We start from the raw sequence: 57,671 nt of genomic DNA, 5'->3' as shown, positions 1-57,671 counted from the left end.
GTCTTACCGCTTATGTTTATTACTTTAATTACTGTATCTAATTGAAACCCAGCTTTCAGCAGTAATTCAAATAACGTATCTTCAGTACTACTATCTTTGGAATTATCAACATACAGCTCTAAAGCTTGTTGCAATTCAGACTCATTTGAAACATTACTAGGAATCCATTGCATGAATGTAGATGGTGCCAATTTAAAAACTTTGAAACCTAAGTCGATTCCTTTTGATTCATTACCTTCATTTTTTATTTTCTCAGATGCTTTGCGAATCCTAGCTTTTGATAAATCAGAGATTGTAAATAACCCCTGTGCACGAGCTAATGAAGGATCAGGTGTTGGCTCTGGAAGTTGAACTGCAATAAATTTTCGATTTGATCTATTTTTCCAGTTAAGTTCGAATACGGCATGAGCAGAAGAGCCAGAACCTGCAAAGAAATCTAATATAATGTCATCATTACTAGTACAGTAGTCAAAAAGCCTTGCGAGTATTTCGTGATCTTTCGGGTTTTCAAATACTTTTTCGCCGAAGAGATCCTTAATTACGTCGTTAGACGGCTGAGAATGTCGGTAGAAAACACTACCCATAACTTGCTTTTTACCGCCAGCATCCTCATCCGAAGTAGCTGACTCAGGATCGATATATAAATATGATTTTAGTATTGGAGGCTGTGAATGGTCATCTCTGAAGTGAATATAACCTTCATGAATTTTTTGCTTCATGGTTGATTCTACAAACCTCCACCCATCATCAGGTACTTTACACGGTTGTCCTGTGATTGGGTGGAGTAAATCATATTTTGGACCACCACCGCCCGGCCAAGAAATATTATTATCTCGCCAAATTCCACGCTGATCTACAAACCTGCTTCGTGCATATTTCTTCGATGGATGGTCTGCATCCAAGGATTTATAAAAAGAGATCAACTCTTCACTTATTTTTTCAAATTGTTCGAAGTAAATGCTTTTTGCTTTATTGTATACGTTAATTATCTCTTGAATACCTTCTTTGGGCTCACGCCATGGTTGAGTTATTTCTTCAATAAATGCTAAATTTTTAGCATACAAAACCATATATTCATGCCCAACGGAAACTCTTTTGGCATCATTTTTTCTGCCTTTTTCCCAAACTAATGTGGATATAAAGTTTTCTTCACCAAATATTTGATCAGTAAGTTGCTTAAGGTTATATAGTTCCCTGTCGTTAATAGAAATACATATCACACCATCGTCTTGCAGTAAGTTTCTTGCTAAAAATAAACGCGGGTAAATCATGTTCATCCACTTTGAGTGGAAGCGTCCTTCAGAAGTAGTATTAGTTGTAAACTTTTTCCCTTCATCATCTAGCAGGCCAGCATAAGCTAAATAGGTATCTAAGGTTTCCTGATAATTATCAGGGTAGATAAATTCATTCCCGGTATTGTATGGTGGGTCGATATAGATCATTTTCACCTTGCCGTAATAGCTCTTTTGCAATAGCTTTAGTACTTCAAGGTTGTCACCTTCGATAAACAGGTTCTTGGTGGTATCCCAATCCACAGACTCGTCCGGGCAGGGCTTTAAGGTTGCTCGGCTTGGCTCCTGAATCACTTTCATGCAGTCGCGCTTTCCCGGCCATTCCATACCATAACGCTCGCGTCTTCCCTCGTAGATATCAGAGAAGGTCCCTAATTCGGCCTTAAGGCGTTCAAAGTCAATGGATGACACGACATTGCCGTCAGCGTCTCTCGTTTCGGTAAACACACCGGGGAAGAGTTGTTTTAGTTCATCACGACGCTGAGCGGCAATATCTAGACTTTCTCCACTCATCACTTCAGGCTTATGTGTCATCTTGTTTTCACTCTTTAAAATTCTAAAAATTAATCTATTAAGCTCACGTCAGATCCCATTTGGCGTTCGAATGCTTGAGTAACCAAAGCCATGACATGAGATAGATCGTCTAGATTATCGAGGCCTACCTCAACATCACCGTTACCCCAACGCCCTAGATTGGTTACATCTTTACAGAGACCACGGGGGTCATCTATCTCGGCAAACGGCATATTCAACGATAAACGTAGGCGTTTCGCCTGTGGCACCACATCGACAAAATTGGTCTCGGCTTTAAAGGCGACATAGAGTTTTTTCACTTCTTCTGTTACGCATGGGTCCAGATCCAGCACCGCCTTACGGAAAACCTGATAAATTTCAGCTATTTTATCCGTCATCAAATGTGGATGATCTGCCAAACTGTATTCACTTGTTTGGTCATTTGTTGGTCTGTAAGCGTCGATAATATCATTGGGTAATGCGACATCTACCCATACCTTAGTTGCCTTGTCGGCCAGCCTGTTAGCGCGTTTTGTTATTGCATCTTCGTTCCATATAGGCTCGACCGCAATCCCCTCGTTCATCTTGAGAGGGCTGAATTTGAAACCAAATTCATGTTCACACTTGGCGATAAACGCACTGTTGCTGTATTCCGAATTGTACCCCGTTAAGGTTAAGTTTCCGAGGGTATGACGGTAAGTCTCCCAAATGCGTTGCCAGTCATCGCCTAGCTCTGCTCGCCACACCTGTGGCAATTTTTCTGGGTTATTGTCTGCCTGCGGTATGATGTGCTCAATGGTGTAATCATCGACCAACACGCGTTCTTTACGGCCAAAGTTTTCCATCCGCCGTAACCAGTAGCTTTTGTTTCGGAAGTTGTAGATATCTTTGGTTTGAATTTTCCTATGGAACTCCTCATCGTTTGGAAAACGGCGGTAGGATGGTAATAACAGGAAGGAAGCTTGTATGCTTTCGAGGTAGCGATCCTTTTTAAGGCCCATCCCCATCCGAGCAAAGGTTTTGTTCATGGAGTTGGTTGGGATCTCGCAAATGGCGCGTCTGAAAACATAGCTTTCGATTATACGCACAGCAGACAAAAATTCGCTGCGGCTCAAGAGTTCAGACGAGTAGTCTGAATACAACTCAAGCAAAAGTGGATAAGCCACATCAACTTTCAGTTCTCGTAAGTCTTTAAATGCCAGCTTTAACTGTTCGTCCTTCTCTTTGCCTAAGGCGAAAGCGCAGAAATACACCGCATAGTTTCTTATTTCTTTAACTAGTTCATCTACACCTTTGCTTGCAACTACTGGTCGTCTTGAATATTCCTTAAACACGTCATACACATCGCCAATTTTGGGGATCTCACGTGTTTTAACGGTAAGGAAGTGACGCATAAAGCTGTCAAAGTAGTCACTATATGCCTGTTGTCCAAACGCTAACTCCATTGGCCGCCAGTATTGTTCATACAGGTGTGTCTGACGCTCTGGCTCTAGGCCCATCAGTATGTAGTTACGGATCAGATCTGCTTGGCTCAGTTCTTTGCCCGTTGAGTTCATGCTCTCAAAAATGAGCTGAGGGTTATCTTGTTCGCGATTTAATGAAATATCGACCACCATTAATTTAGCTAAACCGCTGCATACCGGTTTTAAATCGCCCATCTTTTGCAGTTTTGATTTAAAAAACTCAAAGTTTTCAACTACTCGTATTGATCTCTCGTTCGGCTGCTCCAGCCCTTTGATGATGGCTTTTAACGACAGATCGTCGGTTTGTGACAATACCAGCTTGTAAAATTTCTCGCCGCTTTCAAGTGGGTTAGTTAAGTAATAGCCTTTTAATTTTGCTTGGCTGAAATCCTCCAATGGTTCTTGATCACCAATGACTTCGGTTAATGCAGCAATTAAAAGGGTTATTGTTGTTAAGCGTTGCTGACCGTCAATCACCAAAAGCGGTGTTTGTGATGAGACGGAATACAGACCTTTTTCAACATAGACAACAGATCCCATAAAATGGGCATTAATATCATCATCCTTGCCGCTGCGAATGATGTCATCCCACAATTGTTGGCACTCTTTTTCTTTCCAAGAGTAAGTGCGCTGATAAATTGGAATAACAAATTGAGGCGATTTTTTAAGAAATTCTAATAGTTTCGCTTCGGTGGCTTTCATATTAGATCAAGCTCCATCTTATACATGAACACATGTTGTTCAGTTGTGTTCGTTTGCAGCTTCTGTTCGATAATCGACCTTTCAGCTCACCGAATTGTTCCGGAGACGTCATCCGAGAATATTGGCTGCGGAAGGATTTTTCATCACCAAAAGCATATTCATCGATAAAGCTAACAAGACCATAAAGCTCCATCAGGTTGTTTTGTAACGGGGTAGCTGTCAATAATACTTTGGGTACATTGGTCAATGCCGTGCGCAAGGCCCGCGCAGTCTTATTCTGCGTCTTGTAGACATTGCGCAGGCGGTGGGCTTCATCGAGAACTACCAAGTCCCTGCGCACCAATATGAGCTTTCCTGCATGTCTGGCTGCAAAAGGGTAAGAACAAATTAGAATTTCGTTTGCTTCGAACGGGTTTAAGTTGCCAGCTTTGATGGCTGCATTGAATGATTTTGCTTCCAAAATTTGTGATGGAAGAAAGAACTTCTCTGCCAGTTCTTGGCTCCATTGCTTGCGCAAGCTAGCGGGTACGACTATTAACATGCGCTTCTTGCCTTCTGCCCACTTTTGCGACAGAACAAGACCTACCTCAATGGTCTTCCCTAGACCTACCTCATCAGCCAAAATCGCACCATTGGACAACGGTGATTTAAAAGCAAATAGCGCTGCCTCTACTTGATGAGGGTTGAGATCGACCCTTGCATCCATCAACGTTCCCGCCAGTTTTTCTATAGAAGTGGGTGAACCTCGTTTACTCAGTTCGTGAGCAAAATATTTTGCATGGTACTCAGTTATCGGCATCCTGGAATTCCTTTCTTGGATTTTCATTCTATGCTGGTGAATTTGATGCTTGAAGTTCCAGTAGGTCACCAATACCACAGCCGAACAACCGACAGAGTTTTTCTATCGTAACTAAATCCACCTTTTGAGCTGTTTCTCGGTAGAGGAGAGTAATTGTGGCGCGGCTGAGTCCTGTTTCTCTGGCAACGTCTACAATACGCATCTTGTGTTCACCCATCATGCGGGCGAGATGGCAGCGAATCATGATCGTCCCCTTGGACTAACTGTCTGGTTTTATGAACTGGATTCGAGAATACCACTGCTTGCATAGTGTTTTGCGAGTTCAAGTTAAATTTTGTTACCTAAACAGCAGTTTGTGAAGTCCTAGAACCACATCTGCAGTAACAGGATATTTAGTTGGATTAGACCTAAACTGCTAGAGGTCAGTTGTCACCATCTACGCAGTCGATTCAAATCGACAAGATTTGCACTATCAGATGGCCACGTCGTTTCCAGCAATTGGTCAGCAATCTCCCAAACTGTCCGTCAGTTCGATATTGCACTCAAAAGCTACCAACAACTGCTTTTTGATGGAAGGCGGGTATCACCGCCCTGTTTTCGTTACGGTATGGGTGTCCGCGTATTCATATCCAGCTGCGGCGGGAAGGCTGGCTTGTTAACCATAAGAAAACACGCCGGATTTACTGTCTGGAAGGCCTTAACCTGCGCAGGAAGCGCCCCCGCAGACATGTCAGTGCAGCACATCGCCAGCAACGTCCGGTCCTGACCCATATCGATCAGTGCTGGAGTATGGATTTCGTGTCGGATAATCTGTTTAACGGACGGCGTTTCCGGGCACTGACTGTAGTCGATAATTTTTGTCGGGAGTGTCTGGTGATCCATGCCGGAAAGTCGCTGAAAGGTGAGGATGTGGTCGATGTGATGGAAGGGTTGCGGGTACTGGGTAAGCGTCTTCCGGTACGTATACAGACAGATAACGGCAGCGAGTTTATCTCAAAAAGTTTGGATAAATGGGCATATGAACACGGAGTGACCATGGACTTCTCGCGCCCCGGAAAGCCGACAGATAACCCGTTTATTGAATCATTTAACGGGAGTCTGCGGGATGAGTGTCTGAACATTCACTGGTTCCTTTCACTGGAAGATGCGCAGGACAAACTCGACAACTGGTGCAGGGAATACAATCATGAGAGAACGCATTCATCATTAAATGACATGACCCCGGCTGAATTTATCCGAAGTATCCGGAAAGACGAAGATCTCTGATTTAGCAATGCACTGATTTTGGGTTAGGGTCAAAAGACGAAGATCTCTGATTTAGCACTGCATTGATTTTGGGCCAGGGTCACACTTATGCGGAATTTTCACAACAAACAGTTTTAACTATGATTGTTATCCCTTTTCCTCAAGCGTGTAAGTCCATTCCCTACATTGTGGGCACTGCTTAGTTCCGTAGTACTGGTGGCCGCACCAGACACAGTGCCATTTTCTCTGCGTTGTTTTTATTCGTAGTATTCTTGGGCCTAATGGTGGTATGGGGGCTATCTGAGTGACTGTTGTTACGGGTCTGCTTATCGCCATCCCTGTACCCGGCGAGCGCATACCGGCAGCTGCGAGTTCTGGTGATTTCCTGCAGATTGTGGCGTAAGTGAACAAATTCCTCCTCACCCGATTTATTCTCGATAACCACCACGCTGGCATGGCAGCTATCGCACTTCAGTCGCCTCATGTAATCAACGGGTAGTTCACGGATTGTGACCCACTCTCCATCATCGGTAATCGCGTGTTCAATAGGTCTGAATAGTTGCATCCCAATTTCTCCATATTCCTGGTAAGGCGGCGGGTAACCATACTCACCGCTATAGTCATGGGATAGCTGGGATATGTTTGAATTAACAAAGAGATAAGTGGCGAAATATGGATGCTTCTATTTATGGTAAAAATGGCTTGCTGTGCCTTTTTTAACCTGCAATGCTGAGCCTACTGGCAGCGCTGGAGCAGCATTATTGGGAATAGAAAATTATGGATAAAGCAGAAGTTCTGGAGAAAAATGGTTGGGTTGCAACCAACATCGATGATTTTGCACAAAGAGTGAAGGGAATTCCACGGGATAGTTACCCTCCATTACGTTGCCTCGCTTGTGAAAAGCCAGTGCATGATAGTGGATTGGTAACCCCTAATCCTGATTATCGCCCCAGGTTCTCGCATTCAGTACCTCCGGAGAATGGAGAGCTTTGCCCACTAAGTGCAGAGACACGCCGTTTCAGCGGGTTAGCCGGAAATGACAGTACTGCAACAACGGAGCTAGCCAGAACACGGCGTGCGCAGTTTATGGTCTTCGATAGTCTATGTAGGGCCTATATTGTCTGCCGCTCACTACGGGGAGGAAAGGGTAAGCTTGACCAAAAGTCGTTTATTCGATTGGTCAGGATAGCTGATAGCTTTGGGATCTGGCGTTATAGCTATCTCCCTGAATGGGGTATCCCTCTTCTTTTAATGCTGATGGACAATCATCCAACACCGAATGGTAAGTCTGCATTTTTCTATTCACTTAAGAAAGACAGAGCCCGCCGGGGGGGTGAGTGGCAAAATCTTAACGTACGGCTGGAAGCGCATTGGGTTAGCAGTAGTGAACTTATTGTACCAAATCCTGAGAAGCCAGCTTCGTTCCTGCTGGAGATCCCCTTCAAGAAGGATGTTGTTAATGACATCTTGGGGAAAGAGGACCTATCGTGGTGTACAAGGGATGTGCTGAGAAACTTGAGTGCCTTTAGCATCAGCGAATTACGGTAAAATATCCCTTAAAACGTAATGAGAGAGCAGAATGGCATTTGAATTGAAAGATTTATTAACTCCGGCAGCCTCCCTTTTAGCAGTCTGGCTTACTGCCAGGTTTACCCTTAATCGTGAAATTCGTAAGAAAGAACTGGAGCTTCGTGTTGATCGACTTGAGAAGCTCTCTGCTGATTGTGATGAGGTCTTATTACAGCTTATCAATTATGCCGGTGGTATTAGTGGGCTTGTCCAGTCTCGGCTCTTAGAGGTCACTCAGGCTCAATCAAAGACCCAAATTCCTATTCAAGCACTTTCCGAATACAAGGACCTATTAGATGACAGCAAATGGTCTCCGGATCGGGAGAAAGGACGAAGATGCGAACACGGCTTACGCTTCCATCATTATCAGGAATGGCAAAAATGGGATGCTATTGTTCCGAAGCTGCAAAACGATATTTACGATTTTTTCATGATTACACGTGCTGGTGAGATCGTTAAAGATTTAAAGGACCAGGGCCGAACACAAGAAGAGTGTGAGGCATTCGTTCGACAACTCAGTAAATGGCAAAAAGATGCTAACTTCCTGCGAAAACAGCTACTTGACACTATGTCTAACGATTTTCATGAGTTAACTAAGTCGAAATCATCTTCATGGTTTAGATGGTCTTATGTACGTTCGTGGTTCAAGAAGTCTGGATGTTAAAATCGAAAATAGGACTATGCACGTCATAAGTAGGAGATACTTGTACCTACCCCTGATAAAGATGCAGGAGAATGCCTTCCCCTGCATTTTACTGATTTATTTAATACTTCCCCCAAATGATCGCTCTTCCTTGCTGTACTGCTTAGTACGCTCCTTAGCGAAATAGCTTAGATGGCTCAGCAGCTCACGGCGTTGTTGTTCAAAGCGGTCTTGCCGAAGACGCTCCAGGTAGTGTGGCGTATTGGTAAAGGAAACTGTAAGTATCCCGCATAATCGTGCCATTCACATTTAGAGATCCTCCGGCATAATCAATCTGCCAACAAAGGAGATCGCTATGCGTAAAGCCCGTTTTACTGAGCATCAGATCATTGCCGTAATTAAATCGGTTGAAGCCGGACGAACTGTTAAGGATGTCTGCCGGGAGGCCGGTATATCTGAAGCCACCTACTACAACTGGAAGTCCAGATACGGCGGCATGGAGGCTTCTGATATTAAAAAGATCAAGGATCTTGAGGACGAGAATCGGCGTCTCAAACAGATGTTTGCCGACCTGAGCCTTGAGAACCGGGCGCTGAAAGACGTTATCGAAAAAAAGCTTTAAAACCAGCCTTTAAGCGTGAGCTGGTCACTCATCTGATAACGACATTTGGACTCAGTATCCGTCAGGCCTGCTGGAGTCTTAACCTGAGCAGAACGGTTTACCATTACCGTCCGGATACCACGCGTGACGAACCCGTTATTGTCGCGTTGCAGGCAGTGGCAGAGCGATACCCACGGTACGGTTTTCCAAAACTTTTCCAGGTTCTGCGGCGGCAGGGATACCCGTGGAATCACAAAAGGATCCATCGTATTTATTGTCTGCTGAAACTGAATTTTCGCCGTAAAGGCAAACAACGGTTGCCAGTACGTAATCCCTCACCATTGGCCACACCGGAAGCGCTGAACCAGAGCTGGTCTGTCGATTTTATGCATGATGCCCTGGTCTGTGGCCGTCGTTTTCGCACGTTCAATGTCGTTGATGACTTTAACCGTGAGGCGTTGTCGATTGAAATCGATCTGAATCTGCCAGCTCTTCGCGTCGTCCGGGTACTCGACAGGATCGCGGCTATCCGGTCATGCTACGCATGGATAATGGTCCGGAATTTATCTCACTTGTACTTGCTGAATAGGCAGAGCAACATGCAGTAAAACTGGAATTTATTCAGCCGGGTAAGCCGACGCAGAACGCTTTTATTGAGCGCTTTAACCGAACATACCGTACAGAAATACTCGATTTTTATCTGTTCAGAACGCTGAATGAAGTGCGGGAAATCACGGAAAGATGGGTGTCAGAATATAACTGTGAACGCCCGCATGAATCACTGAACAATATGACGCCAGAGGAATATCTACAACACCATTATTTGGCCGGGATCTCAAAAAATGCCTGGAACTAAAACGGGTCTATTTACACTACCAGCGCATGCCGGTACAAAAATACCTTTATTTTTTTGTTTTGTGCTTGTTCCGCTACCTGGATGATTTCTGCGATCACTTCAACATAGCTTATAGCACGAACATCGTAGTAATCCGGCCGATGCGTGATAGAGGCCTTATTGTTGATATAGATATAGTCCTTAATATCCAATGTACAGAATCGACCATTGCTCGCCGCAAGATGAACCGTCCACAGAATGTCTTTGTGGCTCTTGCCGGACTGGAAGTGCAGTGAATGTTGTTTGATATAGGATGATCTGACCATTTGCAGCCACAGGTAATGCGGCCATTCGCGATGGATAACGCTGAGTCTGAGCCACTCATGACCTGACAACGTCGCTTCATAGGGCTGCTTTGTATGAACGGCTCTTCGATGGCTGTCAGCGCCAGAATGCCAGCCATTAAAGATCATGACGTCGGCTTGCGACACAGTAGCTGCTTGCCATCGTTTTTCAATAAACCCGTCGGCAATATCATCGTCAGCATCGAGGAAAACAACCCACTCTCCCCGATGGATGTCTAGTGCTGCATTGCGTGCTCCGTAGACCCCCTCGTTGGCCTGCTCAATCAGAATGAGTCGGTCATCGTGGATTTGGCGGATAATGTTGCCGGTACCATCGGTAGAACCGTCATCGACAATGATTAATTCAATAGCAACGTGGGGTTCACTGAGGATTTTATTAACCAGACTACCAATGGTCACAGCAGCGTTGTAAGCAGGGATAATGGCGCTGACATCGATTCTATTTTTCATTGAGCTACGATTTTCTTTTGTTGTCATCTTTGAGGCGTCTGATCGGGATAATCCTTCTTTCCCTGATTTCCTCATCGATATCGAATAAGCACTCGTCGCAGAATTCATTATCGAGTGAGAGCCACCGTTCAAGGACGCTTCTTTTTTTGTTGCAACGTGCACATCTCTTCATCTTTCCGCGCCTTTGTGACCTCGTGATTTGGGGTACATGGAAAATGGGCGTAGCAAGCCTCAGCTAGATAACTAACCGTAATAAAAGGGCTTTTCTGCGTGCAATGTAAGACAAGGATAACCAGGCAGGTTGCAAGAAAGATAATCGTTTTGATAGATCAGTTTCTCGATATTGATCGTTAGTGCCGATCGATAAGAAGTGCGGGAACGTTAGACTCACCTCTGTTGCTCCATCCTGATGATGGGGCTGTTGGCCCTCGAATCTACTTGCCTATTAGCATCGGCATGACAAATACCATGCACCCCAAAACAAAAGACAATAAAAAAATACATATGTATAAAAACAAGTGTGATTTATTCGGTCACTTCAATATTTCCTTTCGCCAAAGATTTCCCGCAATTATTCCCCATGTAGTACGATTGTTTTTTTAACTGATTGAATTTTATATAAATAACTAGTGTCCGATCCTGCTGTTCCTGTAAGGAACATGACTCCATACAACATCATTTTTAATTTTCTCCAGTTCAAAAAATCTACATACGTCACAAATGCTTTTACATTTGATAATGTATAGTTGTCATATGACAAGTTGATTATCATTCTGTGTAGACAAGGAGAACTGTTATGACGGATTCAATTCCATCAGGCTACAAGCCGCTGACATGTGACACGCTGCCGGGTTATCTCTCGTCCAGACTGACCCCTTCATGCGAAGCGGGAGGGTTACCTGAAGAGTGGAAAGTTTCAGAAGTGGGGGACGGAAACCTGAACATGGTGTTTATCGTTGAGGGGACACATAAAACCATCATTGTAAAGCAAGCTCTGCCCTGGCTTCGCGCAGGGGGCGAAGGATGGCCTTTATCTCTGAGCCGTGCGGGCTTTGAGTACAACGTCTTATGTCAGGAAGCCAAGTACGCGGGTCACACACTGATTCCGCAGGTCTATTTTTATGACCCGGAGATGGCTCTGTTTGCCATGGAGTATCTGACGCCTCACGTAATTCTGCGTAAAGAACTGATTAACGGTAAAAAATTCCCTAAGCTAGCTGAAGATATCGGCAGATTTTTAGCACAGACTCTCTTCAATACGTCTGACATTGGCATGTCAGCAGAACAGAAAAAAGCGCTTACTGCCGGGTTCGCGTTGAATCATGAGCTGTGCAAAATTACGGAAGATCTGATCTTCACAGAGCCCTATTACAACGCTGAACGGAATAACTGGACTTCTCCTGAGCTGGACGATGCCGTCCATAAGGCCTGGGCTGATGTAGAGATGATCCAGGTTGCCATGCGTTATAAGTACAAATTTATGACAGAAGCGCAGGCATTGTTACATGGCGACCTTCATTCAGGCTCAATCATGGTGACCGACACGGATACCAAAGTGATTGATCCTGAGTTCGGTTTCATGGGACCAATGGCGTTTGATATCGGCAACTATATTGGCAACCTTCTGCTGGCGTTCTTCTCACGCCCTGGGTGGGAGGCGAATGAGCAACGTCGCGCTGACTATCAGGAATGGCTGCTTCAGCAGATTGTCCAAACCTGGTCCGTTTTCACCCGGGAGTTCCGCCAGCTCTGGGACAACAAAACACAGGGTGACGCGTGGCCGACAGAAATGTATCAACAGAACAGGGCCGCTCTTGAGGACGCACAGAATCAGTTTTTTGCCACGCTGCTTGAAGATTCCCTGGTGAATGCCGGCATGGAAATGAATCGCCGGATCATTGGTTTTGCTGGCGTTGCCGAGCTGAAACAGATTGAAAATACAGAGCTTCGCGCAGAATGTGAACGACGTGCATTGACCATGGCACGCGATCTTATCGTCAATGCCCGCCAGTTTAAAAATATGGATTCCGTCATCCAGTCTGCGAAGGTTAAGTAAGAGGTCATTATGAATATTAAAGGTAAACACTACCGTACGGTCTGGGTTTCCGGGGATGGAAAAGCGGTAGAAATCATCGATCAGACTAAGTTGCCTTTTAAGTTCGAGGTGGTGGCGCTTACCTCTGCGGAAATGGCCGCTACGGCTATTCAGGAGATGTGGGTTCGTGGCGCTCCGCTTATTGGTGTCGTTGCAGCCTATGGTATCGCGCTGGGAATGAATCACGATGCCAGTGACATGGGTCTGCAGCGTTACTATGACCTTCTTATCAAAACCCGACCAACGGCAATTAACCTCAAATGGGCTCTCGACAGGATGAGTGCCACACTGAAGGATCTCTGTGTATCAGAGCGCAAGGATGTGGCCTGGGCGCTGGCGGCAGAAATTGCTGAGGAAGATGTCGCGTTGTGTGAACAAATTGGATTACATGGTGCAGAAGTCATCCGCGAAATAGCCCAGAAAAAACCGGCCGGGAGTGTGGTCAATATCCTGACACATTGTAACGCAGGCTGGCTGGCGACTGTAGACTGGGGAACCGCGCTTTCTCCCATCTACAAAGCGCATGAAAACGGAATCCCTGTTCACGTCTGGGTGGATGAAACGCGGCCACGTAATCAGGGCGGACTCACGGCATTTGAACTGGGCTCACACGGTATTCCTCACACCCTGATCGCCGACAACGCGGGTGGCCACCTGATGCAACACGGTGACGTTGATCTCTGCATTGTTGGGACCGATCGAACCACGGCCAGAGGGGATGTCTGTAATAAAATTGGTACCTATCTTAAGGCGCTGGCGGCCCATGATAACCATGTTCCCTTCTACGTCGCGTTACCTTCTCCCACTATTGACTGGACTATCGAGGACGGAAAAAGCATTCCGATTGAGCAACGTGACGGAAAAGAGCAGTCCCATGTCTATGGGATAAACCCTCAGGGAGAATTGAGCTGGGTCAATACCGCCCCTGAAGGAACCCGTTGTGGGAACTACGCTTTCGACGTCACGCCTGCCCGATACATTACCGGCCTCATTACTGAGCGGGGAGTCTGTGCTGCCAGTAAGTCAGCGCTGGCAGATATGTTTGCTGACCTGAAGAGTAAAGCACTCCAGGGGGAACAGCATTAAAACGACGACCACTGCTGTTAAGGAGCAGGAATGGAACGGATTAAGTTAGCAGAAAAAATCATTTCCACTTGTCGGGAAATGAATGCGTCAGGTCTTAATCAAGGAACATCAGGTAATGTGAGTGCCAGGTATACCGGTGGCATGTTGATTACGCCGAGTGGGATCGCTTATTCAAAGATGACGCCGGACATGATTGTCTTTGTAGACGATAAGGGAATACCTGAAGCGGGTAAAATACCATCAAGTGAATGGTTATTTCATCTGGCGTGTTATAAAGCCAGACCAGAATTGAATGCTGTCATACATACGCATGCGGTGAATTCCACGGCGGTGGCAATACATAATCATTCAATTCCGGCCATTCATTATATGGTGGCGGTATCGGGGACGGATCATATTCCCTGTATTCCCTATTATACCTTTGGCAGTCCTGAACTGGCCGACGGTGTATCTAAAGGGATCAGAGAAAGTAAGTCCTTGCTGATGCAGCACCACGGTATGCTGGCCATGGACGTCACGCTGGAAAAGACGTTGTGGCTGGCGGGTGAAACCGAGACGCTGGCTGATTTATACATCAAATGTGGCGGATTACATCACGATGTTCCCGTGCTGTCTGAAGCCGAAATGACCATCGTCCTTGAAAAATTCAAAACGTATGGTTTGAAAGCGTAATTACAGCTTTATTTTAATTAATAACATATGACAGCCATTCGCAGAATGGCTGCTACCCCCTCTGTCCACAACGATTTATTATAACTACCACAAGGAGTTATTTATGTTTATCGTGGAATCGTATGCTGTCGCCATAATAATGTGTTTTATTACCATGATTTGCTGGGGTTCATGGGCGAATACAACCAAACTTGTCAGCAATAAAAAATGGGAGTTCCCTCTATTCTATTGGGATTATTCAATTGGATTATTGCTGTGTTCTTTGTTATTTGCCTTCACGCTGGGTTCTATGGGCGAAGCCGGTCGCAGCTTTATACCTGATATTCAGCAGGCGAGCAGCAGTAGTCTGATGTCGGCAATACTGGCAGGGATTATTTTCAATATTTCCAATATACTTCTGGTCGCTTCTATTAATCTTGCCGGTATGGCGGTAGCTTTTCCTGTGGGGGTGGGGCTGGCGCTGGCTCTGGGTGTAATCACTACCTATATCGGCAACCCGCAGGGCGATCCGCTCATTCTGTTCCTCGGTGTCGCCTGCGTTGTGATCGCCATTATTTTTACCGCGATAGCCTATGGTCGTGTCACGCAGGAGGCGGATAAATCCCGTCGTAACAAAGGTCTCATCACTGCCATTCTGGCGGGTATCATCATGGGATGGTTTTTCCGCTTCCTGGCGGACTCCATGTCTGACAATTTCAGTCAGCCTGCCAGCGGTCTGATGACGCCGTACTCAGCACTTGTTTTGTTTGCCGTAGGGCTGTTTTTATCGAACTTTGTCCTTAACACGCTGGTCATGAAAAAGCCTATTTCAGGAGAACCGGTCAACGGGAAAATGTATTTTTCCGGGAGTTTACGGGAGCATGTTTGCGGCTGGCTGGGCGGTATGATTTGGTGTGTCGGTCTGGCATTCAGTCTGATTGCGTCTGGTCAGGCGGGTTATGCCATTTCCTACGGTCTGGGACAGGGTGCCACAATGATTGCCGTGATCTGGGGAGTCTTCATCTGGAGAGAATTTGCCAGTGCGCCAGCCGGAACCAATAAACTGCTGCTGACCATGTTTATTTCATACATTGTGGGTATTGTTCTTATTATCGCCGCTAATCAATAAAATCCTGCCCCATATCCACATGGGGCAGTTGTTCATTCTTTTAGTGTGGTAATTCACACGTCAGCAAAAACTCTGCCGTTCCTTCATCAACAATCAGGTCCGTGACATATCCTCCCAGCAGGGCACCCAACGTTGCGTCATAGCCTCTTTCCCCACCAGCAAGGAAGATCTTCCGTTCAATCTGCCTTAACTGAGCCAGACTGATTCCCAGAATACGCTGGTCAACATCAGCCACGACGGGCATCCCTTCCTTGTCATAGAAGCGGCCACAAATGACACCTACTGCGCCTAAATCCCGATACGTCTGCATTTCGTTCTTATTCAGCACGCCCACCCGAATCAGGGGATTTTCATCAAGTGCGTTACCCACGACAAAAAAAGCTTTCGTACAGCGAGTCAGAACGTCAAAATTCGATCGAATAATAGGCTCTGCCTGTAACTCCATGGCCAGTCTGGCACTTGATACCACGGCGGGCACGTGCAGCGAGGCGACACGACCTGAAAGCTTGTAGGCGATTTGCGATGAGGATTCAATAATCGTCAGGTCTGGTTGAGAGGGCATGGAACCGAGCATCTGAATAACGGTGACATTTTTACATGACTTCGGCGTCATGGTTTTGCTCATCTGATGAATTGTTCTTCCCCAGGCAACGCCCAGCACATCACCATTCTCAATTACCTGATTCAGATACATGCCACCGGCACGTGAAAGACGAGTACGCATCAGCTTTGTATCATCACGTTTTCCGGCATGTTCGCCATCAGGCACGATGATCACTCTCTGGAGATTGAATTTATCGCGAATTTGCAAAGCCGCGTCGATAGAGCCAAAGACATTCACATCCAGGTTGATATGAACCAGTCCATTTTCCCGGGCTGTTTGCAGGTATTTGACAACCGTGACGCGGGACACCCCCATGATAGCTGCAACTTCAGTCTGGCTTTTGCCTTCCTGATAGTACAGCCATGTTGCATGAAGTACGGGATCATCATTGAACAGGCTGCTGTTTGTTTGATCTCTATCCACTTTTGTATACCTGTATTAAACCGGGGAAATGCTCATCTTAACCCTGTTTACCCGGAGAGTTGATGCAGATTGCCAGTGGCATGATTTTATACAGATATTTTATTATTTTACATGAAATAAACCAGCATACCATTTGAGCGATCGTCCTCTGTTCCCCCATACTGTAAAGCCGGAGGCATGCTCCGGCTTTACAGTATTACTGAGAGTACACCCTTCCAGCATAATCAATGGTTCAATATCGCCCCTTTTTGATCGCCAGCGATTCGTCACCGTGCAGACGGTTGCCGTCACTCACTAAATTATGGGGGACAGTGAACGACAGATTGGCTCACTGGTAAGAACCCGATTATAAAACTAAGCTGGCGAGCAGAATAAAAATCAGCCCACTGATGGATAAGAGTGTGGACATCAGCGTCCAGGATAACAGCGTTTCTTTGGTGGTCAGGCCAAAAAAGTCTTTAATCATCCAGAAACTGGCATCGTTAACGTGAGAACAAATACAGGATCCGGCACCGGTAGCCAGCGTAATCAAGGCCAGGTTGGTATTGGGATGTACTGCCAACAATGGGATGACCAGACCGGCGGTAGAGATCGCCGCGACGGTGGCTGAACCCAGACAAATACGCAGGAATGCGGCCACGCCCCAGGCCATCAGGATCGGGTTAATATCCATACCCGAAACCAGGGTGGAAATATACTGACCAACGCCAGAGTCGATGAGAACTTGCTTGAATGCACCACCACCACCGATAATCAGCAGCAGACCGGCAATACCCGCGATAGCTTTTCCGCAAGAATCCATCAGGTCAGGGATTGTTTTCCCGCGCCCCAGGCCCATGGTATAGATCGCGAACAGCAGTGAAATCAGCATGGCGATCGTCGAATTACCTAAGAACAGTAGCACATTGTAGAATAAGCCTGAATCCGCGGCACTTTTGGCATGAGTCATCTGGATGATGGTGACAACCGCCATCAGGATCACCGGCAGCATTGCCGTGAGAAAACTGATCCCAAAGCCAGGCATTTCGCTTTCGCTGAATCGGCGGGTCGCGCCGAGAGAGGCTATATTCCCCTCTTTTTTAAAGGCGTCCGGAATAATGCGCTGGCAGAATTTATTCAATACCGGGCCGCAAAGAATAAAGGTTGGAATGCCGACAATGATACCGTATATCAGTACCAATCCTACATCAGCACCATATTCTCTGGCGATTACTGTCGGGCCGGGGTGCGGCGGCAAAAAACCGTGTGCGACCAGCAAACCGGAAAGCATCGGCACACACATAAACATCGGTGATATTTTTGCTTCACGGGCAATAGCGAATAAAATAGGTACCAGAAGAATTAAACCGACTTCGAAAAAAAGTGCGATACCGACAATAAACGCCGAACAGACCACTGCCCAGTCAAGTTTATTTTTCCCGAAATAATTCAGCATGGTCAGCGCTATTCGCTGCGCACCACCCGCATCGGCCAGCAAGCGACCGAGCATAACACCGAAGCCAAATATCAAACCAATATGGCCCAGCGTACCGCCTAGTCCGGATTCGACTGAGGTGACGACTTTACTCAAATCCATACCACTGGCGATGGCGACAGCAATCGAGACAATAATTAACGAAACAAACGTATTAAGCTTAATTTTTATGGTTAAAAGCAGGAGTAAAGCAATCCCTGCCACAACGATAATTAGTGGCATAACGTCCTCTCATAACAGGGTAGCGACCCATCATTATCCGACTGAGCAAATAACGAATGATGCAGAGTCGGATAATTCAGGTGTCTGGATGTTTTTATTTATGCTTTCAGTTTTTATTCATAAAATCGCGCAAAGCCGCGCCAATTTTGTTTACATCATAAATACAACCGGTCCATGTCCCGCCACTCACGGCCTGAAGCATTGCCCATAGTCGGGTATCATCTGGCAATTCAGGATCGGGAAGTAAATCCTGATGGCTGGGTCTGGCATTTAATATTGCAGTTGCCTCCTCCTGTGAAGGTAATTGTTCATCGCTACGGGTTCCGAGGAAATTGACTTCGCCGTGAAGCTCGCGACAATCAATTTTAATTTCAATGACATCCCCGGTGCGTAATTTACCGATGGGGCCTCCGGCCAGCGCTTCTGGCCCCACATGGCCGATGCACGCGCCAGTAGAAACGCCCGAGAAACGTGCATCGGTGATTAACGAAACATGCTTACCGTATGACAGATGCTTCAGGGCACTGGTAACCTGGTAGGTTTCTTCCATCCCGGTACCTGAAGGTCCAACGCCGATAATGACCAGAATATCGCCCGCCTTGATCTTGTCATGTTTGATATCGTAAATCGCACTTTTCTCGGACAGATAAACCTTCGCCACACCTTTATGGTAATAGATACCTTGCTCATCAATCATCGAGGGGTCAATGGCGGTGGATTTGATCACCGAACCTTCTGGCGCAATATTGCCCACCGGGAAGGTGATAGTTGAGGTTAATCCGCGCGCTTTTGCTTGCTGCGGAGACATGATCACTTCGTCAGCGTTGATTTGTTCCTGATCGAGCAGGAGTTGCTTGAACCGCTGACGCCGTTCGGAGTGCTCCCACCAGTCGAGGTTTTCTTTCAGCGTGCTGCCGGTAACCGTCATAACGTCTTCATGCAACAATCCGAGGCTGCGCAGATGCAACATGACTTCCGGCACACCACCTGCCATAAAGGCATTGACCGTTGGATGATAAACCGGGCCATTAGGCAGTACGCTCACCAGTCGGGGCACGCGCTTGTTGATGCGGATCCAGTCATCAACGGTCGGGATATGGCAACCTGCCTGGTGAGCAATTGCCGGGATGTGTAACAGCAGGTTTGTTGAACCACCGAACGCGGCATGGACCGTCATCGCATTCTCTATCGCTTTATCGGTGAGAATTTCCCGGGTGGTGATGCCTTTTTGACTCAGGTTCAGCGCAGCTCGCGCGGAAGCTCTGGCGATCTCCTGCCACACAGGCTCGCCGGAAGGGGCCAGGGCTGAATGCGGGATTGCCAGCCCCAATCCTTCGGCCACCACCTGAGATGTCCCGGCAGTGCCCAAAAATTGACAGCCGCCGCCGGAAGAGGCACAGGCCTTACAGCCCGCTCGGCGTGCGTCCTGTAGAGATAATTCACCATTGGCGAAGCGTGCGCCAATGGTTTGCACCTTGCCGTTGTCTTCTCCGTCTTTTGCGGGCAGCGTCGCGCCACCGGGGACCAGCACGGTTGCGATGTTGTGCTGCGCGGCGAGTGCCATCATGGTGGCCGGAAGCCCCTTATCGCAACTCGCCACACCAATAACTGCTTTCGCGTCGGGCAGAGAGCGAATAAGGCGGCGCATCACCATCGAGGCGTCATTTCGGTATGGTAGCGAATCAAACATCCCCGTTGTACCCTGAGTACGCCCGTCACAAGGATCGGAGACGTACACGGCATAGGGCAGGGCATGGTTGGCTTTAATAACCTCGGCCGCCGCTTTCATCTGGATGTCCAGTTCGTAATGCCCCTGGTGCAGCGCCAGCGCCACGGGTTTACCGTCTGCGCCGCGTAAGCCACCGAGTGTACTGAGCAGTAAAATACCGTCCCGATCCAGCTCGTCCGGAGACCAGCCCATTCCGGCATTCATGGTCATACCGAACAGATCCCCGCTCGGGCGGTTGATAAGCATCTCTGCGGTTAATGGCAGTTCGCCGTCCGGGCCATCGGCGTGCGTTCTGACGGTGTAGATATCGTGGCTCTCGTCAGCAAAAATGTTGCGAACAGACATGAGTTTCTCCTCAGACTGGTAAAATGCCCTGCGCGGTAAGCAGCACGTGGACTTTATCTTTTGCTTCTTCTGATGCTTCAAGAATCGGTGGTAAGCAATATGTCTCTACAGGCAGCCCGACACACTGCATGCTGTATTTGATCAGTGAGACAAACGGTGTTTCGAGGGCGTAAATAGCGGGCAGTTGTAGTAGTTTTTTATTCAGCGTCGCGGCGGTCGCCAGATCGCCTTCACGCCAGGCGCGGTAGATGCCGACGGAGAGTTCCGGAGCAAAGTTAGCGCTGGCGGTTATCGCACCGTCGCCGCCCAGCAGCATCGTATTCAGCAAATGATCATCGTAACCGCAGAATACCGAAAACGACGGGCGTACCGACTTAACTGTGTTGATCATCGTACGCAAGTGACCAACGCTGTCGATGGTGTCTTTGATGCCAACGATATTCTCGTTTTGCAGAGCCAGACGCGTCACGGTTTCCGGGGTTAAGTCCTGACCCGTCAGATCCGGAAAGTTGTACAGGATCACCGGTAGGGTGACGCTACGGGCGATCTGCTGGTAATAGTCGTCAAGATTTCGTGGTGCGACTTTCCAGTAGTAGGGGTTGATGGCGACGATACCATCAGCGCCGCAGGCTTGCGCATGCTGCGCCAGTTTGACCGCTTCGTCAGTGGAAGGGGAACCGACGCCAATCAATACCGGCACTCGCCCGTCGACAATGGTTACAGCTTCTTCGGCGAGCGCCATGCGCTGGGCTGTATTCATTTGGCTAAATTCACCACCGGTACCCAGATAAAACAGCCCGTCGACCCCTTTATTAATCAGGAAGTCGGCAACTTCGCGCATTGCCTTTTTATCAAGGGTTCCGTCACGATGAAACGTGCTGGATACCGGTGGAATAATGCCGCTGAATTTTTTCATTACCTCAGTTTCCTTTTCGTAAATGCTCATTTTCGTTTCTGTATCCCAGCCCATATGATATTTGCCCAGCGCATTTCCGGAGCAATTCCAGATAGCTGTCTATCTTATTTCCTGAATAAACTACCGGATCGCCAGAAAGTGAGATTGCATAGTTAACTCTGTTATACATATTGAATACCGGCATACTTAAACATACCGCACCATAGGTTGATTCTTCGTTGTCTATGGCCCATCCCCGAAGGCGTGTTTTTTGTAATTCTTCCAGAAACAATTTTTTATCGGTAAATGTATTGCGCGTATGCGGAGTTAACGTGAGTGCTTCTAAAAAATAATCCAGTTCTTCTCGTGTCTTCCAGGCTAATAATGCCTTACCCAACGCGGTAATATGCAACTCAAGTTTTTTGCCAATCCAGCTTTTGCTCGTCGGTACAGAGTCCGGACTTTCGATCTTGTCGAGATAGATAGCCGAAATGCTCTCCATCGCCCCAAGATGACAAACCAGTCCACTTTTCAGCGACAACTCCTGCATTGGCCGCTTAGTCACCTCAAATATATTTTGACGGTGTAACGCCTGACAACCCAATTCGTAGTTTTTTATTCCCAGTGAATAGTAGCCGTTTTTGTTTTTAATTAAGAAACCACACTCCACCATTACATTCAATAAATTAAGCAGGCTGCTTTTGGGGTACTGGAATTTATTTAATAACTCCATATAACTTGCCATGCCAACCCATGCAATGTGGGTTAATATTTTTTCAGCACGGACTAATGAATTACACCCTTTGCGAACCATAATGGCTCCTCCTTGCTCATGGAATAAATGGTATCGACATTACATAGTGGAAAATATGCTTTGTTCAGCATGCTGAACCGTAATGAAGTGATTAAATGTGATCTTGTACGCACTTTGAATAATGAATCTAGAACAGCCACATTTAGTGAATGAGAATAAAAAGTAGATGGAGTGTTGTTGCAACATCGTAGCGTATGGATTGCGCATAGGGCTTCTTTATTCGTTCGAGCGCATCGCCAATATTTTCTATTGGGTGCCATTGATTATTTTTGCTTGAAATCCCTCTCGAACGAACTTACTTATCACTTTATTGAATGAGGTAAAAACAACTGACATCCGGCTCGCTGATAACGCTGTGCAATAGTCTCAGGTAACCCGCTGTCACTGATGATCGTTTTAATACATGAGAGTGTTGCTACAGCATGCGGCTCAACGGCATCAAATTTTGAGTGATCGGCCATGAGAATAACTTCACGCGAGCGTTGAATAATCCGTGTTTTCACCCCGACCTCAAACATGGTGGCATTGGTGATTCCCGTCTCCAACGACAGCGCATCGCAGGAGATATACGCGCGTTCTACGGAAAACGCATTGATCATCTCCAGCGCCAGACTCTCTCCTACCGAAAAATAACCCGGGCGAATCAGTCCACCGATAATGTAGCTTTCCACATGGGGAAAACAGCCCAGCTCATTGGCGATTTTAATGTCGTTGCAGATGACCTTCACCCGTGCATCGGCCAGGCATTTCGCCAGTTCGAGGCAGGTTGAGCCGGAGTCGAGAAAAAAGCAGTCGCCATCTTTGATCATCGTTCGGGCAAGGGCGGCTATTTCTCTCTTCGCCACAGATTGCAATGTGCGTTTCACGTCGAAAACGTACTCTTTGTCGTCGGTACTGTCGTCGAAGTCGAGACAACCGTGACCGCGGATCATGCCTGGGTACTGGTTGGCAATATACTGAAAATCACGACGGACAGTCGCTTCCGCATAGCCAAAAAGCTCCATGGCCTGCTGTGTGGAGAGGTGACGATGTTGCCACAGGTAGTGCAGCATCTGTTTGATACGGTCAGGTCTCTGTTGGCTCATCAGAAACAATCTCCTCTTACAGGGTGGCGAATTGAGCTAAGGTCGCGCGATAGTCAGATGAAGAGAACAGGGCGCGCCCAATCACCATATGTTGCGCCCCGGCTGCTGCCAGTTGCTGTGCAGCCGCCAGCGTAATTCCACCGTCGGCCCAGCACTCGGTCTGAGGAAAAGCCGTGCGTACTTTTTGGATTTTCTCGCACATAGAGGGAATAAACCGCTGTCCGTGCCCATCGGGCTCACTGGTCATTACCATCAACCCGTCCAGCTCAGACACCAGATATTGCCAGGCGTCGATTGGGGTCGCCGGATTAAATGCCAGCCCGGCTCGTGCGCCGGTATGGCGGATCTCAGCTAACGTTTCCGAGGGATAGTCCAGCGTTTCTGCATGAACGAAGATCCACGCGGGTCTGATTTCAACCAGCGCGTTAAACCAGCGCTGTGGCCGGGTAACCATAAAATGAAAGGACAGGGGATGAGGCGTCTGTCTGGCGACGGCCTGCACCGTTTTCATCCCAAACGTAATGTTGTTAATGAAGCTGCTGTCCTCAATATCCAGATGCAGGCTTCCAAAATCCAGATTGTCCAATGCCGTCAGCTCACGACCATAGTGCAGAGGATTTGCGCTGGCGAGAGAAGGGTGCAGGATCATAAGCGCCTCCGTTAACCTGATACCAGCGCAAAAAGTGCATCGTCGGTGCTGGCATTTCGCACTGCCGCTAAGCGTTGTGGCGAATCAATAAACTGGCTGATGCGCTGAATGGTCAAAATATGTGCGTTGGCATCCGTGGCGCTGACGCAGAGAAGCAGCCAGACGGGGTCGCACTCCTCGTTACCAAAGGCGACCGGGGTGCGTAGCGTGGTGATGCTGACCTGATTATAGTTCGCGCCTTGCTCTGGTCGGGCGTGAGGCAAGGCGATTCCCGGGGCTATCAAATAATAAGGCCCCCAGTTAAGGGTATTTTCGATGATCCCATTAACGTAGCATGGCTGCGCGGCACCATAGGCTACCAGCGGGCGGGTGGCGATTTCCACGGCCTGACGCCAGTCGGTAGCTTCACGTTGTGCCTGTACCCATTTAATATCGTTAATCATCCGTCGTTGACTCCATGCCGATTCGGGTTACTCTGGTAGCGATCCCCGTCGATACTTTTGACGAAGGCGGCAGGGATCGCAGAAGGGTTATTGCTCTCTGCCGGGGATAAGCGCTCTGCTTATCCCCATCTTATCGGCGTATATGATGCACTTTCTCCATAAACTGACTGACTCGCGCCTGGTCAACGAAATTGGCAAAAACGCCGTCCTTTTTAAAGGTGGTTGCGGTCACACAGCCATCGGCGATACTGAGTTGTTCCTCCACGTTCTCAAGACAGACGCCAGTGTTGGCCAACACTACGGTGTCAGGCACCGTTTCTTTAACCCGTTTTAACAGCGCACTGTCGGTACGCGCCCCTGCAGTCAGGCCGGAAACACAGAGCGCATCGGGATGGTTGTTAAATACCGTCGATTTAGCAATAGAACAGATATCGCGATTGCCCAGATACACGGCGGCCTCAGGGACGATATTGAACAAAGTTTTCACTTCGCCTGCACCAATCCGGTGTTGATGACGGATGGTCTCACCGACGTTAGTGTCCCAAACGCCAAAGTCGCTGGCATAGGCACCGGTAAAGATCTCGCGGATAAACTTCGCGCCAGTAGCCATCGCCAGGTCGAATGAGGCGACCGGATCCCACAGTACATTCACGCCAAATGGGATGCGGATATCGTTCATTAATTGCCCGATGATTCGTGCCATTGCCGCAGTGGTTTCCGGACGCACCTTCGTGAGATAGGGAAGACTAAACTCGTTGGAGAACATGACTGCATCCACCCCACCATTTTGCAGCGCCATCAGATCGTCCCAGGCTTTGTCGATAACCCAGTTCATCCCCAACTGCGCATCAAAACTCGGGTCGCCGGGCAATGCACGTAGATGGCACATGGCGATGACCGCTTTTTCCGTCCCAATAACCTCTTTCAGCCAACTCATTGAAAGCACTCCTTATTCCGATAATTCACGTTTACGTAAGAACAGCACGACGCTGGCGACAATACCGACCGCCACGACAACGCCAATAATCCCAAGCGACATCAGTTCAGAAATCGACCAACCGAACATATTGCCCACGGACAACGCTGAGATTTGCGCACTTTCACCGGCAAAACTGAAACCGCCTTTGAGCGCCATTTCGGTGAAGTAAGGCGCGAACTGGGTGGCGATCAGCAGGACGGTAATCATCACGATGACCCCGCTTATCAACGTCCTGATCAGGTCTCCGCGGTGGATAACCGTAGCCATACAGATAAAGAACGGCGCTACCGGCAGGTCTGCGAGGGGTAACACTTTGTTGCCCGGTAAAATGCTGGCCAGAATCAACATAATGGGTATCAGTAGCAGACCGACAGCAATGGTGGTTGGATGCCCCAGCGTCACAGCGGTATCCAGACCGATATACACTTCACGTCCTTTGAAATATTTCTGGAAGAACTTTCTTGCACCGTCGGAGATGGGCATTAGGCCCTCAACAATCAGGCGGATCATGCGCGGGAACAGCACCATGATTGCCGCAACGGTAATCATCAGACTGGCGCAACCTTTAAAGCCTTCGCCAGCGGCCAGGCCAAAAATCAGACCAAGCACTACGCCGATGATCACCGGATCGCCGACCATGCCGTAGCGTTTCTGGATCTCCTGAGCATCGATATTGCGTCCCTTCATGAAAGGGATTTTTTCATAGATAGCATCAAGTAGAACGAAAAGCGGTACTGAACTGGAACCGTAGCCTTGCGGTATCGAAATACCTTCCAGCCCGACGATGTTCTGTACCCGTTTCGCCGTCCAGTCGGCCATTTTTAACGATAGCGCCGCATGGCAGATTGCCCCCAACACACCATAAATCAGGCTGCCAGTCATAAGTTGGACCACCGTACCCGTAATGGCGTAGTGCCAGTAATTGTAAATATCGACGTTCATCGTTTTGGTCAGACGGGTGACCAGCATGGCGACATTGAGAAGAAAAATAACCGGGATAATCATGGCACCAATGGCTGTCGCATAACCAACGCCGGAGGCGGGGCCTGCGCCAACGTCAAAGACATGCAGAGTCAGGCCGAAGCGTTCAATCATCACTTTGATAGGGGGACTTAGGCTGTCGATCGCCATGACGATCACCAGTCCCATACCGACAAAACCGATCCCGACCGTTACCCCTGCCTTAATCGCCTGCAGCCAGGGGATGCGGAAGATAAGGCCAATCACGATCATGATGATAGGGACGAAAACGGTACCGCCGAGAGACAGGATGTAATCAAACATAATGCCTCCTTTTATTGGGTTAACAGAGCCTTGATTTGTTGTTTTAACGCGTCGTCGTTGATCCCTGTGAGCAGGGCGGCGCCATTAAGCGTAGGGATGCCGTAATCACTGTTGGTTCGCATGGAGGTTACAATAAGGTCCATACCGTTACAGTTAAGAGGGATCTCATTCAGACAGCATTGGGCGGTAGTGGCTGCAATGCCCTGTTCAGTCAGGAACTCTTGCAGCTTGTGTGCAATCATGGTTGAAGTCGACATGCCGGTACCGCATGCCACAAGGATCTTTTTCATAATGGATGTGCCTCTTGTGTAGTGCCTGAATCAGGCTCAACGGGGAAATGTGCTGCTGACATACCTGCCAGAGCGGTCAATAGGCGGATGCAATCAGTCAAATCACGCAGGCTGGCAACCTCCGCCGGAGAATGGGTATAGCGACAAGGAATAGAGAGACTGGCGCAGGGAATACCATCCTGCTCAACCTGGATATAACCGGTTTCTGTTATCACGCCGGGAGCCACTTCTCGCTGCACCGGAATGTTGTGTTCAAGCGCCGTCTGTTCCAGCATCCGTATCAGGCGAGGGGGCGTGATTAATCCGGCCAGCGTTCCCCGGCCATGGTAGTTCAGGCAGGTGATCCCAACGCCCTGATTAATCCTGACCTCGGAATAATCGTGTAAATCAGGGGTGTCACACGATGGAGTGATATCAATACCAATCGCCAGGTCAGGTTTTACACGGCGTAATACGGGAACAATGCCGCGGATATTAAATTCTTCCTGTACCGAAGCCACCAGATAAACAGCGATATCAAGCTCCGTAGTACTGATAGCATCCGCTACACCGAGCAGGGCAGTACAGCCCAGACGATCGTCTAGTGCTTTACTGCACACCAGATCGTTTGCCAGGAGTTGCGGCGGGTTATATAGAGTGACAGGCGTACCGACCTGAATGCCCATCCGTATGGCGTCATCTTTGTCTTTGGCACCAATATCAATCCACAGTTTGTCGACAGAAGGTGACTGCGTGCGCTCGTCGCCTTTGGCAAAGTGGTAGGACTTAATGCCGATACATCCCATGACTGGCCCTTTGTCCCCGGTGAGGGTGACGATGGAACCAGCCATAGTGACCTGCGCAGGACCGCCTACGCGTTCAAAGCGTAAAAATCCAGACGGCTCTATTTTGCGCACCATAAAACCGACTTCATCCATATGCGCAAAAATCATCAGTCGCAGCGCATCGGGTTTATCACTACCGTAGCGCGCGACGACATTCCCAAGCCTGTCTCGCCAGACCTCTTTTGCCTGACGCCTGAATTCGCACAGCATGACGTCAGCGACAGCGTTTTCGTGTCCTGAAATCGCATTGTGCTGCAAAAGCGAGAACAGGGTTTCCTGCACAGAAAATGACATAGCTATCTCCGTAGACCGTAAAACAATCACTCGTTGAGCGTTTTATAGGCGCAGACTGGTCGAATAATTGTGAGAACGTTCACGTGAAAACGCGCAAAGCTGAACAAATAAAAAATAATGTGAGCTGGGTGGAATAAAAGCGCTCAACGTTTGTGAAAGTTACGGGCTGGAGAGACCAGTAATTATGGTTGAAATAATGAGGATGAATAAAACGCGGTAACTGTTATCGCACCACTTTGTTGCAGGACGCTCCCTCTTCATTACGTCCTGCACGTGGATACCCCAGCATCTCCATCAGCGGATCGTAGAATGTAATGGCGCGTGGCAGGTCGTTGGTTCCCAGCATAATGTAAGAAAACATCGGCTCCCCCCCCGGATTCAGGGGGGAGCGTAGATAATCAGCTCAAATCACTCGTCCGCTTTATGAGCCCAGGCGGGCATTGCCGTCAGATAACGTTTTGCTCGCCTCCGTGCTTCTTCCGGGCCGACTTTTTGCCAGGAATCAAGGAAGCTGGCTAAACCTGATACCGCTTCTTCCCAGGGTTTGAGATTGCCGTTGCTGTCGCTGCAGTACGCACAATATTGATCGCTGGCACTGTGTGCATCTGGTGCCGACATCGGCATTCCGCAAGCCTGACAGAACTGTTCATGTTGTGACATATGATGCTCCTTATGGTGACGTCCTGATTAATAAACATACGGAATATGTATTGTGCAGGTGATGCATCAGATCAAAGCAAAGGCGAAGCCCCGGTATCTCCGGTCAGAAATACCGGGGCTTGTTGTTACCTGGCGATGAGCGCAAATACGCCCCAGCCAAAGTATTCCCGCGCGTACGTTACGTGGCGTTTCGGCGCGATGTTTAGTTCGGCCCTGACTTTGGCGGCGAAGTCATCGTCAGGATTCGCTTCCAGCCAGCGGCGCATGGTCAGCCATTTTGCGGCTTCATACCGGTCCCAGCCTTCCTGGTCTGCCAGTACCATTTCCACCACGTCATAGCCGAGATCGTCGAACGCGCCAACAAGTCCTGGCAGCGTCAGGAAATCGCTTGTCGAGCTGACGCCGCAGGCCTGGGCTATTTCTTCTGTTGCTGGTAGCTGACGCCAGTAGGGTTCGCCGATAAGCATGATCCCGCCCGGTTTCAGGCTCTGCGCCAGCAGTTCGACCGTCCCGGCAAACCCACCGGCAATCCATGTCGCACCAACGCAGGCCGCCACGTCAAATTTTTCATTTGCGACGTAACCGGCCGCATCGTTATGAATAAAATGTAGGCGTTCGCTGACGCCGAGTTCTTCCGCGCGACGCTTTGCCTGCGCGGTGAAGAGCGAACTCATGTCGATGCCAGTCCCCATAATGCCATGATCCCTGGCCCAGGTGCAGAGCATCTCGCCCGAGCCGCTGCCGAGATCAAGAATGCGGGTGCCCGACTTCATACGCAGCACGCGGCCCAGCGTGGCGTACTTCTCTTCGGTGAACGGGTTATGGATGCGGTGTTCACTTTCGCTGATGGTAAAAATACGTGGGATATCCATTATTTAATTCCTGTTATTGGGTTAATCACCAAAAAGGGCACAACAAGATTGTTATTCACGCCAGTGCTCCGGTTTCATCAGGGCCTGCGCGCACTGGATGTGGCCGGTCACGTTCATGGGCTGAGCGGTGAGTGATTGCATCATCCAGCAGGCTTTGTGCTCCTCCGGGATGGGATAAGGTGCCGGATAGCCTTTGTCTCCGGCACAGGGTTCGAACCCATGTCTGGGGTAATAGGTGGCGTGGCCGAGAACAAAAACCGTCTGGCAGCCCATCGATTTCAGGTGCTCGATGCCAGTGCGTATCAACCGTCCTCCCACGCCCATCCCCTGGTATTCCGGTATGACCGCCAGGGGAGCGAGGATATGCATCAGCGGTGAATCCATTTCCCCTTTGAAGGTTGCCCGGGTAAATAAAATATGCCCGACGGCTTTGCCTTCATGTCGGGCCAGTAGCGATAACGCAGGGCGCGCGCTTTCATCCTCAAGTAAAGAGGCCACTAAATCGGCTTCTTTGCTGAAGCCAAATGCGCGGGTTTCGACTTCCCGGATGTCACTGGTATCACTTTCATCTGTGATATGAAAAGTGAAGTAGTGTGCTGTCATAGAAACTCTCCTTAGCGATTATCGAGCTGAGCGCGAACGTTATTCAGCCCGGTGGTGTTGATGCGGTAGGGCTGACCATTGACGGACTTGATAAGTTTTTGGGTTTTGAGTTTTTTGAAGACGGCGAGCGTGCAGTCGGTCAGCAACAGCCCTTCGCGGCTGTAGCATTCAATGGAAGTGACGCGGCCTGAAGAATCGCGGACGTGCGCAATACGGCCACCTTTAGCGAGAACGTGTAAGGTACGTTGTTCCTGACGGGATAAATTCATACTGGAAAACCTGTTTAATCATCATGTGCAAAACGCGCAAACACACCGCGGTGTCCGCATTCGATTTCGGCGCATTGATAATCAGTCCGGCCTGAAAAGGTCGGTAAGCTGATTATCGGATGATTACATTCTCCAGCATCAAAGCCTCGGGTAGAGTTGAAAGGTATTTACGGAGCGAATAATAACACGTAGTTTTAGCAGGGATATGTTTCAGTAGAAAAAGTGTGATGTACTTCGGAAATCGAACGCCAGCTCATTTACTGAAAAAAGGCAGGTGCACTGACGAATGCAGGTTTTAGTACCCCTTATATGGCCTCATTGGCTTTTCCCTTCGGGAAATTATTCTCCTTTTGTTAAATCCAGAACATAAATATGCTCACCCTCTTCGATGCTTGAAAAATTGAAGCCAATCCTGATAAGTAATTTTTTTGAAAGGGTATTTTCCGGATTCACACCGGCTTTGATGAGTGAAAAACCGTTCTCTTTTATCCAGTCAATCGTGGCGGTAATTGCTTCAATTGCATATCCCTGGCGAGCATAAGCGGGACTGATGGTATAGCCGAGCCAAAACACATCGCATTGCTGACGTAAATAGATATCACCAATCAAAACCTGCGTCATCTTGTTGACAATGGCCAATTGAATACCGCGAGCAAGTTTAAGAACTCCCAGCAACTCTGCTTCATAGTCCTCTTTTGTTAGCCCCTTAAATCCCTGATATTTCATCCACTCAGCATCATTGCGATACACCATAAAACTATCAATTTCGTGTGACTGAAATGGTCGAATGATGCATCTTGACGATATTATTTGCATAAGACTTTCTGTTTAATGATTCTCCTGCGCCAGTCTCTGCGACTACAAGAGTTACCACCTGAAGCTACGCCCGACGGCTACTCTCTGACTATGTCCGGTGCGTCGCCGCTTACATACACAACACGAAAACTGTCAGTTTGATGTTCAACCCTCATCGGCATAGAACACAAACGCCAGCTTATTCCCGTCCGGATCGCGTACATAGGCACTATGGAATCCCTGTCCGTATTGTGGCCTGTGCCCCGGTGTACCTTCATCCCTGGCGCCCAGACTGATAGCAAGTTCGTACAACTGCTGGATGTGTTCAAACGAGTGGGTATTCAGTGCGACCATCGTGCCATTACCAACGCTCGCTGGTTGCTGGTTAAAGGGCCTGCCGACGCACAATCCGATGGTATGGTTATTGCTGAACGTCCCCCAGGATGCGCCTTCTTCATTACGGCCTGCCTTTGGATGTCCAAGCAATTCCATCAGTGGATCGTAGAACCTTATGGCGCGCTGTAGATCGTTAGTACCCAGCATCACGTAAGAAAACATAAACCCTCCTTAATCTCTTTTGCATTATTGCTCCTGGCAGCCTACCGGTGATACTGACTGCCCCTGGTGCTGCTTGCCCAGTTTAAGCAGACCGGAAACCAATAGATGACGGCTATACCGGCTAGCAGTGCCGCGTAGTGGAAGGTCATCCTGCCGCCAGCAGAAAGTAAATCCATCGAGTTGCATCACCGGAAAGAGTAAATGCGCTCTAAGCAAGAATACAGGCGGATATCGGCATCTCATAGGCCTGACAAAACTGTTCGTGCTATGTCATAACACGCACCTTCTGTCGTTTAATTGTCTACTAAATATACAGAATTGCTGCGCGGCGTTTAGCGGGTCAGATCAAGAGATGCTGCTGATAACATTATGAATATTGACTCAACTCATATGTCCAATGAATGCCGCTTTGATAGTCTTACTGTATCTCTTTGGTCGTTGACAGGATTGTAACGTTGGAAATCTTTTTTTAACCCACTGAAAAAAATCTCTTAAATATTTTTCATACATAAAAATTCATGGTCCGTTCAGTACGGATCCGATTTTGTATGGGTTAAAAAAGGTACGTTATGAAAGTTACATGGACCGTCACGCCTGTGGGGTATCAGCGCATTGCGAAACGCTGCCCTTCGTGCAGCATTAAACGGGACTTCATGCCGTCAGGTGCATTTCGGGTTAATTCGCAAAAGAAGGTGCTGGACGTGTGGAGTATCTATAAATGCACCCATTGCGATTATACCTGGAATATCTCCCTGTTTTCGCGCCTGCACGTCAGCAAAATTGACCGCGAACTTCATCACCGGCTGATGAGCAACGATGCAGCCACGGTTCAACATTTTGCCTATGACACAACTACGCTGAAACGAAATAATGCTGAGATCTCGGGTCGGCCTGATTTTCGCATTCAGGAAAAGGGGTTAGCCAGCCTTTCTCCCGGTAAATGGGTCAAGGTTAGCGTAAGGATTTCCCGTTCTTTTCAGGTCAGCCCAAGAGTGAGGCGGCCTGGTTTACCTGGCCGCGGGCATAGGGAGGGAGCAGCGTAAATGACGATTGCTTAACCGCTAGCTCAAAATGATTCTCGCAGCAGCCGGGGACTATCGACCAAAACTTTCTCACGGTGGCTTTCGCCGTTAATAATGTGCAGCGTACTTAAGCGCCCAATCTCATAGTGCGGAAGCTGGACCGTGGATAGCGGAGGTAAAAACAAATTACCGATCCCTACGAGGTTGTCGTACCCAAGAACCGCAATATCCTGTGGGATGCGGATCCCTCGCGTCAACAGCGTCTGATAGACCATAAACGCAATGCGGTCATTACCACAGATCACCGAATCAAACTGCGGCTGCCCCCGCTCCAGATACGCCAGCAAAATGTCAGGAATATCACGGTAGTGCTCATCGCCATACTGCATATAGCAGTGCTCAAGCGTATCGGGATTGATATTGGCTTCCCGGCAGGCGCGGTCCAGCCCCTTACGGCGGCGAAGCGTCGCCAGATGATTGACAGGTAAATGCAGGCAAAGGGGGCGGCGGTATCCCGCCGCTAACAGCGCCTGTACAGCGGTATACTGCCCTTGTTCATCGTCAGGAATATAGCTGGCAACCGGTTCTCCCGTGTTCTCGCAGTTGGCCAGCACGCAGGGGTGCTCCAGTAATCTGGGCGAGATGTTCACCTCGCGCAGTCCCATGGTGGTGAAAATGATCCCCCCGGGCCGGTGCGCGAGCAGCAGGTCGACAATATCGTCAGGATTATCATCGGTAAACATGTTAACCACGAAGCTATTCCAGCCATACGCGCGGGCCGTTTCCTCGATAGACAGCGTTATCTCAACCGAAAACGGGGTAGTGACGGTATCCAGCGCAAGCACGCCAATCGTTTTATTCCTGGAGCCGACGCGACGAACCTGCCGGGCAGAGAGGTCCGGCACATAGTTTAGCTGTAAGATAGCCTCCTGCACCCTGGACAGGGTTTCAGGCTTCACGCGTTTCGGATCGTTAAGCACCCGCGACACGGTCATTAGCGATACGTTGGCCACTCTGGCCACATCTTTTAAAGACGCCATAGCCTTCCATTAATCAAACTAAGTATCCAATCCTGATTTGCACGCAATCCACCGCTTAGCGGGCTGTGAGCACCTGTAAAAATCCTATTCTAGGCGTTGAACCCCGGGGAGTTGCAAGCCACGAAAGAAAATTTGATCTTGATCTCAATGCATATATGTTAACGTTAACTTTTGTGATTAACATCGAGTATCAACGCGAAATCAAGTGTAGAACAAAAATGTTAACGTTACCATCTCGGCATATCATTCCTCTGAGATTACGTTGATGAAAAAAAGGCCTTCCCAAAGCTATCTGCTGCTTAGCGCTCTGCTGTTCTTTTTCTTTGTGACCTGGTCCTCATCAAGCTCACTCCTTTCCATCTGGCTGCATCAGGAAGTGGGGCTGAAAGCGTCGGAAACCGGCATTATCTTTTCCGTGTTATCCGCATCCGCGCTCTTCGCTCAGGTTTGCTACGGCTTTATTCAGGACCGGCTTGGCCTGCGTAAACATTTGCTCTGGTGCATTACGGCGCTGCTCATTCTCTCCGGCCCCGCCTACCTGCTTTTTAGCTATTTGCTGAGCGTTAATATTCTGCTAGGCAGCGTATTCGGCGGCTTGTTTATCGGGCTGACCTTTAACGGCGGCATCGGCGTTCTGGAGTCCTATACCGAGCGCGTTGCGCGGCAGAGTACCTTTGAGTTTGGGCGGGCCCGCATGTGGGGGTCGCTGGGCTGGGCTGTCGCCACGTTTTTTGCCGGGTTACTGTTTAATATCAACCCTGACCTTAACTTCCTGGTGGCTTCATGCTCAGGGTTAATCTTCTTCTGTCTGCTGGCCCGCTTAAAGGTGGCCGCGCCGGCAAGCATGGAGAAACTCGAAATTGGCGCTAAAAAGGTTTCTCTGGAAGACGCCCTGCGCCTGCTTACTCTGCCGCGCTTCTGGGCGCTAATATTCTTCGTGGTCGGCACCTGTATTTACGGCGTCTACGATCAGCAATTCCCGGTCTACTTCTCTTCACAGTTCCCGACGCTGAAAGAAGGCAACGAGATGTTCGGCTACCTGAACTCCTTCCAGGTCTTTCTGGAGGCCGCGGGCATGTTTTGCGCGCCCTGGCTGGTTAACCGCGTTGGCGCCAAAAATGGCCTGATATTCGCAGGGATGGTAATGGCGCTGCGCATGATCGCTTCCGGGCTGGTGGAAGGGCCGCTGCTCATTTCGATTACCAAGCTGCTCCACGCCGTCGAACTGCCGATACTGCTGGTCGCCATTTTTAAATACAACAGCCTGAACTTCGACAAGCGCCTGTCCTCCACCATTTATCTGGTGGGATTCGCCTGCACCAGCTCAATTATTGGCACCGTATTATCCCCGCTGGCGGGCTTTAGCTATGAGAAGTTTGGCTTCGCCCAGTCCTATCTGATCATGGGCATTATGGTGTTCTGCACCACGTTTATTTCCATTTTCCTATTGCGCTCAAATAAGTCCTCATCTGAGCCAACCTTTCTGCAGCAAAAAGCTGTGTAATGTACCGAGAGTAAAGACGATGACATCCTTATTAGAACTGGCTGAACGGACGCTTGAAAAAGCACAACCCGCTATTAATTCGCGCTGGTATCCGCGCTATCACCTTGCCGCTCGCGCAGGCTGGATGAACGATCCTAACGGCCTGGTATGGTTTGACGGCTGGTATCACGCGTTTTATCAACATCACCCTTATTCCCCTGAATGGGGGCCGATGCACTGGGGGCATGCCCGCAGCAAGGATCTGGTGCACTGGGAACATCTGCCGGTCGCGCTGGCTCCCGAAGGCCCGGCGGATAAAGACGGCTGCTTCTCCGGCTCCGCCGTGGTGGACGGCGATACCCTGGCGCTGATTTATACCGGACATAAGTTTCACGGTTCGCCAGACACCGACGACAATCTCTACCAGGTGCAGTGTCTGGCAACCAGCCGTGACGGCATCCATTTTGAACGGCATGGCCTGGTGATTGATACCCCGCCAGGGCTGCACCATTTTCGCGATCCGAAGGTGTGGCGCGAAGGTGAGTTCTGGTACATGGTTGTCGGTTCCCGCGTGGAGAATACCGGCCAGGTGCGCCTGTACCGCTCCACCGATCTCCGCGAATGGCACGACGAAGGCGTGTTTGCCGAGGCCGAAGACGGCAAGGGTTTTATGTGGGAATGCCCGGATTTCTTTACCCTGGGAGGGAAGCGCGTCCTGATGTTCTCCCCACAGGGCATGGCGGCGGAAGGGTATCACCATCGCAACCTCTTCCAGAGTGGCTACCTGCTCGGGGAGTGGCAGCCAGGCCAACCGTTTAGCCATAACGGACAGTTTATTGAGCTGGACCACGGCCACGACTTTTATGCTCCGCAAAGTTTCCTGACCCCGGATGGCCGCCGCATCGTCATCGGCTGGCTGGATATGTGGGAATCGCCGATGCCAGAACGGCAGGATGGCTGGGCCGGTATGCTCTCTCTGCCGCGCGAATTAAGCCTTACCGACGATCGTCGTCTGAGGATGAAGCCCGCCGAGGAGGTCACCGCCCTGCGCGGCAGCTATTATCCGACGCCGGTTCGCTGCCTGAATAATCAGCAAGTCCCCGTCGCGGCAGATGCCGAAGCGGTCGAAGTGCAGCTGGTATGGGACCTGAGCGCCTCTACGGCCGAACGGTTCGGCATGGCATTGGGCGACGGGCTGAGAATATATGTCGACGATCAGGCGAGGCGTCTGGTGGTGGAGCGTCGCTATCCGGAGTATTCGCTTGAAGGCACGCGCAGCATTCCGCTGCCAGCGGATAACCTACTGTCACTGCGCATCTTTATTGACCGCTCATCAGTGGAGGTTTTTGTTAACAATGGCGAAGCTTGCTTAAGCAGCCGAATTTATCCGCAGCCGGGCCAGCGCGATATTTCACTGTTTGCCAGTCATGGCACCGCCTCATTACATGACGCCGGATACTGGTCTCTGAAGAGATAATTCCGCCGGGATCGGCTTTGCTTCTTACCCTATGAAATTTTTATTTCTGCCAGTCTCTGGCTGGCATTTTATTATCTGGAATAATGAGAGAGCGAAATGGATAAAATATTAACGCCTCACTGTCGCATTAAAGCAATAAATAAAAATATATTCGCTTCTGGAAAACAAACATTGGCATTGATGCTGTCATTATCCGCATTTTCTGCCATCGCTGAAGAAACCAACGGCCAGCCAGGAAGCTATACGGGCAGCTATCAAAGCTATTTCCAGGATGAGCCTGAAGTTCAGGAAAAGCCTTCATTGCCTGTACAAAAGGGAAATGCGCAATCGTCCCTTAGTGCTTCTTCGTCCCCTGTTGCTGCGGGAGCTGCGGCTGAATCTATGAAGTCGACAACGCTACCCGAGGTAACGCAGAGTAAATCAGCCGGGGTAACAAAAAATCGTAAAGCGGATAATCCTGAGGACGTCAGCCTACTGCGCTTAAGGCAGGAAGACCCGCCCGTTCATTGGAACAGTATCGGCCGTAACATGGAGGCTGGCGGCCTGCACGGCAACATCGGCACGCAAATAGAAATTGACGACGTGCGCTGGAGTAATAATAAGAAAAATAGCGGTAAATTCAAACTCGCTACCATTCAGGCATTTTTAAGACACGATGAGCTGCCCAACTGGTATTTTGGCTTCTGGAACGCGAGGGAAGACAGCTATAAAGGTCAATTCAGCAATCAGGACTACGGCGGCACCAATACGATCAATGAGTTTTTTGTTGGCCATATCTTTGAAACCTGGCGGGGTAATATCGGGACGGAAGTTATGGTCGGCTCCGAAACGGCAACTAAACGCTGGAAAAACCGCTTCAAAGTCTGGCAGGACATCCGCCTGACCAACAAATGGAGCCTGGCCGGGTACGCTTACGGCGAATTCCAGCCCCAGGGGAATGAGCCGGGAAATGGCGATCTTGAACAGTACATTTTCGAAATTGAGCCAGCCATTCAATACCGCGTGAATCCGGATCTCGGCCTGTATTTACGACCATATTATTACTATAACCGTCAGGAGCGTCAAAGCTGGGGCGATATTGTTGAAGAAGAATGGAAAATCACCGCTGGGCTCTGGCGCAACTGGTATCCGCTGTTAACCTCTCTGTATTTTGGCGTCGGGCAGGACAAAATAGATAATGCCAGCAATCCCAAAGAAGTTTTTTATGACGGCCGATATAAATTTATTGGCGGCACCCTTAGCTATCCGATTTATGGCGAAGTGCGATTATATGGTGAATTCAAAGCGCAGTTCACTAAAGAAACCGGACTCTGGACATCTACCGGACACTCATGGAATCCCTTTACCGTAGTTGGCGTGAATTATAACTTCTAACATTCAGGTGTATCATGAAAAAATTAACGCTAGCGGCATCGGTCGCTCTGCTGGTGCTTTCGTTTGCAAATATGCCAGCCTGGTCGCAGCCGTCTAAAGAAACATTACAAAATAAAAGCATTAGCCATATTAAAGATTTTTTCCCACGGGTCGAAGGCTCCTTTGTTGGCGACCCGATGCCGGTCTATAACGACGGTGAATTTGATATTTTTTATCTGAACGATATCCGCGGCGGCAGCGATCTCGGGGTACACGCCATACATCTGCTGTCGAGCAGCAACTTATATGATTATCAAAACCATTCGGAAGTGATTCCCTACGTTAACGACGTGGACGATCCTGAACTGCTGCTGGGAACCGGTTCAATGATTAAAGTCGGCGATACTTGGCATGCCTGGTACACCGCACACAATGAAAACGTGTTCCCGGTTGAATCGATAATGCACGCCACCAGTAAAGATCGCCTTCACTGGGTAAAACATCCGCAGAATACTATTCTACCGGGCGCTAGCTACCGGGGGAATGACTTCCGGGATCCCCATGTCGTTTGGGTTGAAGAAAAGAAAGAATACTGGATGTTAATTACCACCCGCAGCAACGGGCGCGGGGTGATTGCCCGCTACAGCTCAACCGATTTGGAAAACTGGCAGGACCGCGGCGTATTTTTTGATAACGACACCATTACCAGCAATGCCAACCTCGAATGCCCGACGCTAGTCTTCTTCAACGGACGCTGGTATCTCAGCTTTAGCGACCAATGGCCGTTGCGCCTGACCCAGTACCGGGTCGCCGACAATCCGGAAGGACCGTGGCAAAAAATGGATAACTATGTGGTCGATGGATCGGGTTTTTACGCGGGAAAACTGGCGCTTAAAAACGATCGCCTGTTTGTCTTCGGCTGGATCCCGACCAAAGCGGGCACCCGGGACGGCGGCAACGTTGACTGGGCAGGAAATCTGGTTGCCCATGAGCTCACCGCAGACAGCAACGGGCGGCTCAACAGCATCCTTCCCCAGGAGCTTCGCACGGTGATAAATAACAACCCTGGTCCGGTAACCCCCTTAACGAGCAGTAAAACACTAAACATAGCAACGCAGTTCGGCCCGCTGCAGTCATCTGTCTATCCGCCATTGCCCAAAAAAGGAGAGCTAAGCGCGACGATAGACGTTCCCTCTGCGGGAATGGTGATGAGCTTTGGTCTGACCGACGACAGGGTGGCTGACGCAACGCTCAACGTTGTGTTCAACAGGAGCAAGGGGAAGGTTTATTTTTTCAACGCTCCGCTGACGTCGATTCACCAGGCCAACGCTGAATCCTGGGTGGATGTTCCGCTCGATGAAAAACTTGAGCTACGCGTCCTGATCCAGGACTCGATTGCCGTCTTTTATATCAACGATAAGGCGGCATTCAGCACCCGGATGTATTCCATGCAGAACAAGCCATGGAGCATTAGCCTGCCTCAAAACGATAATTTTCACGCGACGCTGAAAATAAAAGAAATGATTTAACGGGATATTATTATGAAAAACCATCATGCCCTGACTGTTATTTTTGCTCTTCTGTTTCCGGCGCTGGCGAATGCAAGTATGAGCATCATGAAGGATTTGTCGGGAAAGGTTGTTGCCGTGGATCCGTGGTCATATCTGGATGAGGATGTGATGTGGACCTCAGCCCGCTCCTCTAATCCTACCGGTGGCCGCGTTCACGGACAGCTGAAAATGAAATATGCCATCGAGGATAATAACTGGCGTAACAGCCATTTCCACAGCGGGAAGGATTCACTGACTTTTGTGCAGGGGGTTATGCATCACGATGCGTTACCCGGCTGGTATCTGGCTTTCTCTGAGGGTAGAACCACCAACTATAACGGGACGTGGGAAGATCAGACTTACCTCAGCCAGAATCAGTGGACCCAGCTGATTATCGGCCATGAATATTTCTACAAGCGGCTGCGCTACGGCTGGGATGTTATGGGCGGAAGCTCGTCAATTGAGGACCGCTGGCAGGGGCGCATCAAGCTGTTTACCGATCTGCGCGTCACGGACAGCCTTTCCTTCTTTAACTACCTGTACCAGCAGGTTGACCACCGCCGCAGCGGCGGTTCACAAAATGACCGTGACGTGCGTTCATTTCAGATTGAACCCGGTGTTCAATACATTATCAACAACACCACCGGGGTCTGGTTCCGCCAGCAGTTCGCTTCCGCCATTTTAGACCGGGCGCAGTGGGGCGATATCGACGAAAAAAGCTGGAGCACCTCATTCGGCGTCTGGCACAACTGGGGGAGGCTATCCACAACGCTCAGCGGCGGGTACGGGCATTATAAGAAAGATAATGCCCAGCCAGAGGATGGCGAAGTATTCCAGAATACCCGCAATCGCTACCTGAAGGTGTCAGCGAATTATCCTCTGACCTCCCGCTTCACGGTGTCCGGGGAAGTTACCGGCTCGTTGATAAAGCAGAGCGGAAGCTGGGTCACTAACGGCGATGCCATCGCTACCGATTATAAGGTGATGCTGGATTATAACTTTTAACAGATAGGTTTGAATGACCGGCGGGGCATGAATACGGTTAGGCAATAGCGCAAAACCTGACGTGCCCGCAGGTCGTGTATGCATAAAATTAGTTAATTATTATTGAGGAAAAGTCATGAATATCTGGACGCTTGGCGATGCGGTGGTCGATCTTCTACCCCTTTCAGACATGCAGTATCAGGCCTGTGCAGGAGGAGCCCCGTTCAACGTTGCGGTCGGTACCGCACGCTTACGCAGCCAGAGCGGTTTTATCGGCCGGGTCGGTGACGACGACTTTGGTCATTTTTTAAAAACAACGCTGTCTGATTCAGGCGTCTCAACCGCAGGCCTTCAGCTGGATAGCCAGTACAGAACCAGCACGGTGCTGGTCTCGCTCAACGGTGATGGAGAGCGCGGGTTTACGTTTTTAACCAATCCTTCCGCGGATCAGTTTTTAACGCCCGACGGACTTCCAGAATTTAACGACGATATTCTGCACTTTTGCTCGCTGGCGCTGGTCGCCGAAGTTTGCCGCACTACGTTAGCCACCGCTATCGGCAAAGTTAAGCAGCGTGGGGGATTGCTGAGTTTTGATGTGAATTTACGCGAGCAAATGTGGCTCGATAAGCGTCAAATGCTCGATACGGTGCGCCAATTTTCCTCACAGGCCGACATTCTTAAACTCTCGGAGGAAGAATGGTACTGGATGACGGGCACGCACGATTTTACCCGAGCTCTTGACGCCCTTAAGGCATTCCCCGCGCAGCTAAAGTTAGTGACCTACGGCGCGCAGGGTGCCATGGTGCTCTGGCGCGACGGCGTCATCCATTTTAACGGTTATACCGTCGACAGTGTTGATACCACCGGGGCTGGCGACGCTTTTGTCGCCGGTTTGCTGGCCTGGATTGCACAAAACGGGATGCCGGAGAGCTTTGAACAGCTCCACCAGGCCGTTGCTCAGGCCGGTGCCTGCGGTGCCCTCGCGACAACCCGCAAAGGTGCGCTGACCGCTCTGCCGGATACCGACGCGCTTGATGCTTTTATTAGCCAATTTTCTCTGCCCGACTACGAGGTTAAAAACGTCTAAATACCATAGCTGCACGATCTCCATCCAGAAAACAGGGCCGGGCTAAGCTGGAATATTCGGCCTTTTTTCCACTTTATCCTGGGAGCCGCACTCACAGGAAAATCACAGTCCGGCGTCTGCCGATGCATGGTTGTATTTTTCACTGGAAGAGGAAAGGGGAATGATAGTCAGAACAGGACACGGCTGTGTTCCGCTAAAACATGCGCAAGGTTTTGCAAAACACCTTGAGAACACGGGTGTGGAGCACATACCGGGAAACAGAGGTGCATTCGTGCGCAGTGAAACCCAGGGCGACTGGCCGCATTTCTTTCTGGCAAAATGGTGGCAGGGTCTGCAGTCGATCAAAGAATTTGCCGGAGAAAACTATCACATGGCGGTGACCTACCCGGACGATGAAGAGTTTGAGCTACTTTCCGAGCCTTACGTCTTTCAACATGTTGTGGAGACCGTTTCACCCCTTTAGGCTTATTTCTCGGGTAATCTCCCGGTTACCCGATTTGCTACAGCATCCTTGTTATCGTAAAGGCTACACTTTCGCTCCCTGCGGTGGGTTTAGCGGGCCGACGCCACGCTATCCATTATCAAGGGGGCATGACGGGCTTCGACCTGAACACTGGGCTAGCGTTTATTCAGATAATTTTGCGCTTCTCTAATCGAACGTCAGCATCATCAATATCCGTTTCATTACCCCAGCCGAGGTGCCTGTAAAACTGCACCGCACGGCTGTTTTTAGCCGTTTCCAGCCAGGCAATTTGATGATGTTTAAATATCTCTGTCTCCGCGGCGCTGACCAGCCCACGTCCTATCCCCTTATTCTCATAAGCAGGAACAACAAATGCGGAAAACAGACAGCATTCATCCGTTAAAATCATTGAAAACCCAACGATTTTCCCGTTATCAACCGCCACCCAGGCGCAGGGGCCTTGCGCTATCATAGCGGCTATCGTGGCCTCGGTGATCCCCATCTGCTGCATCTCTTTACGGCTGAGATGATTCTCGGTCACCGAGGTTCTGACGTCGAAAATAGCTTCCACGTCTGAGGCATGGGCAAGTCTAAACTGAATTCCCATTAGGTTTGCTTCCTGCAGGATTGAAATGGTGTGTAAGGGCCTACGCGAGCGTATTTTGTCAGCCCCGCTTACAGGAATTGACCAGTCGGCTGATTGCGCTAGGTGTAAAGTTACGATTCAGTATCCATCCAGTAGCCGGGCGTTTACCTGGACATATGAACATGCTGCTGGCGGAAGCAAAAGTCTCCTACGATATAGTGCTGGAGATGGAGGAGATTAATGACGACTTCAGTGATACCGACGTGGTGCTGGTCATCGGCGCCAACGACACCGTTAACCCTGCTGCACAGGAAGATCCCGGAAGCCCCATCGCAGGTATGCCGGTACTGGAAGTGTGGAAAGCACAGCAGGTGGTGGTGTTCAAACGTTCGATGAATACTGGCTACGCAGGCGTACAGAACCCCCTGTTCTTTAGAGAAAATACCACTATTCTGTTTGGTGATGCAAAAGCGAGCATAGAGGCGATACTTGCGCAGCTCTAATTAATTGATTAGACGTACTGGATGCATTGCAGAGGGTGATGGAAGAGTACATCACCACCTGAAATTTTGCTCGAGTCAGAATCAGGGTATTACATTGAATATCAACACTGTTCGCTCAGCGCAGGATAGTTCTGACACATTGTTAAAAAATAAGAAGCTCACACCAAGGTAATACACGTCGGTATGACTGCTGTATAACATAATAATGGATAGGCCGGGGATAGGGGAGCTTCAGTTTTTCAGCTTCTGAATTGAGAACTTTAGTGAATGGGATGATAGAGGATATCGTTTGAATTATGCAGAGTCTAATGGTGCTTTAAGGATTGGGATATCGGGAAAGGCGTAGCTTATAACGAATGGGTTGTATCAATGGCCGCGTGAATCGGCAATGCGCTGCTGTAACCATAATTCGACTTCGCTTTTCTTCCAGCGGGAACTGCGGCCCAGTTTGATTGGCTTCGGGAACAGGCCATCTTTAATCAACTTATAGAACCATTTATCCGTCAGCCCCGTTAGCTTTGTGATGAAGCGCATATCCACCAGTTGGTCATCGAGTAAAGAAATTTGTTCTGTCATGATGCTGTCTTCCATTGTGGGATTATCCTGAGCTGGTGGTTGATTGCTCGTTACCACCAGCCCTTCCACATCAATGGATTGATACGTAAAAAAGTGCAGAACGTGAGTTATAGCGTGCGAGGACGCCCCAGTCCGCTGGGCGGCGGTACCTCACTGGCTCCGTAGTAATAGTGACCGTGCTTTTGTTCTTCTTTGGCAAGGTAGCTGATGATGTAGCGCAGGTTATCGATGGCTTCGGTATCATCGTAGTTCACTGGCTTATCAATACTGACTTCATAAGTGGACTTGTATTCGCAGCGGTTGTAATAGCCTTCTCGTTGCGTTATTTCCCGCCATATTGTTCCTACTCTCTCAGCTATTGGGTAGGTAGCCTGATTAAGGTGCCTGTCGAGATAGAACACGATATGGGCATGGCACCCGTGGTCTACAGAGTTCTCGAGAACCCAGAAATATCCTGCCAGATTTGTGTGCTGCAGGGTGCGTTCAACCAGCATGCGCACCTCTCGCTCTGTTTCATTCCATGAATGACGTTTATAGCGCTCTGTACCTTTTTGATAGAACAGGTCGAGTCTGAGTGCCTGTATTCGGGAGTACCGGTTCAGTAGCTGATTCAGGTGGTCATTGAGTAGAGACAGTAGAAACCAGTTCATCGTGTATCTGGAATTAAAAGGGTAAGGTGTGTGCATTGATTTATCCTTTGTCAGGTGGAGTGCAAAGGATTGGGATGAGATGTAATTTTTAAGAGAAGCGGGGATACGGCAGATACAAGGAACTGTGTATCCAGGGGATGACAGGCAGGGTTAATGATTGGGGGGGAAGGAACAGTGAACAGAGTGGTATAGAAACAGGGAGTGCCCCTTAATTATACTAAAAACCCAAATGTTCATATCTGCTGTTGAGCGATTTAATGAGGTGATCAGAGGGGATTCATAGAGTAAAAACCACAAGAATAAAGCAGTAAAATGTCAGAGTATTATCACAATAAAATCAGCAGGATATCATTTGAAAATCAGTCATTCTTCAGGTCTGTGACCCGACTCCACCAACCAAAAAGGTGCTAATGCTAATCTGTTTTTGGGAGTCAGAAGCAGAGGGAAGAGACGATGTTGCATTACGATATGATCCGCCACGAGATAATGTACATAAAAACGCTGGATAGCTTTTTCAATACAGATCACTCGTTACTGTGCAGTACTTATGATACGCCGGATGATTTTAGACGCTTGATCTCTCAGATACTTGAACGACATTTTCTTGGCGATCAGGGCAGAATCAAAGTTGCGCGGAAAACACTTAAAGAATGGGCCGACCTGCAACTGATTGATAAAGATTATTTTGATTGTTTCAAAGGTACACCAAGAGCATCGTGGTTTGCTCACCATTATATTTTTGAATACCCAGCAAAATCTGCAGGGTTGACACTTGGTGGATTGGGGAATGATGTCGGTTGTACAGGTGGTTTTAATTCTCTTTTAATGGAAGATAATATCTTCACAAATCTTGATTTCTCTAAATTTAATTTCGACCTGGATGATATTGATTGGGACCTGATAACAAATCCACAGGCTACTGCTTCGAAAAAACCGAAACGTGTTTTCTCCCGATTTTATCTGAACGCGGGAGCAAGTACCGATCTGTACAACCCCACTCCGGTAACTGAGCGTGAACTGATCAATGGTGTGATGAGGTACATTGATGAAGCTCCATGCTCACTTGGAGATAAGATCTCTTATTTCAAAAAGCTGCATGAGCGCTGGCTTGAGCAATATGATTTTTTTCTGACAGATTTTGACTGGATGTCGCGTGATGATGAAACTCAGTTAGTATATCTCTGGGACTATCTCAAAGGAAAAGGACGAATAGCGGGCTATCTTCGCCCTTATAATACGTCTATGCGCTATGACATGATTATTGCGGCTATAGATGTGTGGAACGTCCAATCTGAAGAGAAGCTGGAGTTTATTGAGAAGATGAAACATGCCTGGCAGTCATCAAAATCTTATCGGCGATCCGCCAAATAGCGTTGTGATCTCAGTGGTTTCTGCGTCTGATTTCTCAGTATTGTAATCAATCTTAATGGACCAAGGTCTATAGCTATCTCTCTCTTGTCCCGTTACGTAGAGAGCACCATAGCCGAGGCATGGAAGTTAGAACTTTTACTTCTGGCTCGAAGCGTACAAACTGACTGATCTGAAGGTCCGCAATGAGCGAACAGCGGACCTTCAATCGAAGTGATGAATTAACAAAGTAAGCTCTCACGCTATTTCAATATCACTTTTTTTTAGAAAACAATTTGGTGCGAACATTCTTCAAAAATTCGCTATAGCGCATTCCGCTGGCTGAGATGATAATGCGCTGAGCAAGCATCAGCCCTGCCGCCATATACAAAAACGCCAGCAACCAGGTAGAGAAGTGAATCTCCGTATTCACGGCTATATAGTGGAGGGTATGGTTATAAATAGCTAACTGAAATGGCTCGGGATTTGGCGGGAGTAATTTTCTCAAAGCGTGAAGGAGTGAAACCAGAAAATGTCGGTGTCTTTAGCGGCCGTGCTCTTGTTTCATACAGAGCACTGCTGACTGCCGCGAGCGGCTGATCGCAGGCCCCCCCGGGGTTCAATAGGAAAATCCCGCTAGCACGTTACTGCAGCTACGCAAATGAATGACCTGCCCGTAACAAATTACGCTAACACCCGCGAATGTCAGGCTCCCTTCAACAGGTGTAAAAGCGCCTCCCCCGACACTTTACGGCGGTGCACGTCATCATGGCAGACATTACAGAGCGTAATTAAGTTATCCAGCGTATTTTCACCGCCGTCAGCATGATGCTCTATATGATGCAATTCAAGGAACGTTCGGGGGTCATTTGCTGTTTTACGGGCGTGCAACCAGCCACAGTTCCGGCAGGCGTGATGATCGCGCTCAAGGACGGCTACGCGCACCGGATCAGGAATTTTCCGGTCATGTACCTCAGCCTGACGATCTTCCTCAAGCAAATAGGCCCCCACTTCAAGCTCCGGTCGGCCTGAATTCCTGGTGGCAATCGGCCAGCCCTCTTCGGTACGCAGCTCGCGTGTACGGCGGGCCCATTCCTTACTGTCGTTTGCAAGATAACGTAACTCTTCGCCCGTTACCGGACGGCCAACGTTTTTACGCAGATAGGAGAGAATTTTGTCTTTCGTCGAAAGCTTACTTCGCCGCAGAACATTAGCCTCATTCCATCGCAGGGCGGCCTCCCTGTCCTGTTCTGTTGTCATCAGCGCATAGACATCCGTTTTAAGAGCGGTCATTGTGCGGGCCTGGAGTTCCTCCAGCGTTATCTCATCCTGTTCAATCATTTCCTTCAGCGTGGTACCGCTTAATACGGACCAGCCAAACTGGACCCGGAGCTCTCTTATCCGCCGCGCATACTCACTTATCCCAGCCACCACCATCAGTTCATCCCCGTGAATGATGACGCGCGGATATTTGATGAGATAAGCCAGAATACGGTCGCGTGCCGAATTACAGCCCTCCTCATGCATCAGAGAGCTGCCGAGATCCCGCAGCAGATGGTTGGCAGGGATGAGAGAAAGAACCTGTTCCCGCAGGGAGTCCTCTGCGAGCTTGTGTTCAAAATCGGTAATTAACGCTAGGAGCTGTTTACGCAGCGTTTCCGGTTCGCTCTTCTTCGATCTTCTCGCCATGTTGAATCTGATATTCCATTAAAGTAAGCACATAGGTCGCAATTGTTTGCGCAAACACGGGCGGAACCGCGTTTCCAATCTGACGTGCGATCTCGGTTTTTGATCCAAGGAAAACAAAATCATCCGGGAAACTCATCAGGCGCGCCGCTTCCCGGTGCGTAATTGGGCGGTGTGATTCCGGATGCAGATAACGCCCTTTCTCGGGTTTGAAGAACTCGGTGCGAATCGTTACGGAAGGACGTTCCCACCACAAACGGCCAAACAAATCCGTACCACCGGACGTTTTTTTGATCCAGCAGGCAGGCGTAATATCGGGTCTGTTTTTTTGTAAGTCGAAACGGTTCCCGCCGACCGGCACAGCACGATAACGCTCCTGAGACAGTGCAGTCGGGTTTCGCCCAAAATGCAGATCTAAAGGCGGAGGCAGATCGCGCACTTCTGTACCAACCGGCTCCGGTAAATCACCGATGAATTCTCTGACCGTCAGCCAGGCAGGCAGATCTCCGGCTTTATCGGGATGCCGATGCGACGGCGCAGGCGGGAACGCAGGGATGCCCCCCCGCACAAAACGGTCTTTCTTAATGCCGATCGCAATGGCACGTTTACGCGTCTGGGGGACACCATAGTCTGCCGTATTCAGCACAGAAGGGTTGAGAAGCAAAAAGCCCATACTCTCCGCACGTTCACGGATATCCTGGAATTCATCACTGGTTAACAGACCCGGGACATTTTCCATCACAAAGACAGAAGCGCCCGATCGCTCAATGATGTCCATGTACGGTTCCCAGAGCGCGCGTCGATGGTCTCCTTCCCGGTTTTTATTGAGTAAACTGAACCCCTGACACGGCGGCCCACCGATAACAATATCCGCTTCAGGCACGGTATTTTCCGTGATCCACTCTTCTATGTTGGTGACGATGCCATGCTCGCCAAAGTTGGCGTTGTACGTTCTGATGGCCGCCTTATCATTGTCCAGAGCCAGAACGCTTTCAAAATGAGCGCCATTCTTCCCTTTCATGAAGCCGCAGGACAAGCCGCCAGCGCCACAAAACAGATCAATGATCTTTAATTTATTGGTTTTACTCATTCAGACAGTATCCCGTATCCCGCTTCAGTCTCGACAGATAAGTCTATCATAAAGTGAATCTGTATGTATGCACAGTACCACCAGTGGAAACTTGGCTCAGATGAAGTGCCAACGCGCGTATGGGCTGAATGTCCGTTTCTGGCACTAAGCGGACATCGTTCAATTCTGGACTGCACAATTTCCTTTACGTGTTAATCAAATATTCCAAATAATTTCAGATAGATATCACCTCTGTGAATCCCCGCCTTCCTGACTGGAACGCGGGGTTTTTAATTTTTCACGCTGAGACTACTGTATGAATAAACCTGACGGCCTTCAGGCCTTTGAACAACCGCTCGCGTCGCTTCCGCACACGCTTCGCCAGCTTATTCTTGAACGTATCCAGAACCTGACCCATTACGAGCCGGTGATTGGCATCATGGGCAAAAGTGGTGCTGGTAAATCCTCTCTCTGCAACGAACTTTTCCGGGGCGAGGTGTCCCCGGTGAGTGACGTGAACGCCTGTACTCGCGACGTACTGCGCTTCCGATTGCGCAGCGGTCGTTACAGTCTGGTGATTGTCGATTTACCGGGGGTAGGTGAAAATGGGCTACGGGATCATGAGTACCGAGCCCTGTATCGTCGAATGCTGCCGGAGCTGGACCTGGTGCTGTGGGTCATTAAGGCCGACGACCGGGCGCTGTCGGTGGACGAGCAGTTCTGGCAGGGTGTGATGCAACCTTACCGGCAGCAGGTGCTGTTCGTGCTGAATCAGGCCGACAAAATCGAACCCTGCCACGAATGGGATACTCGTACCAGCACACCTTCATCACAGCAAAAGGCAAACCTGAAGGAGAAAAAGGATGCCATTACTGCGATTTTTCGCCCCAGTCATCCGGTCTGTGTGGTGTCCGCCAGCACTGGATGGGGCATTGAGGAGATGGTGGCAACCATGATGCGTTGTCTGCCTGACCGCGCCACCAGCCCGGTGGTGACACAACTGCGCGGGAGACTCTGCACAGAGCCGGTAAAGTCGCAGGCCCGTGACAGTTTCGGTGAAGCTGTGAGCCGGGTTTTCGATACCGCAGAATCATCTTCGTTCCTGTCTGTACCACTGAAAACGGTGATTCGTAGCGTGCGTGATGCGGTGGTGTCGGTCGCACGGGCCGTCTGGGACTGGATATTCTTCTGATATCGCAATTTTCTCTGCGAATGATGAATTGGTTGTTAATGATGTGTTGATTGTGGACACGTCCTTTCCACTGCGTTTTATCATCAATTAAATCAGGCGAAGCATCATTGTCTGTCAGACGAGCGCCCACAAGGCTGAACTGCTCATAAAAAATAGTTCCGATGTTGTCCATACCCTGTCCACTCCTTCCTTTAAAGTAATCAGTATTAATTCAGAGAGTTAACTTCTCAGGAGAAATCTTTCATGACGCTTCAGGAGCGGCGACATGACCGGCTTGCCGTCAGGTTGTCGTTGATTATTAGCCGCCTGGTGTCCGGTGAAACTCTGTTTATTCGCAAACTGGCAACTGAATTCGGGGTGTCAGAGCGCACGCTGCGTCGTGACTTTCGGGAACGTCTGATGTATCTCGACCTGGATTATTACCAGGGGCAGTGCAGTCTGCGCTCGGATATTCACAGTACGCGGCAGGAAATAGATATTCTGACCTTTGCTCACCGCACGGGGCTGGCCGGGGTTTTCCCTGGCTTTGACCGGCGACTGATCAGCAGCCTGCTGGACTGTGATGATCGACCCTGTCTGGTATGGCATCAGGACAGACCTCATCCCCCGGCAGGAAAGCTCTGCTTCTACAGGCTGGTCAGAGCTATTTCGGGATGTCAGCGCATCACCGTTCTGACTGAAGGGGAGCGTCATGAGGCCATCGCACCTTACCGACTAATCGCTCTTGACGGTTACTGGTATCTTGTCGCTGAACATAACAGGCAATTACGTGTCTTCCGGCTGGATGAGATTCATCTGGTAAGGCCATCGCGGGAAACATTTATTCGCAGTGAGCTTCTCTATCAACTGTCGGAGGACAAACATTTTATCTCTGCCTTACCTCATTTCCGTTTTATTCAGCAGTCGCTGAATTCATTTTCTCCCTCAGAAAGTCGGGGGCAATCCGGACAAACTGATTAGAGATGGTCTCCACAATTGAATGTAAGGTTAATCTAATGAAAAAATTGAAATTATTGTCTTTACTGCCAGTCATATTTTTTCCCTTACTTATCGCAGGTAATGCTCACGCAGCACGTCCTTATAGTGGGTTCCTGCCTGCGGCAGTGAATAATAAGAGTGGGAATATATTCTGGTGTGATGCCCACCGACAGGTCAGAAAACTGTGTACAGCGACGGAAGTGGATTCAATGGGATGGTTTATTGTTGTTCGCTCGAAACCTTCCAGAGATTGTCCGGGTGGCATATGGGGGTGGATCACTCCCAGTAAAGACGGTGTAGCAACAGGCTATACGATTACGCCAGGTAAAGAATTCAATCTCACCATGAAGGATATGTGCAGTCCGGATATGAAAGTAACGTTCCGCACGAATAAAAAGGACCCTCGTTATGACGATCTTGTCGGGATTTATGCCGGGAAAGAAGCGTTTCGCTACAAACAAATAAAATAACCCAGCTGTTTATTCATTACTTTATTGTTTTGAACAACAAAAGCTTTATTACATGATTTGAGGACAACATTATGCGATTGCCTTACGTAATATTTACAGCAGCTATACTGGCTTCTGTATCAACAGCACAGGCTATTCCCAATATGTGGACGAGTGGTTTTGGGATGGGCGTGACCGAATATATCATTACCAGCCCGGAGAAGGTGGTGTTTAATCTGAACTGTACTGGCAATCCGGATGCGCAGAATATTCTGCAACACGGTGTTGATCTCACCCTGCCTGATGGAACATCAGTAAGTTCTCACGACGACGGGACAGAAATAACGGTCGTCATGGATAACAGTCAGTATCCGTTACCGTCATTACTCGGCTGGCGAAACGGTGACAATGCCTGGGTGTCATTTATTGACGCGCTGGGTCAGTCGTCTAATTTCGATGTTTACGTCAACAATAACAAAGTTGGCACCTTCAGTCCGGGGCTGAAGAATACGCAGAAAGAATTATCTGACCTCAGCGGCTGCAGAACCACCCATTACAGCGATTAATCCTTCACATTTCAGACCTCTCCAGCCCGCTACGTACCAACACCAGATAGCAACAGGCCATGCTCCTTCGGGAACATGGCCTTTTTTGTTTTTATTTCATTATCAGATAAGGAGTTAGCCATGCGATTAGCCAGCCGCTTTGGCCGTATAAACCAGATACGCCGTGACCGGCCTCTGACTCACGAAGAGCTGATGAGTCATGTACCCAGCGTGTTCGGGAGTGACAAGCATGAATCTCGTTCAGACAGGTACACCTACATCCCGACCATCACCATCCTCGAAAGCCTGCAGCGTGAAGGCTTTGAGCCGTTCTTTGCCTGCCAGACAAAGGTTCGCGACCAGAGCAAGCGGGAACACACCAAACACATGCTTCGCCTGCGTCGTGCCGGTCAACTGACCGGACATCAGGTGCCGGAAATCATTCTACTTAACAGCCATGACGGCTCATCAAGCTACCAGATGCTGCCGGGCCTGTTTCGTGGCGTCTGTACCAACGGCCTGGTCTGCGGCCAGTCATTCGGCGAAGTGCGGGTACCGCATAAAGGGAATGTTGTCGAGAAGGTGATTGAAGGGGCTTACGAAGTGCTCGGGGTCTTTGACCGGGTGGATGAGAAACGCGATGCAATGCAGTCTCTGGCGCTACCTGTACCCGCCCGTCACGCACTGGCAAACGCTGCACTGAAGTATCGATTTGGTGAGGACCACCAGCCGGTCACGGTATCGCAGTTGCTGACCCCTCGTCGCCGTGAGGACTACAGCGATGACCTGTGGACCGTCTACCAGCGCGTGCAGGAGAACCTGATGAAAGGAGGTCTGTCAGGGCGAACCGCACAGGGGAAAAGCAGCCGCACCCGTGCTGTTACCGGTATTGATGGTGATGTGAAGCTCAATCGTGCCCTGTGGGTAATGGCAGAAAACATGCTCGATTTTTTCGGGCGTTAAACAACAGTTCCGGCATAAGGAGATAGTTTAATGAATACACAAAATCATCAGTTCGCGGAGCATACCGCAATTACTGCCTCAGTGGTTCCGGACGAGTTACGCATCGGCTTCTGGCCGCAGCACTTTGGCTCCATCCCACAATGGATAACCCTTGAACCTCGCATTTTCGCCTGGATGGATCGGCTGTGTGCCGATTACCACGGTGGTATCTGGCGCTTTTCGACACTCAGCAACGGCGGTGCTTTCATGGCTCCTGAGTCAGAGCACGATAAGACGTGGGCATTGTTCAACAGCATGAACGGCAATGGCGCAGAGCTTACCAGTGAAGCTGCAGGGATGGTCGCCTGTCTGATGGCTTACAACCACCATGCCTGTCGCACCGAGTGTGACGCGATGACTGAACACTATTATCTCTTACGCGACTACGCGCTAAACCATCCGGAATGCAGCGCCATTATGCATCTAATCGACTGAGGAATACCTGACATGAATACCGTATTATCCCCGGTGTCAACGCAGCCTGAACTCTTTCCACTGGCGATTATGGCCCCGCATGGTTATTTGCTACCTGCGACCTCCGGATTAACTCCCTATGCCCAACGCACCATTCGCCGCGCTATCAATCTACTGGATAAATATCTGCGTCAGCCCGGCATATCCTTTACCTCCAGTACTGCAGCTCGTGACTGGCTTCGGCTACAGCTGGCCGGACAGGAGCGGGAAGTGTTTATGGTGCTCTATCTCGATAACCAGCATCGTTTACTGGAGAGCGAAACGCTATTTGCCGGTTCGGTTAACCATGTCCAGGTCCATCCCCGTGAAGTGGTGAAGTCAGCGCTTCGCTTTAATGCTGCAGCTGTCGTGCTGGTGCATAACCATCCATCCGGTGATCCGGAGCCCTGCCAATGCGATCGCAACATTACGGGCAGGCTTAAAGAAGCGCTGGCACTGGTTGATGTGAACACGGTTGATCATCTGGTTATCGGATCAGATGGCATTGTGTCGTTTGCTGAGCGAGGCTGGATATGAGGGTACTTCAATGAAATCTACTGATTCAGAGAACGATTCACTTCTCCAGTGGGGGCTGAATCGTAATGTGACGCCTTGCTTTGGCGCTCGTCTGGTACAGGAGGGAAACCGGCTTCACTATCTGGTTGACCGGGCCAGCATTACCGGTGAATTCAGTAACGCAGAATCTTTGAAGTTGGATGAAGTATTCCCACATTTTATCAGCCAGATGGAGTCGATGTTGACTACTGGTGAAATAAATCCTCGCCATGCCCACTGTGTCACCCTGTACCACAATGGTTTCACCTGCGAAGCCGATACCCTTGGCAGTTGCGGCTACGTATACATCGCCGTTTACCTCACTCATCGTTAACTACTTTCACAAGAGCAAATATGAAAACTCTACCTGCAACAACTCCGCAGGCGGCGAAGCTATGTCTGTCGCCCGTGTCTGTCTGGCAAATGCTGCTTGCACGCCTGCTGGAACAACATTATGGCCTGACACTCAACGATACACCATTCAGTGATGAAACGGTAATTCAGGAACATATCGATGCCGGTATATCTTTGGCCGATGCCGTGAATTTTCTGGTGGAAAAGTATGAGCTGGTTCGTATTGATCGCAGAGGGTTTAGTTGACAGGAGTAATCACATTATCTTCAAGTTGTAGATATCCTGCGGGCACGACAAGCTTGGCAGCTCAAGCAAGTAACCTTGATTAACCAATTTCATAGAATTTAATATGCTCACCATAACAGGCAGATTACTCTGCCTGTTATGGTGTATGCATGAGGTTTGAGAGTTTACAAAACATGGGTTCAAAAGTTTAAAACACTTTTATCCACTGCAATACATTGCTGGGCTGATTTTTTTATTTCTTCTCTAGCCTTTTTTTCTATTTCTTCAGACAGTATGTCGAAGATTATGCTTTCACGGAATTTTTTTGTCGTTTCTTTAGGACAGACAAGATAAACTCCGCCATATGAAAAAAAGATAACTCCTGATACTAAGCTAAATTTTTTATCCTCTGAGAGCTGATACTTCCATCCTCTGCTATGAAGCATTTCAGAAGGAATTTCATCCGTTTTGATAGAAATTGTAACTGGTTCCATGATCGTCATCCCAGTCATCCGAAATGCCATGTTGACAATCAGTAACGGAATGACGTGCATGAAGGCTGATGACAGTAGTAATAAAGCGAAAACAACACCTGTAGTATTTCTCAGAGGTTTAAACCATCCTCTAGAGAAATCTTGTCGTAAAAAAAAGATGCATGGAAATATATTGATTACTATTACTAATGTACCATACACAAGGAATAACGAGGTCTGCTGGTAGTCATCCATTCCATTTTCGACGTGTAAGAATTTGCTCAATAGTGTTATTGGGAAGACTACTAGCCAGCAATTGATCCCCAGTAGAAAGGGTTTCATTGAGTAATCTAATAGTAGAATTTTTATTTTTGTTATCGCGTTTAATGACTTCAGATGAGTGTGTATGCTTTTTCTCTGAAGAATAAATGTAATAAAAACACTAATAATGCCAGTCAATAACATCAAGGCTATGAAAGTAAATTCTCCTGGGTCTATATCAAACAAAGATATTAAAGCAACAAATGTTATGCAGAGAAAAGAGCTTCCAGCATAAATAAATGCTTGAAGTACTTTCTTTCGCTTTGACTTGGCATTATTTTGATTGCCATGTATAACGAGGCATCCTAACAAACAGGGTAGAAACAGTACGCCACAGAACAATATAATGCTACTTAAAAATATTATTCCAGAGAAGGAGAACAGCTCGTTAAAAGTGACAGCTTGAAGGAATATATCTAGACGGCCAATCCACGTTAGATAAAACCAGATAAAAATGGCAGTGAGCGTCATTAGAACGATGCTGAATCCTGCTCCAAGGCGAAGTATTCCACCATGGCTATTGTTTGTTGAGTCTGACATTCTTATTCCTTAGAGTCCCTTGAATGAGGAGTTCAGATATACAATAATATACGGAGAGAAAAAACATTTATAACAAGCTATTAGCAAAGAAGTTCAACTTTACTTAGCTTTCTTTGTCTGGGGGGTACAACCGCGTTAGGTTGCAGTACTTCGCGTGATTTTGTAGATTCATTACTGTCTGGTTTTTGAAGTGGATAATAATTGAGTATACAACTGAGTATACATCAATAATGTATGGATTTTTAATTTATTATAATTCAGTAGATTAACGTTGAAATTCGAGTCCGGCCTTCGTATCATGAGTGAGTGCCGGAGTGGTGATATGTTTGCGGATAACGTCTTTTAACACTGTGTCCGGGTCGTTGGCTGAATGCACGACACCAGCAACGGTACAGGCTTCCCGGCCTAAGCATGTGTAGCATCTGAATAGCGCTTTATCGTGATTCTGTATGGACCTACCCTTTGCAGTTTCTCATGATAAAAACACTGCTTCCTTTTCATGTGTTGCCAGTAATTCATCAAAATCTTAAAGTTTTTCGCACCTCGGAGCCATTTCTGCGCGCAGCTTTTTTATTTCCTTTGTCACCATGTGAATCGTTATAGATATATTTGTATAATCGCGTGACGTTATTTTTTTTGACTAACCAATCCTGAAAATGCTGATATCTCATGTCATTAAGTAAAGGCATTGGATTCAAATGTCCAAAAAAACATATTTTTTGAGATGACGGGGTTCCCTTCCTCTGATTGATATCAATGTACTAATTCTGCTCATCAAATACAGTTCTCAGATATTAGCAATATTTTGGAAGAAAAATGAAAAAGATAATCATGGTCTCAGTCATCTTATGTTTATGCGGGTGCGCCGATAAGAGTTCTCCTGAACGCCATTCACTGTATTTTGCGCGTCATGATCCAACAATGGTTGGAGGAAACTATCGAGCAGATCCTATGGCAACAGCCGAACTTAATTTACATACTTACCAGGATATCTATAAGCAAGGGCAAGATGCCAAATCTAAAGGCGTGACTCCAGTCCAGGCTCATGAGATAGCTGAACAAGTTTACATGTCAGGTGTGAATGCAACGGGGGGAGAGCAAACCTATATGCATCTTAAAGAACATAAAACTCAAATAACGCCGGATGAAAGAGCATCTCAATTATGGGGACAAACCCTAAAAGAGACATTTTTAGATGGTTATAACGGAGTTAAATAAATTTATATCGATGTTGTTCGGTGAAGCCGATTAACAGTCATGCGGGCATGGTGAGAATAATATTGCTAGTTGTTGTTATTGTGTTGAACGGGGGCTCCCATGGTTCCAAATGGATGTGTCAAAGCAAACGCTCTAAGTAACTGTACATTCGAAATCAAAACAAAAAATTAGCCTATTTATAATTATGCTTCGATAGTGCAACGGTCTATTCAAGATAGATTTTATGATGCTGCCAGTTATGAAGGGGATACCCTGCATGATCTTACCCAGCATTAATGCACAGGCAGTACTGCACAAAGTCTTTACCGCGCTCGGCATCACCATAGTGCAAAGCGCGGAAAAGAAATAAATCAGCCCTCAGGTTTTGCGAGATGGATAAGCGTGTCGACTCGCGCTGGGGAGAGCGGTTCGCGCGGCTGCGGTAGCGGCCAGCCGTACAGCCAGCGGGCGCTGGTGGCGCAGACTTTTCCCTGGCAGGCCCCCATTCCACAGCGTGAGGCGAGCTTTGCCGCCTGCCAGCTTTCGGCGTTTTGTACCTCGCCACAACGAATATCCTCACAACGGCAGAGCAGCGTATCTGCGGTGGTCGCGGCTTTTAGCGACTCCGGCAGCGCAAACGTCGTATGCAACGCCTGGGCAAAACGCTGCCAGCGCGCGCGCGCGGAGATGGCGCTTTGGGCCTTTTGCGGACAATTTGCTGCGGCATAGCCAGCAATTTCTCCCTCGGCTAACGCCAGCTCGCTGCCGCCAAAGCCGGTGCATTCTCCTGCCGCATAGATATCCTGCACGCTGGTGCGTTGCTCCGCATCGACCCAAATAGCCAGATTTTCTGTTTTGCAGCCAAAGATTGCGCCAGGTTCTATATTCGGTACCAGTCCATAGCCAATGGCCAGCCTGTCGCAGGCGATCTCCCGGGTTTGTCCCTGGTGGCGCACGGTCAC

55 protein-coding genes and 7 pseudogenes (2 of these 62 cut by a window edge) are annotated in these 57,671 nt (G+C 48.8%); 28 read left to right on the top strand and 34 right to left on the bottom strand.

Annotation, left to right across the window (positions count from 1 at the left end; translation table 11 throughout):
• The 4 genes in view from BZK41_RS03980 to BZK41_RS03965 are tightly spaced (at most 29 nt apart) and all read right to left on the bottom strand, a layout consistent with a single transcriptional unit that may run on beyond the window.
• On the bottom strand, window positions 1-1,826 hold the 5' portion of the coding sequence (locus BZK41_RS03980) for a site-specific DNA-methyltransferase (RefSeq protein ID WP_079937253.1). Its footprint begins 214 nt before the window's first position; only the first 1,826 of its 2,040 coding nucleotides appear in the window; it begins with the start codon at window positions 1,824-1,826; the stop codon falls past the left edge of the window.
• 29 nt (window positions 1,827-1,855) lie between these two features.
• Complete coding sequence (locus BZK41_RS03975; RefSeq protein ID WP_079937252.1) at window positions 1,856-3,970, bottom strand: DUF262 and DUF1524 domain-containing protein; 2,115 nt, start codon at window positions 3,968-3,970, stop codon at window positions 1,856-1,858.
• A gap of 1 nt (window position 3,971) precedes the next feature.
• Complete coding sequence (locus BZK41_RS03970) at window positions 3,972-4,769, bottom strand: DEAD/DEAH box helicase (protein WP_079937270.1); 798 nt, start codon at window positions 4,767-4,769, stop codon at window positions 3,972-3,974.
• A gap of 28 nt (window positions 4,770-4,797) precedes the next feature.
• A complete protein-coding gene (locus tag BZK41_RS03965; RefSeq protein WP_079937251.1) occupies window positions 4,798-5,013 on the bottom strand; it encodes a helix-turn-helix transcriptional regulator in 216 nt (71 codons plus the stop codon).
• A gap of 356 nt (window positions 5,014-5,369) precedes the next feature.
• Between BZK41_RS03965 and BZK41_RS03960 the strand changes: the two are divergent.
• Window positions 5,370-6,035 (top strand): annotated as a pseudogene (locus tag BZK41_RS03960) (IS3 family transposase); the annotation flags it as partial.
• Window positions 6,036-6,213: 178 nt separating this feature from the next.
• Here BZK41_RS03960 and BZK41_RS03955 read toward each other — a convergent pair.
• Window positions 6,214-6,579 carry a hypothetical protein gene (locus tag BZK41_RS03955; RefSeq protein WP_079937250.1) on the bottom strand — a complete coding sequence of 122 codons (366 nt, stop codon included), beginning with the start codon at window positions 6,577-6,579 and terminating at the stop codon, window positions 6,214-6,216.
• 212 nt (window positions 6,580-6,791) lie between these two features.
• Here BZK41_RS03955 and BZK41_RS03950 point away from each other — a divergent pair, with 212 nt between their 5' ends.
• Window positions 6,792-7,562, top strand: coding sequence for a hypothetical protein (locus BZK41_RS03950; RefSeq protein WP_079937249.1), 771 nt, complete (start codon window positions 6,792-6,794; stop codon window positions 7,560-7,562).
• Between the two features lie 31 nt (window positions 7,563-7,593).
• Complete coding sequence (locus tag BZK41_RS03945) at window positions 7,594-8,247, top strand: hypothetical protein (protein ID WP_079937248.1); 654 nt, start codon at window positions 7,594-7,596, stop codon at window positions 8,245-8,247.
• 96 nt (window positions 8,248-8,343) lie between these two features.
• On the opposite strand, the gene BZK41_RS03940 is transcribed toward BZK41_RS03945, so the two are convergent.
• Window positions 8,344-8,529, bottom strand: coding sequence for an inovirus-type Gp2 protein (locus tag BZK41_RS03940; RefSeq protein WP_079937247.1), 186 nt, complete (start codon window positions 8,527-8,529; stop codon window positions 8,344-8,346).
• A 52-nt stretch (window positions 8,530-8,581) separates the two neighbouring features.
• Here BZK41_RS03940 and BZK41_RS03935 point away from each other — a divergent pair.
• Window positions 8,582-9,683 (top strand): annotated as a pseudogene (locus tag BZK41_RS03935) (IS3 family transposase).
• 11 nt (window positions 9,684-9,694) lie between these two features.
• On the opposite strand, the gene BZK41_RS03930 reads toward BZK41_RS03935, so the two are convergent.
• Window positions 9,695-10,504, bottom strand: a complete 810-nt coding sequence (locus tag BZK41_RS03930; RefSeq protein WP_253193742.1) for a glycosyltransferase — start codon at window positions 10,502-10,504, stop codon at window positions 9,695-9,697.
• 769 nt (window positions 10,505-11,273) lie between these two features.
• On the opposite strand from BZK41_RS03930, the gene mtnK reads away from it, so the two are divergent.
• From mtnK to BZK41_RS03910, 4 genes are all read left to right on the top strand, one after another.
• Complete coding sequence (mtnK, locus tag BZK41_RS03925) at window positions 11,274-12,533, top strand: S-methyl-5-thioribose kinase (protein ID WP_079937245.1); 1,260 nt, start codon at window positions 11,274-11,276, stop codon at window positions 12,531-12,533.
• Between the two features lie 9 nt (window positions 12,534-12,542).
• Window positions 12,543-13,658, top strand: coding sequence for an S-methyl-5-thioribose-1-phosphate isomerase (gene mtnA / locus BZK41_RS03920; protein ID WP_079937244.1), 1,116 nt, complete (start codon window positions 12,543-12,545; stop codon window positions 13,656-13,658).
• A gap of 30 nt (window positions 13,659-13,688) precedes the next feature.
• Window positions 13,689-14,330 (top strand): L-fuculose-phosphate aldolase, encoded by a 642-nt coding sequence (locus BZK41_RS03915; RefSeq protein ID WP_000439686.1) that lies wholly within the window; start codon window positions 13,689-13,691, stop codon window positions 14,328-14,330.
• A 103-nt stretch (window positions 14,331-14,433) separates the two neighbouring features.
• On the top strand, window positions 14,434-15,438 hold the full coding sequence (locus BZK41_RS03910) for a GRP family sugar transporter (protein WP_079937243.1): 1,005 nt from the start codon (window positions 14,434-14,436) through the stop codon (window positions 15,436-15,438).
• Window positions 15,439-15,478: 40 nt separating this feature from the next.
• Here BZK41_RS03910 and BZK41_RS03905 read toward each other — a convergent pair whose 3' ends face one another.
• The 19 genes and pseudogenes from BZK41_RS03905 to BZK41_RS03815 form a co-directional block, all read right to left on the bottom strand.
• Window positions 15,479-16,465: a sugar-binding transcriptional regulator gene (locus BZK41_RS03905; RefSeq protein ID WP_079937242.1), complete on the bottom strand. Its 987-nt coding sequence runs from the start codon at window positions 16,463-16,465 to the stop codon at window positions 15,479-15,481.
• Window positions 16,466-16,811: 346 nt separating this feature from the next.
• A complete protein-coding gene (locus BZK41_RS03900; RefSeq protein ID WP_079937241.1) occupies window positions 16,812-18,161 on the bottom strand; it encodes a GntP family permease in 1,350 nt (449 codons plus the stop codon).
• 106 nt (window positions 18,162-18,267) lie between these two features.
• Entirely contained in the window at window positions 18,268-20,235 is a 1,968-nt protein-coding gene (gene yjhG / locus BZK41_RS03895; protein ID WP_079937240.1) for a xylonate dehydratase YjhG, read from the bottom strand.
• A 10-nt stretch (window positions 20,236-20,245) separates the two neighbouring features.
• Window positions 20,246-21,151: a dihydrodipicolinate synthase family protein gene (locus BZK41_RS03890; RefSeq protein WP_139762569.1), complete on the bottom strand. Its 906-nt coding sequence runs from the start codon at window positions 21,149-21,151 to the stop codon at window positions 20,246-20,248.
• A 4-nt stretch (window positions 21,152-21,155) separates the two neighbouring features.
• The gene (locus BZK41_RS03885) at window positions 21,156-21,944 is read right to left on the bottom strand and encodes an IclR family transcriptional regulator (protein ID WP_079937238.1); all 789 of its coding nucleotides are present in this window, start codon (window positions 21,942-21,944) and stop codon (window positions 21,156-21,158) included.
• Window positions 21,945-22,246: 302 nt separating this feature from the next.
• Window positions 22,247-23,029, bottom strand: coding sequence for a DeoR/GlpR family DNA-binding transcription regulator (locus BZK41_RS03880; protein ID WP_079937237.1), 783 nt, complete (start codon window positions 23,027-23,029; stop codon window positions 22,247-22,249).
• 16 nt (window positions 23,030-23,045) lie between these two features.
• Window positions 23,046-23,678, bottom strand: coding sequence for a ribulose-phosphate 3 epimerase family protein (locus tag BZK41_RS03875; RefSeq protein ID WP_079937236.1), 633 nt, complete (start codon window positions 23,676-23,678; stop codon window positions 23,046-23,048).
• A gap of 11 nt (window positions 23,679-23,689) precedes the next feature.
• Window positions 23,690-24,121: an SgcA family PTS sugar transporter subunit IIA gene (gene sgcA / locus BZK41_RS03870; protein WP_060578016.1), complete on the bottom strand. Its 432-nt coding sequence runs from the start codon at window positions 24,119-24,121 to the stop codon at window positions 23,690-23,692.
• Between the two features lie 130 nt (window positions 24,122-24,251).
• On the bottom strand, window positions 24,252-25,058 hold the full coding sequence (sgcQ, locus tag BZK41_RS03865) for a BtpA family protein SgcQ (protein WP_079937235.1): 807 nt from the start codon (window positions 25,056-25,058) through the stop codon (window positions 24,252-24,254).
• A 12-nt stretch (window positions 25,059-25,070) separates the two neighbouring features.
• Window positions 25,071-26,384, bottom strand: a complete 1,314-nt coding sequence (gene sgcC / locus BZK41_RS03860; RefSeq protein WP_079937234.1) for a PTS sugar transporter subunit IIC SgcC — start codon at window positions 26,382-26,384, stop codon at window positions 25,071-25,073.
• Between the two features lie 11 nt (window positions 26,385-26,395).
• Window positions 26,396-26,674, bottom strand: coding sequence for a PTS sugar transporter subunit IIB SgcB (gene sgcB / locus BZK41_RS03855; protein WP_103768556.1), 279 nt, complete (start codon window positions 26,672-26,674; stop codon window positions 26,396-26,398).
• Complete coding sequence (locus tag BZK41_RS03850; protein ID WP_000010833.1) at window positions 26,671-27,792, bottom strand: M42 family metallopeptidase; 1,122 nt, start codon at window positions 27,790-27,792, stop codon at window positions 26,671-26,673. The genes sgcB and BZK41_RS03850 overlap by 4 nt, the downstream gene beginning before the upstream one ends.
• Before the next feature lie 244 nt (window positions 27,793-28,036).
• A pseudogene (locus BZK41_RS03845) lies at window positions 28,037-28,153 on the bottom strand (VOC family protein); the annotation flags it as partial.
• Between the two features lie 47 nt (window positions 28,154-28,200).
• A complete protein-coding gene (locus BZK41_RS03840; RefSeq protein ID WP_079937232.1) occupies window positions 28,201-28,452 on the bottom strand; it encodes a zinc ribbon domain-containing protein in 252 nt (83 codons plus the stop codon).
• 125 nt (window positions 28,453-28,577) lie between these two features.
• A complete protein-coding gene (locus BZK41_RS03835) occupies window positions 28,578-29,324 on the bottom strand; it encodes a class I SAM-dependent methyltransferase (RefSeq protein ID WP_079937231.1) in 747 nt (248 codons plus the stop codon).
• Window positions 29,325-29,379: 55 nt separating this feature from the next.
• Window positions 29,380-29,927 (bottom strand): annotated as a pseudogene (locus tag BZK41_RS03830) (N-acetyltransferase).
• An 11-nt stretch (window positions 29,928-29,938) separates the two neighbouring features.
• Window positions 29,939-30,196, bottom strand: coding sequence for a YjhX family toxin (locus tag BZK41_RS03825; protein WP_079937229.1), 258 nt, complete (start codon window positions 30,194-30,196; stop codon window positions 29,939-29,941).
• A gap of 339 nt (window positions 30,197-30,535) precedes the next feature.
• Window positions 30,536-31,012: a GNAT family N-acetyltransferase gene (locus BZK41_RS03820; protein ID WP_079937228.1), complete on the bottom strand. Its 477-nt coding sequence runs from the start codon at window positions 31,010-31,012 to the stop codon at window positions 30,536-30,538.
• Between the two features lie 144 nt (window positions 31,013-31,156).
• The gene (locus BZK41_RS03815) at window positions 31,157-31,549 is read right to left on the bottom strand and encodes a VOC family protein (protein WP_000493336.1); all 393 of its coding nucleotides are present in this window, start codon (window positions 31,547-31,549) and stop codon (window positions 31,157-31,159) included.
• Between the two features lie 569 nt (window positions 31,550-32,118).
• On the opposite strand from BZK41_RS03815, the pseudogene BZK41_RS03810 reads away from it, so the two are divergent.
• Window positions 32,119-32,581 (top strand): annotated as a pseudogene (locus BZK41_RS03810) (DUF1062 domain-containing protein); the annotation flags it as partial.
• Between the two features lie 34 nt (window positions 32,582-32,615).
• Here BZK41_RS03810 and BZK41_RS03805 read toward each other — a convergent pair.
• Window positions 32,616-33,611 (bottom strand): LacI family DNA-binding transcriptional regulator, encoded by a 996-nt coding sequence (locus tag BZK41_RS03805; protein WP_032681798.1) that lies wholly within the window; start codon window positions 33,609-33,611, stop codon window positions 32,616-32,618.
• Between the two features lie 262 nt (window positions 33,612-33,873).
• On the opposite strand from BZK41_RS03805, the gene BZK41_RS03800 reads away from it, so the two are divergent.
• The 7 genes from BZK41_RS03800 (at window position 33,874) to BZK41_RS03770 (ending at window position 42,008) form a co-directional block, all read left to right on the top strand.
• Window positions 33,874-35,115 (top strand): MFS transporter, encoded by a 1,242-nt coding sequence (locus tag BZK41_RS03800; RefSeq protein WP_079937226.1) that lies wholly within the window; start codon window positions 33,874-33,876, stop codon window positions 35,113-35,115.
• Between the two features lie 19 nt (window positions 35,116-35,134).
• Window positions 35,135-36,571, top strand: a complete 1,437-nt coding sequence (locus tag BZK41_RS03795) for a glycoside hydrolase family 32 protein (protein ID WP_079937225.1) — start codon at window positions 35,135-35,137, stop codon at window positions 36,569-36,571.
• A gap of 180 nt (window positions 36,572-36,751) precedes the next feature.
• Window positions 36,752-37,945 carry an OmpG porin family protein gene (locus BZK41_RS03790; protein ID WP_253193743.1) on the top strand — a complete coding sequence of 398 codons (1,194 nt, stop codon included), beginning with the start codon at window positions 36,752-36,754 and terminating at the stop codon, window positions 37,943-37,945.
• A gap of 14 nt (window positions 37,946-37,959) precedes the next feature.
• Entirely contained in the window at window positions 37,960-39,453 is a 1,494-nt protein-coding gene (locus BZK41_RS03785; protein WP_079937223.1) for a glycoside hydrolase family 32 protein, read from the top strand.
• Window positions 39,454-39,465: 12 nt separating this feature from the next.
• Window positions 39,466-40,479: an OmpG porin family protein gene (locus tag BZK41_RS03780; RefSeq protein WP_032681794.1), complete on the top strand. Its 1,014-nt coding sequence runs from the start codon at window positions 39,466-39,468 to the stop codon at window positions 40,477-40,479.
• A gap of 115 nt (window positions 40,480-40,594) precedes the next feature.
• Entirely contained in the window at window positions 40,595-41,545 is a 951-nt protein-coding gene (locus tag BZK41_RS03775) for an aminoimidazole riboside kinase (protein ID WP_063444313.1), read from the top strand.
• A gap of 160 nt (window positions 41,546-41,705) precedes the next feature.
• Complete coding sequence (locus BZK41_RS03770) at window positions 41,706-42,008, top strand: hypothetical protein (RefSeq protein ID WP_079937222.1); 303 nt, start codon at window positions 41,706-41,708, stop codon at window positions 42,006-42,008.
• Window positions 42,009-42,174: 166 nt separating this feature from the next.
• On the opposite strand, the gene BZK41_RS03765 is transcribed toward BZK41_RS03770, so the two are convergent.
• A complete protein-coding gene (locus BZK41_RS03765; protein WP_079937221.1) occupies window positions 42,175-42,615 on the bottom strand; it encodes a GNAT family N-acetyltransferase in 441 nt (146 codons plus the stop codon).
• A 68-nt stretch (window positions 42,616-42,683) separates the two neighbouring features.
• Between BZK41_RS03765 and BZK41_RS03760 the strand changes: the two are divergent.
• Window positions 42,684-43,097 (top strand): annotated as a pseudogene (locus BZK41_RS03760) (NAD(P)(+) transhydrogenase (Re/Si-specific) subunit beta); the annotation flags it as partial.
• Between the two features lie 366 nt (window positions 43,098-43,463).
• Here the strand turns inward: BZK41_RS03760 and BZK41_RS03755 are convergent.
• Together BZK41_RS03755 and BZK41_RS03750 are read right to left on the bottom strand one after the other, a co-directional pair.
• On the bottom strand, window positions 43,464-43,673 hold the full coding sequence (locus tag BZK41_RS03755; RefSeq protein WP_072123577.1) for an AlpA family transcriptional regulator: 210 nt from the start codon (window positions 43,671-43,673) through the stop codon (window positions 43,464-43,466).
• 107 nt (window positions 43,674-43,780) lie between these two features.
• The gene (locus tag BZK41_RS03750) at window positions 43,781-44,359 is read right to left on the bottom strand and encodes an inovirus-type Gp2 protein (protein ID WP_079937220.1); all 579 of its coding nucleotides are present in this window, start codon (window positions 44,357-44,359) and stop codon (window positions 43,781-43,783) included.
• A gap of 417 nt (window positions 44,360-44,776) precedes the next feature.
• Between BZK41_RS03750 and BZK41_RS03745 the strand changes: the two genes are divergently transcribed.
• A complete protein-coding gene (locus BZK41_RS03745; protein ID WP_079937219.1) occupies window positions 44,777-45,694 on the top strand; it encodes a hypothetical protein in 918 nt (305 codons plus the stop codon).
• A 681-nt stretch (window positions 45,695-46,375) separates the two neighbouring features.
• On the opposite strand, the gene BZK41_RS03740 is transcribed toward BZK41_RS03745, so the two are convergent.
• Both BZK41_RS03740 and BZK41_RS03735 read right to left on the bottom strand, forming a co-directional pair.
• A complete protein-coding gene (locus BZK41_RS03740; protein WP_079937218.1) occupies window positions 46,376-47,359 on the bottom strand; it encodes an HNH endonuclease in 984 nt (327 codons plus the stop codon).
• Window positions 47,316-48,446, bottom strand: a complete 1,131-nt coding sequence (locus BZK41_RS03735; protein WP_079937217.1) for a DNA cytosine methyltransferase — start codon at window positions 48,444-48,446, stop codon at window positions 47,316-47,318. The genes BZK41_RS03740 and BZK41_RS03735 overlap by 44 nt, the downstream gene beginning before the upstream one ends.
• 295 nt (window positions 48,447-48,741) lie before the next feature.
• Here BZK41_RS03735 and BZK41_RS03730 point away from each other — a divergent pair, with 295 nt between their 5' ends.
• The 9 genes and pseudogenes from BZK41_RS03730 to BZK41_RS03690 form a co-directional block, all read left to right on the top strand.
• The gene (locus BZK41_RS03730) at window positions 48,742-49,617 is read left to right on the top strand and encodes a GTPase family protein (protein WP_079937216.1); all 876 of its coding nucleotides are present in this window, start codon (window positions 48,742-48,744) and stop codon (window positions 49,615-49,617) included.
• Window positions 49,618-49,860: 243 nt separating this feature from the next.
• Window positions 49,861-50,577 (top strand): WYL domain-containing protein, encoded by a 717-nt coding sequence (locus tag BZK41_RS03725; protein ID WP_012543038.1) that lies wholly within the window; start codon window positions 49,861-49,863, stop codon window positions 50,575-50,577.
• Between the two features lie 35 nt (window positions 50,578-50,612).
• Window positions 50,613-51,065 (top strand): hypothetical protein, encoded by a 453-nt coding sequence (locus BZK41_RS03720; RefSeq protein ID WP_079937215.1) that lies wholly within the window; start codon window positions 50,613-50,615, stop codon window positions 51,063-51,065.
• A 71-nt stretch (window positions 51,066-51,136) separates the two neighbouring features.
• Window positions 51,137-51,610 carry a hypothetical protein gene (locus tag BZK41_RS03715; RefSeq protein WP_079937214.1) on the top strand — a complete coding sequence of 158 codons (474 nt, stop codon included), beginning with the start codon at window positions 51,137-51,139 and terminating at the stop codon, window positions 51,608-51,610.
• Between the two features lie 120 nt (window positions 51,611-51,730).
• Window positions 51,731-52,552 carry a DUF932 domain-containing protein gene (locus BZK41_RS03710; protein ID WP_079937213.1) on the top strand — a complete coding sequence of 274 codons (822 nt, stop codon included), beginning with the start codon at window positions 51,731-51,733 and terminating at the stop codon, window positions 52,550-52,552.
• A 30-nt stretch (window positions 52,553-52,582) separates the two neighbouring features.
• Entirely contained in the window at window positions 52,583-53,026 is a 444-nt protein-coding gene (locus BZK41_RS03705; RefSeq protein ID WP_047365977.1) for an antirestriction protein, read from the top strand.
• A 12-nt stretch (window positions 53,027-53,038) separates the two neighbouring features.
• The gene (radC, locus tag BZK41_RS03700; protein WP_079937212.1) at window positions 53,039-53,581 is read left to right on the top strand and encodes a DNA repair protein RadC; all 543 of its coding nucleotides are present in this window, start codon (window positions 53,039-53,041) and stop codon (window positions 53,579-53,581) included.
• Between the two features lie 10 nt (window positions 53,582-53,591).
• Complete coding sequence (locus tag BZK41_RS03695; RefSeq protein WP_079937211.1) at window positions 53,592-53,933, top strand: type IV toxin-antitoxin system YeeU family antitoxin; 342 nt, start codon at window positions 53,592-53,594, stop codon at window positions 53,931-53,933.
• Window positions 53,934-53,953: 20 nt separating this feature from the next.
• Window positions 53,954-54,196, top strand: a pseudogene (locus BZK41_RS03690) (TA system toxin CbtA family protein); the annotation flags it as partial.
• 182 nt (window positions 54,197-54,378) lie between these two features.
• On the opposite strand, the gene BZK41_RS03685 reads toward BZK41_RS03690, so the two are convergent.
• A complete protein-coding gene (locus tag BZK41_RS03685; RefSeq protein ID WP_079937209.1) occupies window positions 54,379-55,512 on the bottom strand; it encodes a hypothetical protein in 1,134 nt (377 codons plus the stop codon).
• A gap of 816 nt (window positions 55,513-56,328) precedes the next feature.
• Between BZK41_RS03685 and BZK41_RS03680 the strand changes: the two genes are divergently transcribed.
• Complete coding sequence (locus tag BZK41_RS03680; protein ID WP_139762568.1) at window positions 56,329-56,730, top strand: Exc2 family lipoprotein; 402 nt, start codon at window positions 56,329-56,331, stop codon at window positions 56,728-56,730.
• Window positions 56,731-57,080: 350 nt separating this feature from the next.
• Here the strand turns inward: BZK41_RS03680 and BZK41_RS03675 are convergent, their stop codons facing one another.
• Window positions 57,081-57,671: the 3' portion of an FAD/NAD(P)-binding oxidoreductase gene (locus BZK41_RS03675; protein ID WP_079937207.1), read on the bottom strand. Its footprint extends 666 nt past the window's final position; only the last 591 of its 1,257 coding nucleotides appear in the window; its start codon lies beyond the right edge, outside the window; it ends in the stop codon at window positions 57,081-57,083.

It is taken from the genome of Citrobacter sp. A316 (assembly GCF_002042945.1).
Lineage (GTDB): Bacteria > Pseudomonadota > Gammaproteobacteria > Enterobacterales > Enterobacteriaceae > Citrobacter > Citrobacter portucalensis.
The sequence above is the reverse complement of the archived record's forward strand: the minus strand, read 5'-3'. Positions and strand labels throughout refer to the sequence as shown.

Bases quoted from the DNA above. Each gene is read 5' to 3' on its own strand.
- BZK41_RS03825 (WP_079937229.1), bottom strand. From the start codon at position 30,196: ATGAATTTATCCCGTCAGGAACAACGTACCTTACACGTTCTCGCTAAA.
- BZK41_RS03885 (WP_079937238.1), bottom strand. From the start codon at position 21,944: ATGGTTCGCAAAGGGTGTAATTCATTAGTCCGTGCTGAAAAAATATTA.
- BZK41_RS03975 (WP_079937252.1), bottom strand. From the start codon at position 3,970: ATGAAAGCCACCGAAGCGAAACTATTAGAATTTCTTAAAAAATCGCCT.
- BZK41_RS03955 (WP_079937250.1), bottom strand. From the start codon at position 6,579: ATGCAACTATTCAGACCTATTGAACACGCGATTACCGATGATGGAGAG.
- BZK41_RS03750 (WP_079937220.1), bottom strand. From the start codon at position 44,359: ATGCACACACCTTACCCTTTTAATTCCAGATACACGATGAACTGGTTT.
- BZK41_RS03805 (WP_032681798.1), bottom strand. From the start codon at position 33,611: ATGGCGTCTTTAAAAGATGTGGCCAGAGTGGCCAACGTATCGCTAATG.
- BZK41_RS03910 (WP_079937243.1), top strand. From the start codon at position 14,434: ATGTTTATCGTGGAATCGTATGCTGTCGCCATAATAATGTGTTTTATT.
- BZK41_RS03945 (WP_079937248.1), top strand. From the start codon at position 7,594: ATGGCATTTGAATTGAAAGATTTATTAACTCCGGCAGCCTCCCTTTTA.
- BZK41_RS03930 (WP_253193742.1), bottom strand. From the start codon at position 10,504: ATGACAACAAAAGAAAATCGTAGCTCAATGAAAAATAGAATCGATGTC.
- sgcQ (WP_079937235.1), bottom strand. From the start codon at position 25,058: ATGAGTTGGCTGAAAGAGGTTATTGGGACGGAAAAAGCGGTCATCGCC.
- BZK41_RS03710 (WP_079937213.1), top strand. From the start codon at position 51,731: ATGCGATTAGCCAGCCGCTTTGGCCGTATAAACCAGATACGCCGTGAC.
- radC (WP_079937212.1), top strand. From the start codon at position 53,039: ATGAATACCGTATTATCCCCGGTGTCAACGCAGCCTGAACTCTTTCCA.
- BZK41_RS03785 (WP_079937223.1), top strand. From the start codon at position 37,960: ATGAAAAAATTAACGCTAGCGGCATCGGTCGCTCTGCTGGTGCTTTCG.
- BZK41_RS03815 (WP_000493336.1), bottom strand. From the start codon at position 31,549: ATGTTTTCTTACGTGATGCTGGGTACTAACGATCTACAGCGCGCCATA.
- BZK41_RS03740 (WP_079937218.1), bottom strand. From the start codon at position 47,359: ATGGCGAGAAGATCGAAGAAGAGCGAACCGGAAACGCTGCGTAAACAG.
- sgcC (WP_079937234.1), bottom strand. From the start codon at position 26,384: ATGTTTGATTACATCCTGTCTCTCGGCGGTACCGTTTTCGTCCCTATC.
- BZK41_RS03890 (WP_139762569.1), bottom strand. From the start codon at position 21,151: ATGAAAAAATTCAGCGGCATTATTCCACCGGTATCCAGCACGTTTCAT.
- BZK41_RS03745 (WP_079937219.1), top strand. From the start codon at position 44,777: ATGTTGCATTACGATATGATCCGCCACGAGATAATGTACATAAAAACG.
- BZK41_RS03965 (WP_079937251.1), bottom strand. From the start codon at position 5,013: ATGATTCGCTGCCATCTCGCCCGCATGATGGGTGAACACAAGATGCGT.
- BZK41_RS03780 (WP_032681794.1), top strand. From the start codon at position 39,466: ATGAAAAACCATCATGCCCTGACTGTTATTTTTGCTCTTCTGTTTCCG.
- BZK41_RS03875 (WP_079937236.1), bottom strand. From the start codon at position 23,678: ATGATCCTGCACCCTTCTCTCGCCAGCGCAAATCCTCTGCACTATGGT.
- BZK41_RS03775 (WP_063444313.1), top strand. From the start codon at position 40,595: ATGAATATCTGGACGCTTGGCGATGCGGTGGTCGATCTTCTACCCCTT.
- BZK41_RS03725 (WP_012543038.1), top strand. From the start codon at position 49,861: ATGACGCTTCAGGAGCGGCGACATGACCGGCTTGCCGTCAGGTTGTCG.
- BZK41_RS03685 (WP_079937209.1), bottom strand. From the start codon at position 55,512: ATGTCAGACTCAACAAACAATAGCCATGGTGGAATACTTCGCCTTGGA.
- BZK41_RS03820 (WP_079937228.1), bottom strand. From the start codon at position 31,012: ATGCAAATAATATCGTCAAGATGCATCATTCGACCATTTCAGTCACAC.
- BZK41_RS03695 (WP_079937211.1), top strand. From the start codon at position 53,592: ATGAAATCTACTGATTCAGAGAACGATTCACTTCTCCAGTGGGGGCTG.
- BZK41_RS03705 (WP_047365977.1), top strand. From the start codon at position 52,583: ATGAATACACAAAATCATCAGTTCGCGGAGCATACCGCAATTACTGCC.
- BZK41_RS03950 (WP_079937249.1), top strand. From the start codon at position 6,792: ATGGATAAAGCAGAAGTTCTGGAGAAAAATGGTTGGGTTGCAACCAAC.
- BZK41_RS03765 (WP_079937221.1), bottom strand. From the start codon at position 42,615: ATGGGAATTCAGTTTAGACTTGCCCATGCCTCAGACGTGGAAGCTATT.
- yjhG (WP_079937240.1), bottom strand. From the start codon at position 20,235: ATGTCTGTTCGCAACATTTTTGCTGACGAGAGCCACGATATCTACACC.
- BZK41_RS03940 (WP_079937247.1), bottom strand. From the start codon at position 8,529: ATGGCACGATTATGCGGGATACTTACAGTTTCCTTTACCAATACGCCA.
- sgcB (WP_103768556.1), bottom strand. From the start codon at position 26,674: ATGAAAAAGATCCTTGTGGCATGCGGTACCGGCATGTCGACTTCAACC.
- mtnA (WP_079937244.1), top strand. From the start codon at position 12,543: ATGAATATTAAAGGTAAACACTACCGTACGGTCTGGGTTTCCGGGGAT.
- BZK41_RS03840 (WP_079937232.1), bottom strand. From the start codon at position 28,452: ATGTCACAACATGAACAGTTCTGTCAGGCTTGCGGAATGCCGATGTCG.
- mtnK (WP_079937245.1), top strand. From the start codon at position 11,274: ATGACGGATTCAATTCCATCAGGCTACAAGCCGCTGACATGTGACACG.
- BZK41_RS03715 (WP_079937214.1), top strand. From the start codon at position 51,137: ATGCGATTGCCTTACGTAATATTTACAGCAGCTATACTGGCTTCTGTA.
- BZK41_RS03720 (WP_079937215.1), top strand. From the start codon at position 50,613: ATGAAAAAATTGAAATTATTGTCTTTACTGCCAGTCATATTTTTTCCC.
- BZK41_RS03880 (WP_079937237.1), bottom strand. From the start codon at position 23,029: ATGAGCCAACAGAGACCTGACCGTATCAAACAGATGCTGCACTACCTG.
- BZK41_RS03915 (WP_000439686.1), top strand. From the start codon at position 13,689: ATGGAACGGATTAAGTTAGCAGAAAAAATCATTTCCACTTGTCGGGAA.
- BZK41_RS03755 (WP_072123577.1), bottom strand. From the start codon at position 43,673: ATGACAGAACAAATTTCTTTACTCGATGACCAACTGGTGGATATGCGC.
- BZK41_RS03850 (WP_000010833.1), bottom strand. From the start codon at position 27,792: ATGTCATTTTCTGTGCAGGAAACCCTGTTCTCGCTTTTGCAGCACAAT.
- BZK41_RS03790 (WP_253193743.1), top strand. From the start codon at position 36,752: ATGCTGTCATTATCCGCATTTTCTGCCATCGCTGAAGAAACCAACGGC.
- BZK41_RS03770 (WP_079937222.1), top strand. From the start codon at position 41,706: ATGATAGTCAGAACAGGACACGGCTGTGTTCCGCTAAAACATGCGCAA.
- BZK41_RS03680 (WP_139762568.1), top strand. From the start codon at position 56,329: ATGAAAAAGATAATCATGGTCTCAGTCATCTTATGTTTATGCGGGTGC.
- BZK41_RS03735 (WP_079937217.1), bottom strand. From the start codon at position 48,446: ATGAGTAAAACCAATAAATTAAAGATCATTGATCTGTTTTGTGGCGCT.
- BZK41_RS03900 (WP_079937241.1), bottom strand. From the start codon at position 18,161: ATGCCACTAATTATCGTTGTGGCAGGGATTGCTTTACTCCTGCTTTTA.
- BZK41_RS03795 (WP_079937225.1), top strand. From the start codon at position 35,135: ATGACATCCTTATTAGAACTGGCTGAACGGACGCTTGAAAAAGCACAA.
- BZK41_RS03970 (WP_079937270.1), bottom strand. From the start codon at position 4,769: ATGCCGATAACTGAGTACCATGCAAAATATTTTGCTCACGAACTGAGT.
- BZK41_RS03835 (WP_079937231.1), bottom strand. From the start codon at position 29,324: ATGGATATCCCACGTATTTTTACCATCAGCGAAAGTGAACACCGCATC.
- BZK41_RS03730 (WP_079937216.1), top strand. From the start codon at position 48,742: ATGAATAAACCTGACGGCCTTCAGGCCTTTGAACAACCGCTCGCGTCG.
- sgcA (WP_060578016.1), bottom strand. From the start codon at position 24,121: ATGATTAACGATATTAAATGGGTACAGGCACAACGTGAAGCTACCGAC.